At 64.8% G+C, this 56031-nt stretch carries 58 protein-coding genes and 1 pseudogene (2 of these 59 cut by a window edge); 51 read left to right on the forward strand and 8 right to left on the reverse strand.

Features of this window, described 5'->3' with window-relative positions:
• The 32 genes from flgB to BJ6T_RS12310 form a co-directional block, all read left to right on the forward strand.
• Positions 1-264, forward strand: partial view of a flagellar basal body rod protein FlgB gene (gene flgB / locus BJ6T_RS12155; protein ID WP_014492658.1) — the 3' portion only. It extends 117 nt beyond the left edge of the window; only the last 264 of its 381 coding nucleotides appear in the window; the start codon falls outside the window, past its left edge; the stop codon is at positions 262-264.
• 11 nt (positions 265-275) lie between these two features.
• Positions 276-692 carry a flagellar basal body rod protein FlgC gene (gene flgC / locus BJ6T_RS12160; protein WP_014492659.1) on the forward strand — a complete coding sequence of 139 codons (417 nt, stop codon included), beginning with the start codon at positions 276-278 and terminating at the stop codon, positions 690-692.
• Positions 693-694: 2 nt separating this feature from the next.
• Complete coding sequence (gene fliE, locus BJ6T_RS12165) at positions 695-1024, forward strand: flagellar hook-basal body complex protein FliE (protein ID WP_014492660.1); 330 nt, start codon at positions 695-697, stop codon at positions 1022-1024.
• 17 nt (positions 1025-1041) lie between these two features.
• Complete coding sequence (gene flgG, locus BJ6T_RS12170) at positions 1042-1830, forward strand: flagellar basal-body rod protein FlgG (protein ID WP_014492661.1); 789 nt, start codon at positions 1042-1044, stop codon at positions 1828-1830.
• Between the two features lie 35 nt (positions 1831-1865).
• Complete coding sequence (gene flgA, locus BJ6T_RS12175) at positions 1866-2321, forward strand: flagellar basal body P-ring formation chaperone FlgA (protein ID WP_014492662.1); 456 nt, start codon at positions 1866-1868, stop codon at positions 2319-2321.
• Positions 2318-3448 (forward strand): flagellar basal body P-ring protein FlgI, encoded by a 1131-nt coding sequence (gene flgI, locus BJ6T_RS12180; protein WP_014492663.1) that lies wholly within the window; start codon positions 2318-2320, stop codon positions 3446-3448. Before flgA ends, flgI begins: the two co-directional genes overlap by 4 nt.
• A 67-nt stretch (positions 3449-3515) precedes the next feature.
• Positions 3516-4286 carry a MotE family protein gene (locus BJ6T_RS12185; protein ID WP_014492664.1) on the forward strand — a complete coding sequence of 257 codons (771 nt, stop codon included), beginning with the start codon at positions 3516-3518 and terminating at the stop codon, positions 4284-4286.
• Positions 4287-4982: a flagellar basal body L-ring protein FlgH gene (gene flgH / locus BJ6T_RS12190; protein ID WP_014492665.1), complete on the forward strand. Its 696-nt coding sequence runs from the start codon at positions 4287-4289 to the stop codon at positions 4980-4982.
• Between the two features lie 42 nt (positions 4983-5024).
• Complete coding sequence (locus BJ6T_RS12195) at positions 5025-5468, forward strand: flagellar basal body-associated FliL family protein (protein ID WP_014492666.1); 444 nt, start codon at positions 5025-5027, stop codon at positions 5466-5468.
• Positions 5465-6205, forward strand: a complete 741-nt coding sequence (fliP, locus tag BJ6T_RS12200) for a flagellar type III secretion system pore protein FliP (RefSeq protein WP_014492667.1) — start codon at positions 5465-5467, stop codon at positions 6203-6205. The genes BJ6T_RS12195 and fliP overlap by 4 nt, the downstream gene beginning before the upstream one ends.
• Before the next feature lie 261 nt (positions 6206-6466).
• The gene (locus BJ6T_RS12205; RefSeq protein ID WP_014492668.1) at positions 6467-7429 is read left to right on the forward strand and encodes a flagellin N-terminal helical domain-containing protein; all 963 of its coding nucleotides are present in this window, start codon (positions 6467-6469) and stop codon (positions 7427-7429) included.
• A 267-nt stretch (positions 7430-7696) separates the two neighbouring features.
• A complete protein-coding gene (locus BJ6T_RS12210) occupies positions 7697-8665 on the forward strand; it encodes a flagellin N-terminal helical domain-containing protein (RefSeq protein WP_014492669.1) in 969 nt (322 codons plus the stop codon).
• Between the two features lie 298 nt (positions 8666-8963).
• Positions 8964-9929, forward strand: a complete 966-nt coding sequence (locus tag BJ6T_RS12215) for a flagellin N-terminal helical domain-containing protein (RefSeq protein ID WP_014492670.1) — start codon at positions 8964-8966, stop codon at positions 9927-9929.
• A 300-nt stretch (positions 9930-10229) separates the two neighbouring features.
• A complete protein-coding gene (gene fliF, locus BJ6T_RS12220; protein WP_014492671.1) occupies positions 10230-11858 on the forward strand; it encodes a flagellar basal-body MS-ring/collar protein FliF in 1629 nt (542 codons plus the stop codon).
• The gene (locus tag BJ6T_RS12225; RefSeq protein ID WP_014492672.1) at positions 11855-12556 is read left to right on the forward strand and encodes a hypothetical protein; all 702 of its coding nucleotides are present in this window, start codon (positions 11855-11857) and stop codon (positions 12554-12556) included. The genes fliF and BJ6T_RS12225 overlap by 4 nt, the downstream gene beginning before the upstream one ends.
• A gap of 6 nt (positions 12557-12562) precedes the next feature.
• Entirely contained in the window at positions 12563-13903 is a 1341-nt protein-coding gene (locus BJ6T_RS12230; protein WP_014492673.1) for a MotB family protein, read from the forward strand.
• The gene (locus tag BJ6T_RS12235) at positions 13900-15084 is read left to right on the forward strand and encodes a chemotaxis protein (protein ID WP_014492674.1); all 1185 of its coding nucleotides are present in this window, start codon (positions 13900-13902) and stop codon (positions 15082-15084) included. The genes BJ6T_RS12230 and BJ6T_RS12235 overlap by 4 nt, the downstream gene beginning before the upstream one ends.
• A complete protein-coding gene (gene fliK, locus BJ6T_RS12240) occupies positions 15081-16406 on the forward strand; it encodes a flagellar hook-length control protein FliK (RefSeq protein ID WP_014492675.1) in 1326 nt (441 codons plus the stop codon). The genes BJ6T_RS12235 and fliK overlap by 4 nt, the downstream gene beginning before the upstream one ends.
• Positions 16357-16938 (forward strand): lytic transglycosylase domain-containing protein, encoded by a 582-nt coding sequence (locus BJ6T_RS12245; RefSeq protein ID WP_014492676.1) that lies wholly within the window; start codon positions 16357-16359, stop codon positions 16936-16938. The genes fliK and BJ6T_RS12245 overlap by 50 nt, the downstream gene beginning before the upstream one ends.
• Before the next feature lie 90 nt (positions 16939-17028).
• The gene (locus BJ6T_RS12250; protein ID WP_014492677.1) at positions 17029-18261 is read left to right on the forward strand and encodes a flagellar hook protein FlgE; all 1233 of its coding nucleotides are present in this window, start codon (positions 17029-17031) and stop codon (positions 18259-18261) included.
• 34 nt (positions 18262-18295) lie between these two features.
• On the forward strand, positions 18296-19771 hold the full coding sequence (gene flgK, locus BJ6T_RS12255) for a flagellar hook-associated protein FlgK (protein WP_014492678.1): 1476 nt from the start codon (positions 18296-18298) through the stop codon (positions 19769-19771).
• 3 nt (positions 19772-19774) lie between these two features.
• Positions 19775-20821, forward strand: coding sequence for a flagellar hook-associated family protein (locus BJ6T_RS12260; protein ID WP_014492679.1), 1047 nt, complete (start codon positions 19775-19777; stop codon positions 20819-20821).
• Between the two features lie 55 nt (positions 20822-20876).
• Positions 20877-21221, forward strand: a complete 345-nt coding sequence (gene flaF / locus BJ6T_RS12265; RefSeq protein ID WP_014492680.1) for a flagellar biosynthesis regulator FlaF — start codon at positions 20877-20879, stop codon at positions 21219-21221.
• Positions 21221-21640 (forward strand): flagellar biosynthesis repressor FlbT, encoded by a 420-nt coding sequence (gene flbT / locus BJ6T_RS12270; RefSeq protein ID WP_028170616.1) that lies wholly within the window; start codon positions 21221-21223, stop codon positions 21638-21640. Before flaF ends, flbT begins: the two co-directional genes overlap by 1 nt.
• A gap of 15 nt (positions 21641-21655) precedes the next feature.
• Positions 21656-22075, forward strand: a complete 420-nt coding sequence (flgD, locus tag BJ6T_RS12275; protein WP_014492682.1) for a flagellar hook assembly protein FlgD — start codon at positions 21656-21658, stop codon at positions 22073-22075.
• Complete coding sequence (fliQ, locus tag BJ6T_RS12280; protein ID WP_014492683.1) at positions 22072-22338, forward strand: flagellar biosynthesis protein FliQ; 267 nt, start codon at positions 22072-22074, stop codon at positions 22336-22338. The genes flgD and fliQ overlap by 4 nt, the downstream gene beginning before the upstream one ends.
• A gap of 76 nt (positions 22339-22414) precedes the next feature.
• The gene (flhA, locus tag BJ6T_RS12285) at positions 22415-24496 is read left to right on the forward strand and encodes a flagellar biosynthesis protein FlhA (RefSeq protein ID WP_014492684.1); all 2082 of its coding nucleotides are present in this window, start codon (positions 22415-22417) and stop codon (positions 24494-24496) included.
• Entirely contained in the window at positions 24493-25245 is a 753-nt protein-coding gene (gene fliR, locus BJ6T_RS12290) for a flagellar biosynthesis protein FliR (protein WP_014492685.1), read from the forward strand. Before flhA ends, fliR begins: the two co-directional genes overlap by 4 nt.
• Positions 25246-25250: 5 nt before the next feature.
• Complete coding sequence (locus BJ6T_RS12295) at positions 25251-25670, forward strand: hypothetical protein (protein ID WP_028170617.1); 420 nt, start codon at positions 25251-25253, stop codon at positions 25668-25670.
• Positions 25667-26152: a rod-binding protein gene (locus tag BJ6T_RS12300; protein WP_028170618.1), complete on the forward strand. Its 486-nt coding sequence runs from the start codon at positions 25667-25669 to the stop codon at positions 26150-26152. Before BJ6T_RS12295 ends, BJ6T_RS12300 begins: the two co-directional genes overlap by 4 nt.
• A gap of 39 nt (positions 26153-26191) precedes the next feature.
• Positions 26192-26704, forward strand: coding sequence for a hypothetical protein (locus BJ6T_RS12305; protein WP_028170619.1), 513 nt, complete (start codon positions 26192-26194; stop codon positions 26702-26704).
• Positions 26701-27159: a hypothetical protein gene (locus BJ6T_RS12310; RefSeq protein WP_014492689.1), complete on the forward strand. Its 459-nt coding sequence runs from the start codon at positions 26701-26703 to the stop codon at positions 27157-27159. The genes BJ6T_RS12305 and BJ6T_RS12310 overlap by 4 nt, the downstream gene beginning before the upstream one ends.
• Positions 27160-27281: 122 nt before the next feature.
• On the opposite strand, the gene BJ6T_RS12315 is transcribed toward BJ6T_RS12310, so the two are convergent.
• Complete coding sequence (locus tag BJ6T_RS12315; protein ID WP_014492690.1) at positions 27282-28052, reverse strand: response regulator transcription factor; 771 nt, start codon at positions 28050-28052, stop codon at positions 27282-27284.
• Between the two features lie 817 nt (positions 28053-28869).
• Between BJ6T_RS12315 and BJ6T_RS12320 the strand changes: the two genes are divergently transcribed.
• Positions 28870-29802 (forward strand): hypothetical protein, encoded by a 933-nt coding sequence (locus BJ6T_RS12320; RefSeq protein WP_014492692.1) that lies wholly within the window; start codon positions 28870-28872, stop codon positions 29800-29802.
• Between the two features lie 14 nt (positions 29803-29816).
• Here the strand turns inward: BJ6T_RS12320 and BJ6T_RS12325 are convergent, their stop codons facing one another.
• Complete coding sequence (locus BJ6T_RS12325) at positions 29817-30398, reverse strand: MarR family winged helix-turn-helix transcriptional regulator (protein ID WP_014492693.1); 582 nt, start codon at positions 30396-30398, stop codon at positions 29817-29819.
• A 474-nt stretch (positions 30399-30872) separates the two neighbouring features.
• Here BJ6T_RS12325 and BJ6T_RS12330 point away from each other — a divergent pair, with 474 nt between their 5' ends.
• Entirely contained in the window at positions 30873-32195 is a 1323-nt protein-coding gene (locus BJ6T_RS12330; protein ID WP_014492694.1) for an MFS transporter, read from the forward strand.
• A gap of 75 nt (positions 32196-32270) precedes the next feature.
• Positions 32271-33158, forward strand: a complete 888-nt coding sequence (locus BJ6T_RS12335; protein ID WP_014492695.1) for a dienelactone hydrolase family protein — start codon at positions 32271-32273, stop codon at positions 33156-33158.
• 57 nt (positions 33159-33215) lie between these two features.
• Here the strand turns inward: BJ6T_RS12335 and BJ6T_RS12340 are convergent, their stop codons facing one another.
• Positions 33216-34484: a serine hydrolase domain-containing protein gene (locus BJ6T_RS12340; RefSeq protein ID WP_014492696.1), complete on the reverse strand. Its 1269-nt coding sequence runs from the start codon at positions 34482-34484 to the stop codon at positions 33216-33218.
• 121 nt (positions 34485-34605) lie between these two features.
• Positions 34606-35454: an NAD-dependent epimerase/dehydratase family protein gene (locus BJ6T_RS12345; RefSeq protein WP_014492697.1), complete on the reverse strand. Its 849-nt coding sequence runs from the start codon at positions 35452-35454 to the stop codon at positions 34606-34608.
• A gap of 143 nt (positions 35455-35597) precedes the next feature.
• On the opposite strand from BJ6T_RS12345, the pseudogene BJ6T_RS12350 reads away from it, so the two are divergent.
• A pseudogene (locus BJ6T_RS12350) lies at positions 35598-36352 on the forward strand (HAD family hydrolase).
• 24 nt (positions 36353-36376) lie between these two features.
• Here the strand turns inward: BJ6T_RS12350 and BJ6T_RS12355 are convergent.
• Both BJ6T_RS12355 and BJ6T_RS12360 read right to left on the reverse strand, forming a co-directional pair.
• The gene (locus BJ6T_RS12355) at positions 36377-36784 is read right to left on the reverse strand and encodes a nuclear transport factor 2 family protein (RefSeq protein ID WP_014492699.1); all 408 of its coding nucleotides are present in this window, start codon (positions 36782-36784) and stop codon (positions 36377-36379) included.
• Between the two features lie 98 nt (positions 36785-36882).
• Positions 36883-38367 (reverse strand): mannitol dehydrogenase family protein, encoded by a 1485-nt coding sequence (locus tag BJ6T_RS12360; RefSeq protein WP_014492700.1) that lies wholly within the window; start codon positions 38365-38367, stop codon positions 36883-36885.
• 146 nt (positions 38368-38513) lie between these two features.
• Between BJ6T_RS12360 and BJ6T_RS12365 the strand changes: the two genes are divergently transcribed.
• The 7 genes from BJ6T_RS12365 to BJ6T_RS12395 all read left to right on the forward strand — a co-directional run bounded on the left by BJ6T_RS12365 (position 38514) and on the right by BJ6T_RS12395 (position 46092).
• Positions 38514-39323 (forward strand): FadR/GntR family transcriptional regulator, encoded by an 810-nt coding sequence (locus BJ6T_RS12365; RefSeq protein WP_014492701.1) that lies wholly within the window; start codon positions 38514-38516, stop codon positions 39321-39323.
• A gap of 89 nt (positions 39324-39412) precedes the next feature.
• Entirely contained in the window at positions 39413-40372 is a 960-nt protein-coding gene (locus BJ6T_RS12370; RefSeq protein ID WP_014492702.1) for a sialic acid TRAP transporter substrate-binding protein SiaP, read from the forward strand.
• Between the two features lie 113 nt (positions 40373-40485).
• Entirely contained in the window at positions 40486-41064 is a 579-nt protein-coding gene (locus tag BJ6T_RS12375) for a TRAP transporter small permease (protein ID WP_014492703.1), read from the forward strand.
• Positions 41065-41068: 4 nt separating this feature from the next.
• Positions 41069-42475, forward strand: a complete 1407-nt coding sequence (locus BJ6T_RS12380; RefSeq protein WP_014492704.1) for a TRAP transporter large permease — start codon at positions 41069-41071, stop codon at positions 42473-42475.
• On the forward strand, positions 42472-43521 hold the full coding sequence (locus BJ6T_RS12385) for an L-idonate 5-dehydrogenase (RefSeq protein ID WP_014492705.1): 1050 nt from the start codon (positions 42472-42474) through the stop codon (positions 43519-43521). Before BJ6T_RS12380 ends, BJ6T_RS12385 begins: the two co-directional genes overlap by 4 nt.
• A 112-nt stretch (positions 43522-43633) precedes the next feature.
• Positions 43634-44824, forward strand: coding sequence for a mannonate dehydratase (uxuA, locus tag BJ6T_RS12390; RefSeq protein WP_014492706.1), 1191 nt, complete (start codon positions 43634-43636; stop codon positions 44822-44824).
• 116 nt (positions 44825-44940) lie between these two features.
• On the forward strand, positions 44941-46092 hold the full coding sequence (locus BJ6T_RS12395; protein ID WP_014492707.1) for an alpha-hydroxy acid oxidase: 1152 nt from the start codon (positions 44941-44943) through the stop codon (positions 46090-46092).
• A 20-nt stretch (positions 46093-46112) separates the two neighbouring features.
• On the opposite strand, the gene BJ6T_RS12400 is transcribed toward BJ6T_RS12395, so the two are convergent.
• Positions 46113-47051, reverse strand: a complete 939-nt coding sequence (locus BJ6T_RS12400) for a LysR family transcriptional regulator (protein ID WP_014492708.1) — start codon at positions 47049-47051, stop codon at positions 46113-46115.
• A 212-nt stretch (positions 47052-47263) separates the two neighbouring features.
• Between BJ6T_RS12400 and BJ6T_RS12405 the strand changes: the two genes are divergently transcribed.
• From BJ6T_RS12405 to BJ6T_RS12430, 6 genes are all read left to right on the forward strand, one after another.
• Positions 47264-48346, forward strand: a complete 1083-nt coding sequence (locus tag BJ6T_RS12405; RefSeq protein WP_014492709.1) for an ABC transporter ATP-binding protein — start codon at positions 47264-47266, stop codon at positions 48344-48346.
• Positions 48347-48382: 36 nt separating this feature from the next.
• Positions 48383-49099 (forward strand): HAD family hydrolase, encoded by a 717-nt coding sequence (locus BJ6T_RS12410; protein ID WP_014492710.1) that lies wholly within the window; start codon positions 48383-48385, stop codon positions 49097-49099.
• Between the two features lie 15 nt (positions 49100-49114).
• Positions 49115-50422, forward strand: a complete 1308-nt coding sequence (locus tag BJ6T_RS12415) for an NAD(P)/FAD-dependent oxidoreductase (protein WP_028170623.1) — start codon at positions 49115-49117, stop codon at positions 50420-50422.
• 28 nt (positions 50423-50450) lie between these two features.
• Entirely contained in the window at positions 50451-51497 is a 1047-nt protein-coding gene (locus BJ6T_RS12420) for an ABC transporter substrate-binding protein (protein WP_014492712.1), read from the forward strand.
• A 69-nt stretch (positions 51498-51566) separates the two neighbouring features.
• Positions 51567-52379 (forward strand): ABC transporter permease, encoded by an 813-nt coding sequence (locus BJ6T_RS12425; RefSeq protein WP_039229077.1) that lies wholly within the window; start codon positions 51567-51569, stop codon positions 52377-52379.
• Positions 52376-53161: an ABC transporter permease gene (locus BJ6T_RS12430; protein ID WP_014492714.1), complete on the forward strand. Its 786-nt coding sequence runs from the start codon at positions 52376-52378 to the stop codon at positions 53159-53161. Before BJ6T_RS12425 ends, BJ6T_RS12430 begins: the two co-directional genes overlap by 4 nt.
• 181 nt (positions 53162-53342) lie before the next feature.
• Here the strand turns inward: BJ6T_RS12430 and BJ6T_RS12435 are convergent, their stop codons facing one another.
• Positions 53343-53993 carry a TetR/AcrR family transcriptional regulator gene (locus BJ6T_RS12435; protein WP_014492715.1) on the reverse strand — a complete coding sequence of 217 codons (651 nt, stop codon included), beginning with the start codon at positions 53991-53993 and terminating at the stop codon, positions 53343-53345.
• A 208-nt stretch (positions 53994-54201) separates the two neighbouring features.
• On the opposite strand from BJ6T_RS12435, the gene BJ6T_RS12440 reads away from it, so the two are divergent.
• Together BJ6T_RS12440 and BJ6T_RS12445 are read left to right on the forward strand one after the other, a co-directional pair.
• On the forward strand, positions 54202-55542 hold the full coding sequence (locus tag BJ6T_RS12440; protein ID WP_014492716.1) for an MFS transporter: 1341 nt from the start codon (positions 54202-54204) through the stop codon (positions 55540-55542).
• 21 nt (positions 55543-55563) lie between these two features.
• Positions 55564-56031, forward strand: the 5' portion of a protein-coding gene (locus BJ6T_RS12445) for a carboxylesterase family protein (protein WP_014492717.1). 1017 nt of this gene lie beyond the right edge of the window; the window shows 468 of its 1485 coding nt (coding positions 1-468); its start codon is at positions 55564-55566; its stop codon lies beyond the right edge, outside the window.

Below are 56031 nucleotides of genomic sequence, written 5' to 3' on the forward strand. Positions count from 1 at the left end.
GACGTCGAGCCCTTCAACAAGGTGCTCGACGCCACGCCGGTCAGGCTCGCGACGACGTCGCCCTCGCACATGCAGTTGTCCGCGGCCGAGACCGATACGCGGAAGACCGCGAAGAAGGACAGCTGGGAAGTGGTTCACTCCGGCAACTCCGTCAGCCTCGAGCAGGAAATGATCAAGGGCAGCGACGTCAGTCGCGACTACTCGATGAACTCGGCGGTCGTGCGGTCGTTTCACCGCATGTTGCTGTCGAGCGCGAAGAGCTGAGGTGAATTGACATGCTGGACTCACTGCAAGCGTCACTGACGGTCGCGAGCTCCGGGCTCGAAGCGCAGTCGACGCGCATGCGCATCGTTTCGGAAAACCTCGCCAACGCGACCTCGACGGGGCGTACGGCTGGCGCCGATCCGTATCAGCGCAAGACCATCACCTTCGATGCCGCCATGGACCGCGCCTCGGGCGCGCAGCTTGCAAAGGTCAAGGAGATCGGGGTCGACACCACGCCGTATCGCGTGGAGTACGAGCCGGGACATCCCGCCGCCGACAAGGCCGGTTACGTCAAGCTGCCGAACGTCAACATGATGATCGAGATGGCCGACATGCGGGAAGTCAATCGGTCCTATGAAGCCAATCTCCAGGTCGTGAAACAGGTGCGGTCCATGCTGGGCATGACCATCGACCTGCTGAGGAGCTGACAATGCTTGAGGCAATTTCATCCACCGCGATTTCTGCCGGGCAAGCGGCGAGCCGCGCGACCGAGACGCAGGCCATCGCGCCGGCGGCGCCGACCGCCATTCAGTCCACCGACGACGTCGGATTCGAATCGGTGATGAAGCAGGTGACGACGGACGCGATCGGGACGCTGAAGGCGGGCGAAGCGGCGTCGATCTCGGCGATGCAGGGTAAGGAATCGACCCGGAAGGTCGTGGAGGCGCTGATGTCGGCCGAGCAGGCCTTGCAGACCGCGGTCGCGGTTCGCGACAAGGTCGTGCAGGCCTACCAGGAAGTCGTCCGGATGTCGATTTGATCTGAAGGAATGAAGCTGTGAAATCGCTCGCCATTGCGGCCACGGGCATGAACGCCCAGCAGACCAACATCGAAGTCATCGCGAACAACATCGCCAACATCAACTCGACGTCGTACAAGCGTGCGCGCGCGGAATTCACCGATCTGTTCTACCAGATGGACCGCATGCAGGGCGTCGCGAACGTCAACGGCTCCTCGCCGATCCCGGAAGGCTCCAATCTCGGCCTCGGCGTCAAGTCGACGGCCATCCGCAAGCTGCACATCCAGGGCGCGCTCACGCAGACCGGCAACCCCTACGATCTCGCGATCAACGGCCGCGGCTGGTTTCAGGTGCTCGGCCCGAACAACGAGGTGCAATACACCCGCGCCGGCTCGTTCAGCCCCAACCCCAACGGCCAGCTCGTCACCACCGACGGCTATCTGCTGGATCCCGCAATCACGATACCGCAGGGAACCGTTCAGGTCATCGTCAACCAGACCGGACAGGTGTTTGCCAAGCTGGACACGGAAGTGAACCCGCGGCAGATCGGCCAGCTCAACCTCGCCAATTTCGCCAACGAAGCGGGCCTCGAGCCGCTCGGCAGCAACCTCTATCGCGAGACCACAGCGTCCGGCACGCCGGTCGTCGGGCTGCCGGGCGATTCCGGATACGGCAAGATCAATCAGCAATATCTCGAAGCCTCGAACGTCGACCCGGTCAAGGAAATCACCGAGTTGATCTCGGCGCAGCGCGCCTACGAAATGAACGCCAAGGTCATCCAGGCCTCGGATGAAATGGCCCAAACGGTCTCGAAGGGCATGCGCTAGTTCCGGTGTTCTCGATGTCGAACAGGGTGGGCTTGATGGTGCGCGGGTTGGCCGCCGTGCTGCTGGTTCTCGTCTCGGCGCGCCTCGCTGCGGCCGAGGAGAAGCGGCTTCCCGTGCCGGCCGTCTCGATCCGCGCCGGCGAGCTGATCCGGGACGACATGATCACGGAACGCGCCTTCGCGCCGAACGTGCTCGGCGTTGCCATGTTCATCGAAGGACGCCAGATCCTGGTCGGACGCATGGCACGGCGCACGCTGCTGCCGGGCCAGCCGATTCCGACCAATTCGGTCGAGGATCCCTGGACGATTGCCCGCGGCGCCATGGTCAAGGTCGTGGTGGAAGACAGCGGCCTGTCGATCGTCACCTACGGCGCGGCGATGCAGTCGGGCGCGACCGGCGCGCTCATCCCGGTGCGAAACACCGACACCGGCGTGATCATCAGGGGCGTCGTCCAGCCGGACGGCACCGTCAAGGTCGTGGATGGATCATGACCAGATTCCTGCTTGCGCTCGTCCTGCTCGTTTCCGCCGCCAGCGCCCAGGCGGCCGTCCGCATCAAGGACATTGCGGACATCAAGGGATTGCGCGAAAACCAGATCGTCGGTTACGGCCTCGTCATCGGCCTGAACGGCACTGGTGACACGCTCCGCAACGCTCCGTTCACGGAGCAGTCCCTGCAATCGATGCTCGAGAACATGGGCATCAACGTCAGGAACGAGACCACGAGCACCAACAATCCCCCGCGTCCGACGACGCTGCGCACACGCAACGTCGCGGCCGTGATGGTGACCGCGGATTTGGCGCCCTCGATCGGAGCGGGCGAGCGCATGGACGTGACCGTATCGTCGCTCGGCGATGCGACCTCGCTGCTCGGCGGCACGCTGGTGATGACGTCGCTGCGGGCGGCGGACGGCGCCGTCTATGCGGTGGCGCAAGGCGCGATCACGGTCGCCGGTTACAGTGTGGGAGGGCAGGCGCAGAACGTCAGCCAGGGCACGCCGACGGCGGGCCGCATCCCGAACGGTGCGCTGGTCGAGCGCGAGGTGCAGGGAAGCCTCCATGAGATGGAGTTCCTGGTGCTGGAGCTCAAGAACCCTGATTTCGTCACTGCGACACGCATTCTCGACGCCATCAACCGTTACGCCGGTGGCCGCTACCGCGCGCAGATCGCCTTCGAGCGCGACTACCGCACCATCGTGCTGTCGAAGCCGCGCCATATCGGGCCCGTCCGCTTCCTCGCCGAAATCGGCGAGCTGACGGTCGAGCCGGACACGCCGGCGCGCGTGGTGATCAATGAACGGACCGGCACGGTGGTGATCGGGCGCGACGTGCGCATATCGACCGTCGCGGTGACGCATGGCAACCTGACGGTTCGTGTCACCGAGCTTCCCGTGGTGTCGCAGCCGGCGCCGTTCTCGCGCGGACAGACGGTGGTCGTTCCCCAGACCGTGGTCGAGGCCAACGAGGCCGGATCGCAGGTGGCGATCCTGAGCGGCGTCGACCTCCAGCGCCTGGTGCGTGGGCTGAACCAGATCGGCCTGAAGCCGTCGGGCATCATCGCGATCCTCCAGGCGATCAAAACGGCCGGCGCACTCCAGGCCGACGTCATCGTGCAATGATGCACAAGCGTCGTGCAAGCTTGGTCGCTCAATGCTCAGGTCTCGACCGAGAATCGCACGCGGCCCGATGCTGAAGCTGGATCACAAAGCCAAACTCCTCCTCCTGGTCGCGGCCTGCGCGTTCGGATGCGCTTCGCCCGTTCTGGCGCTGGATGAGGCCAAGCCGTCGAAGCCGCTCAACCTGCTGTCCTTCGCGCGTGCCCGCGCGCCCGGTCCGCAGAAGCCGTATGCGGCGGCCTCGTCGATACCGGGCGATAATGCGTCGATCCGGGCGACGGCGTGGGCCGCCGAAGATTCCGGACCCGCGATCACGGGGGCCGTGCCTGCTCCCGAGAAGCCTGCGCCGGCGCCCCCAGTCGCGCCCGTGCGCCCGGCCAAGCCGGGCAGCGTCACGGCGCCGCCGAAGCCCGCACCGGCACAGGCTGCGGTACCCGCGGACAACGAGGTCGCCCTGTTCTGCAGCAATGTCGCCGACCCCGCCGTCGATGCGCGGCTGGCCTGGCAGCTCAGGGAACTGGAGAAGGCCGAGACCCAGCTCCGGGAGCGGATCGCCGAGGTCGAGGCCAAGCGCGCCGAATACGAGAAGTGGATGGCGCTGCGTGACGACTTCCTGAAGAAGGCGGAAGCGAGCGTCGTCGAGATCTATTCGCGCATGAAGCCTGACGCGGCGGCGACCCAGATTGCCGGGATGGCGGACGAGACCGCCGCCGCCGTGCTTGCAAAACTCAGTCCGAGGAGCTCGAGCGCGATCTTCAACGAGATGGAGACGGCACGCGCGGCGCACCTTGCCGATCTGCTCGGCGGAATGCGTCGCGTGGATGACGGAAAGACCAAATAGATGAAGAATCTGATCCTCATCCTGTCGCTGCTATCGCTTGCCGGATGCGTCAATGATCCGGCCGAGGTCCTGACCGGTCCGCGTTTGACGCCGGTCGGGAGCGGCCTGCGGACGCAGGCCGATCCGATTCCGGTGACGCCCCGCCTGCGCTCGCCCGCCAGCTATCGCTCGACCTGGGATGACGCCACCGATCTCTACCGTGACCCCCGCGCGCGGCGCACCGGCGACGTGGTGACGGTGATCATCTCCATGCAGGACAAGGCCAAGCTCGACAACAAGACCGACCGCTCGCGCGATTCGCAGATCAAGTTCGGGCTGGACTGGCTGATGGACGTCGCCGGATGGCAGGACAAGGGCCAGACCACCGCCAACCTCAGCACCAACACCCAGATCAAGGGCAACGGCCAGATCGACCGCACCGAGGACATCAAGCTGTCGATCGCAGCCATCGTCACCGACGTGTTGCCGAACGGCAATATGATGATCAGCGGCTCGCAGGAGTTCAAGGTCAATACCGAGATGCGCGTGCTCAACGTCGGCGGCATCGTGCGTCCGCGCGATATCTCGCGCACCAACACGATCTCCTACGAGAAGATCGCCGAGGCACGCGTGTCCTATGGCGGTCGCGGAAATCTGTCTGACGTGCAGCAGCCTGGATGGGGACATCGGATCTATGACGCCGTGGCACCATTCTGAGAATCGCGCCGAGCGCGCCGCGCCGCGAGGGCATGGGACGTGATGCGCCTGATTGCGGCCATTGTGGTGCTGACCCTGATCGCGATCGGTGCGGGCGCGGTTGCCGGCCTGCATCTGTTCGCGGCCGCGGAGCGCGTCGCCGATGCGAAGAAGACCGCCACGCCGCCGCCCCTTGCCACGAGCTACGCCGGCAGCGCACGGCTGAGAAAGCTGTCCCCGATCGTGACCAATCTCGCCGCGCCGGCCAACAACTGGGCCCGTGTCGAAGCCTCCATGGTGACCGATAGCATGAGCGACGAGGATGCCGGCATCCTGGCCGCCCATATCAGCGAGGACATCGTGACCTATCTGCGGTCGGCATCGGTTGGCCAGTTCGAGGGATCGCGCGGGCTTCAGCATCTGCGCGACGACCTGACGGAGCGCGCCAACATCCGCTCGTCGGGCAAGATCCGCGAATTGATCATTGAGACCTTGGTGATTCAGTGAGAGTGAGAGTCCTGCTGCTCGCGTTGGTTCTGGTCGTGCTGCCCGAGGTGGCGCTGGCCCAGATTCCGGACCTCAACTCGCTGCTGCCGCCGGGCAACGGCTCGACCAGCGGCCGCATCATCCAGCTGATGGCGGTGATCACGGTGCTGTCGGTGGCGCCGGGACTGCTGATCATGGTGACGAGCTTCACGCGATTTGCGGTGGCGCTGTCGTTCCTGCGCTCCGGTCTCGGCCTCCAGACCACGCCGGCCAATCTGGTGCTGATCAGCCTCGCGCTGTTCATGACCTTCTACGTGATGGCGCCGACCTTCGACCGCGCCTGGGAAACCGGCGTCCAGCCGCTGATGAAGAACGAGATCTCGGAGGAAGAAGCCTATCTGAAGATCACCGATCCGTTCCGCGAGTTCATGCTGGCCCATGTCCGCGACAAGGATCTCCAGACCTTCGAGGCGCTCGCTGCGGAGAGCTTCCGCAAGAAGTTCGACGACAAGCGCATCGACATGCGCGTCATCATTCCGGCCTTCATGATCTCCGAGCTCAGGCGTTCGTTCGAGATCGGATTCCTCATCATCCTGCCGTTCCTCGTCATCGACATGATCGTGGCGACGCTGACCATGTCGATGGGCATGATGATGATGCCGCCGACGATCCTCGCGCTGCCGTTCAAGATGCTGTTCTTCGTGTTGATCGACGGCTGGAACCTGCTGGCCTCCGGACTGGTGCGGTCGTTCTCGTAGCGACCCCGGTCGCCGGCCGGTTATGGTTAGCGAAAAGTGCCGGTCTATGGTTAGCAGAGGGTAATGTTAACTATATGATATTGCAGAGAAATTCAAGTCGATCTTAATCTCGGCGCAAGATTCGGCGTGCTAGCAATGCGGCACGGCGGGTTGGACCCCACCCACATCAGTCCAAAGGCATGATGCCGCCCCTCCGTACCGGTGAAAGCCCGGTATGTCCCCTCGTGAAAAATGTAACGCGTACATAAAGGGACATTCGCAATGTCAAGCCTGCTTACGAACTCGACCGCCATGACCGCGCTCCAGACCCTGCGGTCTGTCGGTTCGCAACTCTCCACCACGCAGACCCGGATCTCGACCGGCCAGCGCGTGGCCACCGCTTCGGACAACGCCGCCTACTGGTCGATCGCGACCTCGATGCGCTCCGACAACGCTGCGCTCTCCGCCGTCTCCGACTCGCTCGGTCTGTCGGCCGCGACCGTCGACACGCAGTATACCGCTCTGACCACGGTTCTCGGCGACAAGGACTCCGGCCTGACCAAGCTTCAGTCGCTGCTGGTCCAGGCCAAGACGGCCGGTATCGACCGCACCAAGATCCAGGCGGACGTCACCCAGATCCAGCAGCAGATGAAGAGCACGGCCGACTCCGCGACCTTCAACGGAATCAACTGGCTGAGCATCAACACCTCGGCTACGCCTGCGGCCACGCCGACGTCCTTCAACCTGGTGTCGTCGTACTCCCGCGTCGGCGGCACGCCCACCATCGGCTCCATCACGGTGACGACCGCCAACTTCGCGCTCTACACCACCGGTGGCGCATCTCCGACCGGCATTCTCGACACGACCGTCGCCCCGCCCGCCGGTGGTCCGACGCCCGCCCCGGCCGCGGCCTCGGTCAGCAGCCTGAACATCGGTGCGCTGACCGATGCGGCGCCCGACCAGGTCCTGCTCGACAGCTACATCGCGCAGGTCACGACCGCGATCAACACGGTCGCCTCCGCCGCCGCCAATCTCGGTGCCGTCAAGAATCGCATCGCGACCAACACCGAATTCGTGAAGTCGCTGATGGACTCGGTGGATCGCGGTGTCGGCCAGCTCGTCGACGCCGACATGAACCAGGAGTCCACCCGCCTGGCGGCCCTCCAGGTCCAGCAGCAGCTCGGCGTTCAGGCGCTCTCGATCGCCAACAACAGCAGCCAGAGCATCCTGTCGCTGTTCCGCTAAGCTTCAGACCATCTGGGGAGGCCGCGCTTCTCGCGAAGCGCGGCCCTTTCGTTTGGCGTGACGCCGCGCGCACGCCGTCATTTCGGCTGCCCTGTTGCGGCCGGGACACAGAGCCACAAGCCTCGCACAAGCTTCGCGGGCTAGCGTCTCCGCTACGACAGGTTGGGCCTGCTTTTTCGCCGCCCAAAGGCATGACGCCGCCCTGTCGTACCGGTGCAAGCCCGGTATGTCCCCAAAATCAGTTCAATCTTCAAAGGGACATCAAAAATGGGTTCAAGTCTGCTCACCAACTCGTCTGCAATGACCGCGCTGCAGACCCTCCGCAATGTCAGCTCGCAGCTCGCGACCACGCAGAACCGGATCTCGACCGGCCAGCGCGTCTCGACCGCGTCCGACAACGCCGCCTACTGGTCGATCGCGACGTCGATGCGCTCCGACAACGCCGCGCTCTCCGCCGTCTCCGACTCGCTCGGTCTGTCGGCCGCGACCGTCGACACCGAATACACCGCTCTGACCTCGGTCATCGGTGACAAAGAGTCCGGCCTGACCAAGCTCCAGGCGCTGCTGGTCGAAGCCAAGACCGCCGGTATCGACCGCACCAAGATCCAGGCTGACATCACCCAGATTCAGCAGGATATGAGGCTCAAGGCCGACTCCGCGACCTTCAACGGCATCAACTGGCTGAGCATCAACACCTCGGCTACGCCCGCGGCCACGCCGTTGTCCTTCAACCTGGTGTCGTCGTACTCTCGCGTCGGCGGCACGCCCACCATCGGCTCCATCACGGTGACGACCGCGAACTTCGCCCTCTACACCACCGGTGGCGCATCTCCGACCGGCATTCTCGACACGACCGTCGCTCCGCCCGCCGGTGGTCCGACGCCCGCCCCGGCCGCGGCCTCGGTCAGCAGCCTGAACATCGGTGCGCTGACCGATGCGGCGCCCGACCAGGTCCTGCTCGACAGCTACATCGCGCAGGTCACGACCGCGATCAACACGGTGGCCTCGGCCGCCGCCAATCTCGGCGCCGTCAAGAACCGCATCGCGACCAACACCGAATTCGTCAAGACCCTGATGGACTCGGTGGATCGCGGTGTCGGCCAGCTCGTCGACGCCGACATGAATGCGGAATCGACCCGCCTTCAAGCCCTGCAGACCCAGCAGCAGCTCGGTGTTCAGGCGCTTTCGATCGCCAACCAGAACAGCCAGAGCATCCTCTCGCTGTTCCGCGGTTAAGCCTCAAGACCATCAAGGGAGGCCGCGCTTCTCGCGAAGCGCGGCCTTTCCATTTTGGCGCAAGCTCGTCGCGCGCCATGATCCCGGCCCGCAAATTCGACTTGACGCCTTGACCTGGCTCGTCGTGTTCCGGCCCGCCGCAGAGCCACAAGCCTCGCACAAACTTCGCGTGCTATCGCCGCCGTTACGACAGGTTGGGCCGCTTTTTCGCCGCCCAAAGGCATGATGCCGCCCTGTCGTACCGGTGCAAGCCCGGTATGTCCCAAAAAATTCAATCCGTTTCAAGGGGACGTCAAAAATGAGTTCAAGTCTGCTCACCAACTCGTCTGCAATGACCGCGCTGCAGACCCTCCGCAATGTCAGCTCGCAACTCGCGACCACGCAGAACCGGATCTCGACCGGCCAGCGCGTCTCGACCGCGTCCGACAACGCCGCCTACTGGTCGATCGCGACCTCGATGCGCTCCGACAACGCCGCGCTCTCCGCCGTCTCCGACTCGCTCGGTCTGTCGGCCGCCACCGTCGACACCGAATACACCGCTCTGACCTCGGTCATCGGTGACAAGAATTCCGGCCTGACCAAGCTCCAGGCGCTGCTGGTCGAAGCCAAGACCGCCGGTATCGACCGCACCAAGATCCAGGCTGACATCACCCAGATTCAGCAGGACATGAGGCTCAAGGCCGACTCCGCGACCTTCAACGGAATCAACTGGCTGAGCATCAACACCTCGGCTACGCCCGCGGCCACGCCGTTGTCCTTCAACCTGGTGTCGTCGTACTCTCGCGTCGGCGGCACGCCCACCATCGGCTCCATCACGGTGACGACCGCGAGCTTCGCGCTCTACACCACCGGTGGCGCATCTCCGACCGGCATTCTCGACACGACCGTCGCCCCGCCCGCCGGCGGTCCGACGCCCGCCCCGGCCGCGGCCTCGGTCAGCAGCCTGAACATCGGTGCGCTGACCGACTCGGCGCCCGACCAGGTCCTGCTCGACAGCTACATCGCGCAGGTCACGACCGCGATCAACACGGTGGCCTCGGCCGCCGCCAATCTCGGTGCCGTCAAGAACCGCATCGCGACCAACACGGACTTCGTCAAGACCCTGATGGACTCGGTGGATCGCGGTGTCGGCCAGCTCGTCGACGCCGACATGAATGCGGAATCGACCCGCCTCCAGGCCCTGCAGACCCAGCAGCAGCTCGGTGTTCAGGCACTCTCGATCGCCAACCAGAACAGCCAGAGCATCCTGTCGCTGTTCAAGTAAGCTCCGGCTTTGGAAACAGCCGTGCTCCCCCGGGAGCACGGTCCCCGCCATGACCGGCGGGTGTGGCGGCACAAGATGTGCCCGTAATGGAAGATCTCCCGACGCCAGACGTCATGCAACACGCCGCAGCCGATCGCGCTGCCATGCGCCCGCTTGTTGTTCCTGACCTGATCGCGTCGTCCAGGATTCTTGTAAAATTGCAACGCCTCGCCCGCGAACCGACACATTCGCCTCCTCGCGCAACCTTCAGACAAGGTTGGCAGCGGAGTGTCCCATACGTTCGCATTGGTACGAGGTCACATGCTGCTCAGTCGTGCGCAGGTACAGCAACTGCTCAACAATCTGCTGGAGCTTGGGCCGCGACGCCTGATGGCCTTGGGACTGATCGGCTTTGCCGTTCTCGTCACCGTCGTCGGCGGCGCCTATTATCTGAGCCGGCCTGAGTTCGAAACGCTCTATACTGGCCTCAATCGCGAAGACGTGACGCGCATCGGCGCCGCGCTGCGCGAGCAGAACATCACATTCGACGTCAATACGGCCGGCGACGCCGTCTCCGTGCGCCCAAGCCAGACCATGCAGGCGCGGATGCTGTTGGCCGAGAAGGGGCTGCCGACCAGCGCCAATTCCGGTTACGAGCTGTTCGACAAGATCGGCTCACTCGGCCTGACCTCGTTCATGCAGGAAGTCACCAAGCTGCGGGCGCTGGAAGGCGAGATCGCGCGCACCGTGCAGTTGATGAAGGGCGTCAAGGCGGCGCGGGTGCATATCGTGCTGCCGGTGCGCGGCTCGTTCCGGGCGACGCAGCAGCCGCCGTCGGCGTCGGTCGTGCTGCGCACCGACGGCGCGATCGAGGCGCGCACGGCGCAGTCGATCCGCCACCTCGTCGCGGCGGCCATTCCCGGCATGAGCCGGGACAAGGTGACGGTGCTGGATGCCGATGGTTCGATGCTGCTGGCCGAAGAGGATGAGGCCAGCGCCGCGCCGACCAAGATGGCGAGCCTCCAGAAGACGGTCGGCGGCATGGTGCAGGAGAACATCCGCAAGGCGTTGACGCCATATCTCGGTCTGGACAATTTCGAGGTGAGCGTTGCGCCGCAGCTCTCCACCGACAAGCGGCAGACCAACGAGACGGTCTACGACCCGGAGAGCCGCGCCGAGCGTTCGGTCCGGAACGTGCGCGAGAAGGAATCGTCGCAGAATGCGGACCGTTCGACGCCGACCACGGTGCAGCAGAACCTGCCGGACCAGCAGGTGAATGCCGGCGGCACAAAGAATTCCAGCGAGGACAAGACCCGCCGCGAGGACGTCACCAATTTCGAGGTGTCGTCCAAGACAACGACGACGGTGAGCGACGGTTACTTGGTCAAGAAACTCTTCATCGCCGTGCTGGTCAACCGCGCGCGGCTCGTCGCCGATCTCGGCGACAAGAGCAATCAGGCGATCGTCGACAGCAAGCTCGCCGAGATCAGCCAGCTCGCGGCGACGGCAGGCGGACTGGACAAGCAGCGCGGCGACCAGATCCAGGTCACGGCCGTCGACTTCATCGAAGGCTCGCGCGAACTGGCGCCGGTGCCGCCGATCAGCTTCGTCGAGATGATCAACAAGCAGCTCGGCAGCGTCATCAATGCGGTGACCATCCTGGCCGTTGCCTCGATGCTGGTCTGGTTCGGCCTTCGCCCTGCGGTCAACGGCATTCTGACGCATCGCGCCGCGCAGGAGCAGACCGAGGCGGCCGAGGCCGCCGAGCTTGAAGCTGCCACGGCCCTTGCACTGGCCGACAGTCAGGACCCCGAGCTCAACCTCGTCGAGGATCTCGAAGGCAAGATGCAGCGGACGCCGCAGAAGCGGCTGGAGCAGATCGTCCGGCTCGATCAGATGCAGGCGGCGGCAATCCTTAAAGACTGGATGCGGCGCGAGGAGGCAGCATGAACGCGGCTATCGGAAAACTCCTGACGCAGTTCGACGCGAATGGGCGGGCCAAGTCTCCACCGCAGCCTCCGCCCCCCAAGATCCAGGATGTGCTGACAAGGCCGATGGAGGTGCGGCGCGAGCCTCAGCCCCAGCCGTCGCGTCAAGCCCAGTCGCAGCCGCAGCTTCAATCGCCGCCTCCGGCGCCCGAGGCGGAAGCTCCGCCGGTCAATCTTCTCGAAGATGCCTATCGTCGCGGCCACGCCGCCGGTGTTGCGGAAGGCGATGCCAGGGTTGCCGAGGAGCGCGTCCGCAGCGCGATCCGGCTCGGCGAGGAGCGGGCCAAATGGTCCGACCAGCAGGCGGCCACGATCGTGGGCGGCTTCGAGACGGCCTGCCGCGAGATCGAAACCAACATCGCAAGCTCGGTTGCACGGATTTTGCTGCCTTTCCTCGCCGACGCCGTCCGTGACAAGGCGATCGGATCGCTAGTGGAGCAGATCGCTGCGCTGACCGGCAATTCGCCGGTGCCGGTGTTCAAGGTCACCGGCCCGGGCGAATTGCTCGATCTGGTGCGCACGCAGCTCCAGACGGCCCGGCGAACCGGGATTGAATACGAAGCCGCCGAGACTTTCGAGGTCCGCGTTGTCGCCGACCAGACCGTGATCGAGACGCAGATTGCGGTGTGGAGCGAACGTCTGAACGAGGCGCGCCGGTAGTCCGCCATGGAAGAAGTCAAGCACGAGCTGGTGATCATCCGCAGGCGCAGCGCCTTCGCCGAGGAGGCGCATCACGGCGGCGTCTGGAAGATCGCGTATGCGGACTTCATGACGGCGATGATGGCGTTCTTTCTGGTCATGTGGCTGCTCAATGCGCTCAACCAGGACCAGAAGCAGGTGGTCGCGAGCTATTTCAACCCGATCAAGCTCGCGGAGAACGCACCCGCCCCGAAGGGCCTCAAGGATCTCACCAAGAAGGAGCCGACGCAGTTCGAAGGCCAGGATGGCAAGCGTCAGCCGGCCGGGCCGAACGAAGAACGTCGCGGAGATTCGCCGACGGCGGAGAAGCCTGCCTCCTTCGAAGAGAAGGTTCTGTTCCGCGATCCCTATGCGACGCTCGCCGAGATCGCGAACAGCGCGAACCAGGCCTCGGGCCAGCGCCGTGCCGGCGCGCTGACCTCCGCCGAAGAGGACGGACTCAAGGGCGGCGATGCCTACCGCGATCCCTTCGACCCCGGCTATTGGAAGTTGGCGCCTCAATCGTCCAAGGATGCGGATCGCTTCGTCGACAGCGAGCCAAAGCCGAACGCGTCCGCGCGCGACAATGCGTCCGGGATAGGTCAGGGCGAGCCGCAGGCGCAACGTGCCAAGCAGGACGATGCCGGTGGAAGCGTGGCTCCGAACGCGGACGCGTCGTCTGCAAGCCTGTCGCCCCTGCTGCCGCCGGGGCCTGCGCCTTCGCCGGCTCAACGCGATGGCAGTGCCCAGGCAAATGCGCCGCAACCGGGCGCCCAGGCTGGCGCTCAAGCCAATGCCGCCGCGCAGCCACGCCCCGGCGATCAAGCAAAGAATTCCGAATCGCGTGATGCGGCACAGACCCAGCAGCCGACCGTCAAGCAGTTGCAGTCCGCGATCGCGGATGCGCTGTCGGACATCAAGGCCGGTGCCGGACCGGTGGCCGAGGTGCGCCAGGTCGAGGAAGGCCTTCTGATCAGCCTGACCGACGATGCGAGCTTCGGCATGTTCGCGGTCGGCTCGGCCGAGCCGCGGCCCGAGCTCATCCGTGTGATCGACAAGATCGGGCCGCTGCTGACGAAGCGCCAGGGCATGATCATCGTGCGCGGCCACACCGACAATCGGCCGTACAAGTCCGAGAATTACGACAATTGGCGGCTGTCGACCGCGCGCGCGCAGATGGCTTACTACATGCTGGTTCGGTCCGGCGTCGATGCGCAGCGGATCGAGCATGTCGAAGGCTACGCCGATCGGCGGCCGAAACTGACGAATGATCCTGCTGCCGCCCAGAACCGCCGGATCGAGATCCTGGTCCGGGAGAAGCGCCCTTGATCAGGCCGCTCCTGCGCGCCGCGCTGCTGCTGCCGTTAACGACGGTATGCGCCTTTGCCGATCCGGCACCGTCCCCGGCATCGACCTCGGGCGAGCCCTATGAGCTCGTGCGCACATTGCAGACGGTGCAGGATGGCATTGCCCGTGGCGACACCGCGGCGCATGGCAGCCACATCGCACTGACCCGGCAGGTCGGCGAAAAGTTCCTCGCCGCCGATCCGGGCGTGTGGAGCAATGCGCAGAACGGCCAGGCCGTCATCATCTATCTGCTCAGCGGCGGCGGGCCGCAGGTCGTCCGAAAGCTGCCGCGCGACAAGCTGAACGTCGACGAGCGGCTGTTCAATGGTGCGCTGGCCTATGTCGAAGGCCGCCAGGACGAAGCGCGCGAACTGCTCAAGGACGTCAAGCCGCGCACGCTGCCAACGGGTCTGGGCGGACAGGTCGCGCTGGTCCAGGGCGCGCTGTTCGCGCGCGCCGAGGCATCGCTCGCGATCGAGCGCCTGGACGATGCGCGCCTGCTGTTGCCGGGCACGCTGGTGGAGGAGGCAGCGCTGCGGCGCGAGATCCTGCTGGTCGGGCAGGCCGAGGATTTCGACAAGTTCGAGTTCCTGACGCTCGCCTATATCCGCCATTACCGCAACTCGGTCTATGCCGGGGACTTCTGGCAGCGCTTCGCCTCCGGCCTGACGCAATCGAGCATTGCTCTCGACGAGCGCCGCTTTGCGCGGATCGTCACTCTGCTGGAGCAGATCGACCGGGCGAGCCGCCTCAAGCTTTATCTCGTGATCGCGCGCACCGCGATGGTGCATGGACGGCTGGCGGTGACCCGGCTTGCAGGCGAGCGTGCGCTGACGCTCAGCGCCGACGCCTCGGAGGATCGCGAGCGCGCGCATTTCCTCCGCGGCGTCTCGCGGGCGCTCACTGACGAGTATGACGGCGGTGTCGCCGAGTTGAAGGCCCTCGACCGCTCGAAGTTGCCCGAGCGCGACGTTCCGTTGCTGAATGCGACGTTGCAGCTCGCACTCGATGTCCGCAAGCCGTTCGCGGGCGGATCCACCGCCGCCGCCGACAAGCCTCCGGTCACGCCGGCGCGTCTCGATCTCGCCGCGTCGACCGAGACGCTGGCGCGCGCGCGGAAGCAGCTCGGCGAACTCGAACGCCTTACCAGGGATCGCCCATGACGAAGCTCAGTGGAACCTCCGGACAGGTCTTTTCGGGTCTCGCCGAAAGCCTCAACATGCGCGGCGCATCGCGCTCAGGCAAATCCGCCGGAGCGAAATCGCCGGCAGATTCGTCGTTCAACGACCTGCTGCACACCGTCTCAAATCTCGCGAAGCGGGCGCTCAACGACGAGGGCGGCAACACGAGCGCGAAGGCCGGATCGTTGCGCACGCACCTCGCGCGCCCGGCCGACAAGGACAAGGCGGTGCGGGAACGCACCGAGGCGGATGACGAGCCCGAACCCATTCGCAAATCGTCCGACGAGAAAACTGAAAAATCGCCGGAGACGCAAACTCCGGTCGACCACGGCGCGAAGACCGATGTTTCGGCCCGATCGAGCATTCCGGCGGTCGTCGAACAGCAGTTCGCCGCCGTGCCGGCCGTGAAGCCGCAGCTGCAATCGCCGGCGGCCGACAAGAAGGACGCGCCTGCGCGCGACGAGCGCTCTGCCACGACGAAGCGTGAGGTCCAGGGTACCGCGAAGGTCACGTCTGCCGAGCCCGCGCCGCCCGCTGCCGCTTCAACAGGCGCGCGCTCGCAGGCCGCGCCTTCGCAGGTGGCGGCAGCCGCGCAGCAAGGCAGCGATGCGTCCTCGAAGCCAATGCCCACGACGCAAGGCTTCGAGGCCGTCACGGCCAATGTCGAACGCGCCGTCAAGGCCTCGGCGCGCGACGCATTGCCCGAAGCGACCAAGGTCACCGTGATCCAGCAGGAGACCCATCTGCCACCGGCACAGTTCAGCGCTACGCAGCAGGTCGCCAACGCAGTCGTCGCCGAGCTGAAGGAATCGCCGGCTCCGACGGCGTCCACCGCCCCCGATCTCGCGACGTCGCAGGCCACTGCGCCTGAGCCGCTCAAGATCCTGACGATCAATCTCGAACCGCCGGCGCTCGGCAACGTCACGGTACGCCTTCGTCTGGTCGGCTCGGAGGTTTCAGTTCACCTCGCGGCCGCGCGCAAGGACACCAGCCTGATGCTGGATCAGCAGCGCGACTCGATCCGCGATCTCATGCAGTCGGCGGGCTACGTCGCCGACGTCGCGCCCGTGCAGCACGGCTCGCTGGACGGATTCCAGAGCGGCTCCGGCCAGCCGCAGCCGCAGCTGTCCGGCCAGCAACAGCAATCGTCGCAGTCGCAAGGCACGTTCGGCGGCGCCGGCACGTCGTCCGGGCAATCGGACGGCGGTGCGAGGCAGGCCCGGCAGGAGCGCCAGTCCAACGAGGAGACGCGTCATGACCAGGACGTGGGGCCGCATACTCGCCGCGGCCCTGTTTATCTCTAGCGCGGGCGCCGCGCTAGCTGCGACCGACAACGCGCGCCCGTGCGAGCGCGAGATGGCGCGCGCGTCCCAGCAGCATGGGATCCCGCTCGGCATTCTCTATGCGGTCGGCCTCACCGAGACCGGGCGGCGCGGTTCGCTCCACCCTTACGCGCTCGGCGCCGACGGCCAGACCGTGTTCGCCAAGGACATGAACGACGCGATCGCGAATTTCGAGGCGATGCGCAGCAAGGGCATCAAGCTGATCGACCTCGGCTGCATGCAGATCAACCATTACTATCACGGCGACAAGTTCACGTCGGTGCGCGCGATGTTCGATCCCGCGAAGAACGTCGAATACGCCGCACGCTTCCTGAAGGAGCTGAAGCAGCGCGAGGGCAGCTGGACCATGGCGGTCGCGCGCTACAACGCCGGCCCCAACAATCAGCCCGCGCAGAAGCGCTACGTCTGTCACATCGTCGCTCATCTCGTCTCCAGCGGCTTCGGCGCGTGGACCGACAAGGCGCGCTCGTTCTGTCAGCCGAAAACGACCTGACAACATGAAGTTGTGCACGGTTCCCGACCATCAGCCCCGCGCAAGCAAGAACCCTCATTGTAGCTGCAACCTACCAAAGGAGCCCAATTCATGAGCCTGTATGGTGTTATGCGCACCGGCGTTTCCGGCATGTCTGCGCAATCCAATAAGCTGTCGACGGTCTCGGACAACATCGCGAACGTCAACACGACCGGTTACAAGCGGGCTTCCACCGAATTCTCCTCCCTGATCCTGAAGAGCGGTTCGGGCAATTACGATTCCGGAGCCGTCGAGACGACGGTTCGCTACGCCATCAGCGACGCGGGACACACGCAGTTCACCACGTCGACCACGGACCTCGCCGTGCAGGGCAACGGCTTCTTCGTGGTGTCGAACGTCACCAACACGCAGCAATATCTGACGCGCGCTGGCTCGTTCGTGCCGGACGCCCAGGGCAATCTGGTCAACGCGGCCGGCTACTACCTTCTGGGTCAGCCCGGTAAGGTGACCAATTTCTCGCAGAACAGCCTGTCCGGCATGCAGATCGTCAACATTGCCCAGGTTTCGCAAGTGCCCGTGCCGACGACGGCGGGGACACTCACGACCGGCAATCTGGATCCGAAAGCGGCTGTGATCGCCGGTCCGCCTGGACCGGCGTCATATTCGTCGAAGAGCTCGATCGTGGCCTACAACAATATCGGCCAGGCCGTTACGCTCGACGTCTACATGTCCCACACGGCGACGGCCGCCGGCTCGGACACGTGGCAGATTCAGGCTTACAACTCCGCGACAGGTGCGTCGGTCGGCGCCGCCACCACTCTCACCTTCGATACGACCGCAACCGGCAAAGGCGCGCTGGCCGCGGCGAGCCCGACGACTCTCGCCTTCACCGTCCCCGGCGGTGCGGCGGCGACCCTGGACCTGTCGAATCTGACGCAGACCGGAACCGATTTCAGCTTCAAGGCGACCGTCAATGGCAGCGCTCCATCGGCCATCGACAAGGTCGATGTCGACGATTCGGGCTTCGTGACGGCCATCCTCAAGAACGGGCAGCAAATGACGCTCTACACCATCATGCTCGCCGACGTCGCGAGCCCCGACAACCTGACGCCGGAGCCCGGCAACGTCTATTCGACCAACATGAATTCCGGCAACGCGCAGGCCGGGAATGCCGGTACCGGCGGTCTCGGCACTGTCCAGTCGGGCGCGCTCGAGGACTCCAACGTCGACCTCGCGGACGAGCTCACCGGAATGATCGAGGCGCAGCGCGGCTTCACTGCGAATTCGAAATCGTTCCAGACCGGCGCCGATCTTCTCGACGTCGTCGTCAACCTGAAGCGCTGAATCCTCAAGCGCTCATTCCGGGCAAGAGCAAATCATGTCCCTTACCGCCGCTCTCGACTCCGCTCGTGCGTCGCTCATGGCGTCGGGCATCCAGTCTTCGACGATCTCGCGCAACATAGCCGGTGCCACCGCCACCGGCTATTCGCGCAAGATCGCCGTGCTGGACAATCTCCCCGGGGCCGGCGTCTATGTGGCGGCGATCCAGCGCGCCGCCAGCTCGGGTCTCTATAATAACGTCCTGATCGCGACATCTGGGTCCGCCAAGCAGAATGCGATCCTGGACGGTCTTCAGAAGATATCGGCCTCGACTGTGGACGATCCCGAACTTGGGCAGTCGCCGGCTGCCCAGCTCAACAAGCTGAAGCAGGCGCTCCAGCAATATGCCAACGCTCCGGACAACACCACGCTGGCGCAGGCGGCGGTCACGTCCGCCAAGGACATGGCGACCTCGCTCAACCAGGCCACCAAGACCGTGCAGTCGGTACGTGAGGGAGCGGATGCCGATATGGCGACTTCGGTCGCCAATATCAATCAGCTCCTGACCCAGTTCGATAAGGTCAACACCGCGATCGTGAAGGGGACGATCGCCGGTGACGACGTCACCGACTATCTCGACCAGCGCGACAACATCGTCTCGAAGATGTCGCAGGAGGTCGGCGTCTCGATGACGCTGCGCGCCAACGGCGACGCGGCGCTCTACACCGACAGCGGCGTCGTGCTGTTCGACAAGACGGCGCGCTCGGTCAGCTTCGCTGCGACCAACATCTATACGCCAGGGACCACCGGCAATGCCGTCTATATCGACGGTGTCCCGGTCACCGGCGCCAATTCCGTGATGCCGATCAAGACCGGCAAGCTCGCTGGCCTCGCCCAGTTGCGCGACAACGCCACGGTCACGTATCAGAGCCAGCTCGACGAGGTCGCACGCGGCCTGGTCGAGGCCTTCAAGGAGGTCGACCAGTCCGGCGCTGCGCTGCCCGACCGGCCGGGCCTCTTCACCTATCCCGGCTCACCCGCGATGCCCGCAAGCGCGACCGTCTCGGTCGGCCTCGCCGGCTCGATCAGCGTTGCCGCGTCGGTCGACCCGGCCCAGGGCGGCAATCCGAACCTGCTGCGTGATGGCGCGATCAGCGGCAACGTCGCCTACAGATACAACACCACCGGCAATGCCGGCTACTCGACCAGGCTGCAGCAGCTCATCGGCAACATGGATGCGTCGCAGCCGTTCGATCCAACCACGCAAGGCAAGCCGACCGGCAGCTTGATCGACTTCGCGGCGTCGTCGACGAGCTGGATCGAAAACCAGCGCAAGGCCGCGGACGACAACGCCACCTATCAGAACACGCTGCTCGACCGCAGCACCGCGGCGCTGTCGAATGTCAGCGGCGTCAACATGGACGACGAGATGTCCTTGATGCTTCAGGTCGAACGCACCTATTCGGCGTCGTCGAAGATCATCTCGACCGTCGACCAAATGTTGCAGAGCCTGCTGGCCGCCGTGGGGAATTAAGTCATGATGAGCGCCAACTACATCTCGACCCTGATGCTGTCTTCGTCGTTGAGGTCCTCGATCACGAACAATCAGGCCGCGCTGACCAAGGCCTCGAAGGAGGCCACCACCGGCCGCTTCGCCGATGTCGGCCTCGAGCTTGGTGCCACGACGGGAAGCGACGTCACCCTGCGGGCGGACCTGAGCTTCGCCGATCAACTCGTCGATACCAACGGGCTCGTCTCGGGGCGCCTGGACACGACGCAGAACCGGATCACCCAGCTCGGCACGACCGCAACCTCTTTCCTCAAGGACCTGATCGCGGCCCGCAGCACCGACGGCGGCGGGCGGATCATCCTGCCGCCTGCGTCCTCCAATCTCCAGGACCTGATCGGCGCGCTGAACGTCTCCTATAACGGCTCGTATCTGTTCTCGGGCATCAACACGCAGAACCAACCGGTCACGGCTTACACCGCGGGCTCGGCCAGCAAGAACCAGGTCGACGCCGATTTCCTTGCGACCTTCGGCTTCTCGCAATCCTCGGCCAGCGTGAGCACCATTACCCCGGCCCAAATGCAGACCTTCCTCGACACCACCTTCGATGCCGAGTTCGCGAGCCCGGCCTGGAACACCAATTGGTCAACGGCCACCGACCAGACAATGCAAAGCCGTATCTCCACGACCGAGATCGCCGATACGTCCGTTAGCGCCAACCAGATCGGCTTCCGCAGGCTCGCCGAGGCCTACACCATGATGGCGGATCTCGGGAACGCGAAGCTGAGCCAGGACACGTTCCAGGTCGTCGTGGACAAGGCCATCGGCCTCGTCGGTAACGCAATCACGGACCTCGCTACCCTCGGCGGCAGCGTCGGCACAGTCCAGCAGCGGATCACCGGGGCCACCGAAAAGCTCAAGGCGCAGCAGGACATTCTGAACAATCAGATCGTCGGTCTGGAGGCGGTCGACCCGACGGAGGCCTCGGTCCGGGTCAACACGCTGCAGACCCAGATCAAGACGGCGCTAGCGCTGACGTCGCAGCTCCAGCAGATCAGCCTCATCAACTATCTCTGAGTCTGGGTTTGTAACCTTTCTCTTGTTATTCGGTCTCCTGCGCAGAGTGGTTCTAATGACGTTTGAAGCCTATGAAGCGGTTGTCGACGATAGCGGCTATGAGGCGCGGGGCCGCGAGCGGCAGGCGCTCAGTCTCGGCATCGACCGGCTCGAGCGGGTCCAGGGCGGGCGCTTCAGTTTCGAAGATCTGGTCGAGAGCCTGCTCTACGTGCGGCGGCTGTGGACGATCTTCATCGAGGATCTCGCCCATCCGGAGAACGCACTCCCGGAAAAGCTGCGCGCCGACATCATCTCGATCGGCCTGTGGGTCGTCAAGGAAGCCGATCGGCTTCGCGACGAGAAGTCGAACGACGTGATGCAGCTCATCGAAATCAACCGCCTGATCCGAGACGCCCTCTGATGAAAATATCCTTGCGGGCGGGCGAGCGGATCTACGTCAACGGCGCAGTGTTGCGCGTGGACCGCAAGGTCTCCGTCGAGCTCGTCAACGACGTGATGTTCCTGCTCGAAGGGCAGGTCATGCAGGCTTCCGACGCCACTACGGCGATGCGGCAGCTCTATTTCATCGTCCAGCTCATGCTGATGAACCCGACGGATATCGGCGCCGCAGTTGCGCTCTACGGGGAGCATCATGCGGCCCTGCTTGCGGTTTGCGAGAGCCGCGAGATGCTCGACGGGCTCGCCGCGATCCACGATCTGGTTGGTACGACCCGCTATTTCGAGGCGCTCAAGCGGATCCGGGCGCTGTTCCCGGTGGAGGATGCAATCCTGGCCGGCTTGGCCGGAGCCGCCGCCGAGATTCCATTCCAGGCTGCCTGACAGCGGAGAGGCTACATGAACGTCACCAGCGCGACCGACAGCACCAGCAAGTCCAGTGCGACCAATTCCACGCAGAACACGGCGAGCAACACCGTCGACTACAATACCTTTCTTCAGCTCCTCGTTGCCGAGATGAAGAACCAGGATCCGACCAATCCGATGGATACCTCGCAATACATGAGCCAGTTCGCCCAGCTCTCGACGGTCGAGCAGGCCATGCAGACCAATTCGAAGCTGGATGCGCTGCTGTCGTCGCAGTCGCTGTCGCAGGCCAACGGGCTGATCGGAAAGACCGTCAGCTTCACCGACGCGACCGGCGCGAACTTCAGCGGCAAGGTCGTTTCGATCTCCATCAACAGCGACGGCTCCATCGCGACCCTCGAGAACGGCACGAAGGTCGCGGTCGGGCCCGGCCTGACGATCAGCCAGTCATGAACGAGCGGGACGCCCTCGACATCGTCCAGGCGGCGATCTGGACCATCATCGTCGCCTCCGGCCCCGCCGTCGGCGCCGCGATGCTTGTCGGCACCGCCATTGCGCTGATCCAGGCGCTGACCCAGGTCCAGGAGGTGACGCTGACCTTCGTGCCGAAGATCATCGTCATTCTCCTGGTCGTTGCCGTTTCCGGCTCCTTCATCGGCGCCCATCTCTCCACCTTCACCGAGATGGTCTATTCGCGGATCGAGCACGGCTTCTGATCCGCGAGAGCCCGGCCACCACCCTCGCGTAAGCTTTGCACGGCAGATTGCGGGGCGGACCCTCTGCCGGTGACCCATGGCCGATACATTAGCTGCTAGCCTGCCGACCCCGCGACGATTTGGGGCCGACGCCTTTTTCGCGGGCGGTATCGTGGCCATGCTCACGATCCTGTTCCTGCCCATACCGCCGATCCTGATCGACCTCGGCCTCGCCTTCTCGATCGCGCTGTCCGCGCTGATCCTGATGGTCGCGCTGTGGATCCAGCGGCCGCTCGATTTCTCGGCCTTCCCGACCGTGCTGCTGATCGCGACGATCCTGCGGCTGGCGCTCAACGTCGCGACCACCCGTCTGATCCTGTCGCGGGGCGGGGAGGGCGAACAAGCCGCGGGTCACGTCGTTGCCGGCTTCTCGAAGTTCGTCATGGGCGGCGACTTCGTCATCGGCCTGATCATCTTCGCGATCCTGGTGACGGTGAATTTCGTCGTGATCACCAAGGGCGCAACGCGTATCGCCGAAGTCGGCGCCCGCTTCACTCTGGACGCCATCCCGGGCAAGCAGATGGCAATCGACGCCGACCTCTCCGCGGGCCTCATTGACGACAAGGAGGCCCAGCGCCGGCGCCGCGAGCTCGAAGAGGAGAGCGCGTTCTTCGGCGCAATGGACGGTGCTTCGAAATTCGTCCGCGGCGACGCAATCGCCGGCCTGATCATCACCGCAATCAACATCTTCGGCGGCATCATCATCGGTGTGACGCATCACGGGCTGACGCTGGCACGCGCCGCCGACGTCTACACGAAACTCTCCGTCGGCGACGGTCTGGTGTCGCAGATGCCGGCTCTTATCGTGTCGCTGTCGGCGGGCCTGCTGGTCTCGAAGGGCGGCACCAGGGGCTCGGCGGAGCAGGCCGTGCTGCGCCAGCTCAGCGGTTACCCGCGCGCGGTGTCGGCCGCCGCGTTGATGATGTTCGTGCTCGCCCTGATGCCGGGGCTGCCGATGGCGCCCTTCTTCCTGCTCGGCGGCGTCATGGCCTTCGTCGGCTATTCGCTGCCGAGGCGGCAGGCGGCGCGGGAGCGGAAAGAGGAGGCGCGCAAGGCCGACGAGCGGGCCCACGCCGATGCCAAGGAATCCGTCAAGGAATCGCTCAAGACCGCAGAGATCGAGGTGTCGCTCGGCGGCCATCTGTCGGTCCATATGCTGGGCGCGCGCACCGAGCTTGGGCACCGGGTCAGCAAGCTCCGCAAGAAGTTTGCCAAGCAATACGGCTTCGTCATTCCGGAGATCAAGCTCAGCGACAACCTGTCGATCGATCCCAAGGGATACCAGATCCGGATCCACGACACGCGTATCGCCCATGGCGAGCTGCGGCTCGGCGAGGTGCTGGTGCTCGTCGACAAGGACGGCAAGCCCGACGTGCCCGGCGAGGAGGTGATCGAACCCGCCTTCGGCATGAAGGCGCTGTGGGTGACGGAGGCGTTCACCGACGAGGTCAAGCGTCAGGGCTGCAAGCCGGTCGACAACCTGTCGGTGCTGCTCACGCACTTGAGCGAAGTGATCAGGGCAAATCTCGCGCAGTTGCTGTCCTACAAGGACATGCGCGGGCTGCTCGACCGTCTCGATCCCGAATACAAGCGCCTGGTCGAGGATCTCTGCCCGTCGCAGATCTCCTATTCGGGCCTGCTGGCGATCCTGAAGATCCTGCTGGCCGAGCGTGTCTCGATCCGCAATCTCCATTTGATCCTGGAGGCCATCGCCGAGATCGCGCCCCATGTGCGGCGCTCCGAGCAGGTCGCGGAGCATGTGCGGACCCGGCTTGCCCAGCAGATCTGCGGCGACCTTTCCGACAACGGTGTGCTGAACGTCGTCCGCCTCGGCAACCGCTGGGACCTGGCGTTCCACCAGAGCCTGAAGCGCGACGCCAAGGGCGAAGTCTTCGAATTCGACGCCGATCCTCGCCTGATCGAGCAGTTCGCAACCGAAGCCAGCGCCGCGATCCGAAAATTCACCGAGAACGGCACCAGCGTGGTTCTGGCGGTCACCCCGGAAGCCCGCCCCTATGTCCGGATGATCCTGGAGCGGGTGTTCCCAACCTTGCCGGTCCTGTCGCACGTCGAGGTCGCGCGCAGTGCCGAGATCAGGGCGCTGGGGGCCATATCGTGATCAGCGGCCTCGCCGACAGCGTGCTGGTCACGTTCATCGTGTTCTGCCGCATCGGCGCCTGCCTGATGCTCGTGCCCGGCTATTCCAGCGTCAACGTTCCGGCCCAGGTCCGCCTGTTCGTCGCGCTCGTCACGACGTTTGCGCTGACGCCGATCCTGATCTCGGTCCTGAAACCTCTCACCGACAATGCCGCGCCGCTGACGCTTGTGCTCCTGATCTGCTCCGAGCTCGTGGTCGGCAGCGTCATTGGGCTCGGCGGGCGGGTGTTCTTCCTCGCGCTGCAGACCATGGCGACCGTGATGGCGAGCGCGATCGGGCTGAGCAACATCCCGGGAACGCCGGTCGGCGACACCGATCCGGCGCCGGCCCTGGTGCCGCTGATCATGGCGGCCGTCACCACGCTGTTCTTCATGACCGACCAGCACTGGCAGGTGTTGCGCGGGCTGATGAACTCCTACGACGTCTGGCAGCCCGGCAACAGGATCGGCGGCAGCATGGCGCTCGACCAGCTCGTCAGCCGCCTGTCCGAGGCGTTCGTGCTGACGCTGCGGATCACCAGCCCCTTCATCGTCTATTCGGTCATCGTCAATCTCGCGGTCGGCCTGATCAACAAGCTGACGCCGGCGATCCCGGTCTATTTCATCTCGGTGCCCTTCGTGCTGTTCGGCGGCTTCCTGCTGCTCTACCTCACCAGCGACGAGCTCCTGACGCAATTCATGCTCGGCGTCGCGTCGTGGCTGGCGGAGTGATGGTCATGACGTCGCGCGCGGACAAGCTCGTCCGGATGGTCTCGCTCGTGAAGCTTCAGCTCCGGCTGTCCGAATGGCAGCTCGCGCATCTGCGGCAGCAGGAGCGCAGCTTGCAGGACGAGCAGGAATGGCTGGTAGGAACGCTCAACGAGGGCAAGCCGCCGGCAGGGTCGTCGAGCGCATCGATCGCGCGGCGCCTCAACAGGACGAGCGCCGGTGCGCGCGCGGTCCAGGCGCAGGCGTCGCAGCAGCTCGACCAGGTCCGCGCGGAGACCCGCCGTGTGAAACAGCTCGAGCAGGTCGCGAAGGCCGCGCTTGCAGACAAGCTTCGCGACGCGGAGGCGCGCTCGCTCGAAGAGATGACGGGAATAAGCCCCGCCGTGCGCGACTGGACGCCACGGCCAGCCAGCCGGAACAAGACATGATCGTGACAGCGACGCCCGACCTCGTTCTCGATGTCCTCGATGCCGCCGACCCTGTGACGCAGCGGGCGGCGACCGCGAAGCTCGATGCGCTGAAATCGTCGGACGCCGATTTCGCCGCCACGATGGACGCGGAGGTCGGCAAGGCCAAGGCGGCGACTGCCGATCAATCTGCGGCGCAGGCTGCCGAAGCGCAGCAGTCGGGTGCGGTGAACGGGCCGCCGGTGCGGGTGATCAAGGCGCCCGCATCCGGCGAGGTGTACCGGAAGTTCGAGGCGTTCATTCTCCAGACCTTCGTCGAGACGATGCTGCCGAAGGAGTCGGAGGAAGTCTTCGGCAAGGGCACGGCCGGCGGCGTCTGGAAGTCGATGCTGGCGGAGCAGCTTGGTGCTCAGCTGGCAAAGGGCAAGGGCATTGGCATTGCCAAGCAACTCGCCGCTGCGCAACCGACGGGGCCCGGCGTTACGGAAAAGAGCGGATCATGATCCGGGAATGGGTGACAGAAGTTGAGGGGTGAATTTCCTATGCAAGCACAAGAAGGTGCGGCGGTCCTGGTGGTGGAGCAGCCGGTCGTGGACGCCGAGGCGATGACGCTGGAAGCGGCAGAAGGCGATGCGTTCTTGCCTGCGCTGCTGCCGAATCTCGGCAGTGACGTGGTGAACGACGGCACCGACGCGGCGAGATTGGACGAGGTGCGTGGCCTGCTGTCCGCGATCCGCCGGCTCGAGAACATCGTCGAAGAGGAGACGGTCGCGCTCTCGACGGGCAAGAAGATCGATTTCGACGACTTCAGTGCCCGGAAGAGCCGGAGCATGCTCGAATTCGTTCGCTTGATGCGGGCACGGATGCATCTCGGCAACGAGGTCGAGATCACCGAGGAGATCCAGCGGTTGCGCGAGAAGCTCGAGCGAAACCGTTCCATCCTCGAAATGCATTACGATGCGGTGCGCGAGGTCGCCGCCATCATCGTCAAGGCGATCAAGGAAGCCGAGTCGGACGGCACCTATACCGGCCGCACAGCACAGGACGGAAAATGATCAGACTCGTGCTGGCCGGGCTCTGGGTATGCATCCTCACCGCGGGCACGAGCTATGCCGTGGCCTATTGGAAGGAAAACGGCAGCCTGCTGCCGGCGAAGGACGAATATCTCGACGGCCTCCAATACCAGAAGACGCGGGCGCTGAGCGTGCCAATGGTGGAGGGCGGCAGCGTGCAGGGCTACATCGTGGCGCGCTTCGTCTACACCGTTGAGGCGCGGATCATGCACCAGCTCAACGTCCCGCCGGAGCCGTTCGTCGTCGACGAGGCCTTCCGCAGGATCTATGCCGACGACCGCCTCGATTTCAGGAAGCTCGCCCGTTACGACCTTTCCATCCTCACGACGGCCATCAAGCAGCGCGTCAACGAGCGGATGCAGGCCGACGTCGTCCAGGACGTCCTGGTCGAGGACTTCAACTACGTTTCGAAGGAAGAATTCCAGCAGAAGCCGTAGCTGTCGCGGCGCCGGCATCGCGAGGCCGCTGTTCCGCCATCCCTGCCGCTGAAAGTGCAACGGCCTCTGCGAAGGGTACTCCGCAGAGGCCGTTGTCGTCCTTGTGGCGGTGCCCTGCCGCGTCAGTTTCCGGCCGGGTACGCCGCCGGGGCGGCATGTGCCCTGTTCAGGAGGATGCCGACCTCGTCGAGTTCCTGCATCGGCACGTCGATGGTCTCGCCGGCAGGGATGTTGAGGCGGTATCCGACGTAGCGCCGGGCCACGATCGCGTCGAAGCCGAGGCGGTCGCGGAGTTTCTTGCGCAGCTTGCTGACGTGGCTCTCGATCACGCTCTCGTCGAAGGTCGACTCGAAGATGCCGTAGACCGCGTTGAAGATCTGCGTCTTGGTGATCCACTTGCCGTGGTTGCTGACCATATATTCGAGAATGCGCAGCTCGCGGCGGGGCAGGGTGAGAGCGTGGCCCGCGATCTCGGGGTCACGTCCGTTGAAGAAGACCTGGATCCTGGTCTCGCAGGGCCTCGGTAGCTCGCCCACCCGGCGGCGCGCGATTGCGGCCGTTCGGGCGAGGATCTCGCGCAGGTGAATCGGCACGTGGACCACGTCGTCGACGCCCGATTCGAACAGCTCAAGCGTGTTCTTGAGCATCTTCTGGCCGCTCATGGCGATGATGGGCGCCGAGGAGCGCTTGCGCATCGCCCGCGGCAGGCTTCCGCGGGAATCGCAGTCCCCGAGGAGAAAGGCGTCGACCGCCGCCAGATCCGGTTCACTCGCAGATTGCAGCCAGTCCCAGAATTCTCCGGAGGAGAAGCCGATCGACGATACACCTTCGCGAACGAGCCCTCCAACGTAGCTGTTCGTGACGCTCTCGCGATCATCAACGATAATATACATTAGTCTTTCGCCCCTGTTTCGCACTTGTTGCGGCCGGATGGTTGTTGTGATGCCCGGCTCGGCAACCATGCTGTTTGACGATATTTCCATCCCGCGAACCGTTGTTATGGTTTCGATATTCGCGGGCAGCCCTACGCATTCAGTGCCTGCGTGTGCAGGCCTGCTACTTCGACTCGATACTGAACGCTTACTGCGTGAGGCCCGGCGGGTGTCTTACGGATCACCTCGCGGAGCGGATTGAGACAGACCTAGAACAGTTGCGCCAACTTGCCGATTGCGTCCGAACGCACCTGAACCGTGTCGATCTCCTCGCCAACTGGCGAGAATCACTTGAGTAGGACCGTAACAATTGCCGATTTCCGATCAAGCGCGCGCAACAAAGCGGTTGCTATGCGTGTTTGATGCTGTTGATTCGTTTCTGGTTGTTTCTTTGTATGTTCGATCGCATCAGTTGATTTAGTAACCGAACTAGTTTTGCGCCGTGGCGTTTTTAAAGTTCCGCATCCCCGCGTAATCACAGCTATTTTGCGCGGTGCTGGGGGTCATGCGCACAATGGGGTTTTCAACCCGGGATTGACTCTCCTGCTGGCGTTTCCCCGTGCGACAATTCGACTCATGTATGGCGCGGCGACTCCAGCTTGGCGAAATCTTGGCGAGTGTGTGTCTTTCGAGTCGCACTCTCGCCACGTCCATGACGCTTTTGACTCATGCGACGTCGCATCGGGCGCGATGAAAAGTTTTCGCTGCGCACGTTTCAGGCAAGCTTCGGCAAATAACTTCACCGTTCGATAGATCGAACCGAACGGAGCATTTTCACATGTTGTCCGATGGACAAGCTCGCCCCAACGCGACCGCTGATGCTTCCGCGGCGGCGAAGCCGGCTCCGGATGCGCGCGATACAAGCACGGCACAGACGGCCAAGCCCGCTGCAAGCGCGAAGCGTGTGTCGGCTGCGGCGAACGACGAAACTCTGGCGAAAGAGGCACTCGAGGGGCTGAAGCGTATTCGCGCCAAGGCGCGCCTCGACAAGATGGCGATACCGAAGCCTGCGCCGACCGTGATCAAGCCGGCCGTGATCGTGGCCAAGCCGCCGCCGCCGCGTCCGACATGGGTCGCGCCGCTCGCAACGTTGGCGGTGGCTGCGATCCTGGTGGTCTGCGCCTGCACCGGCGTGATCGCCTATCTCACCACGCAGCCGGCCCAAAGCAACGTTGCCGCCAATACGGAGATCAGGAATCTGCGCGAGACTGTCGCGCTGCTGCGCAAGCAGGTGTCGGGCGTGTCCGAAAATCTCGACGGCCTGCGTACCGCGGTCGATCAGTCGAGCAAGGCAACCAACGATCGCTTCGGCAGGTTCGCCGAGAATCTGGACCGTATCGAGCGGGTGAGCTCGTCCTCGACGGTGAAGCTGGACAAGCTCGCCCAGGCTCAGGCCCAAGCGCCGGCACCGGCGGCCGTTGCCTCGCAGCCGCCCTCGCAGACGATGCCGATGATGGCCTCGGTTGCCGCGCCCGAGATCACGGGTTCGGTTCCTCCGTCGGCGCCGCGCAAGGTGGTCAAGGGCTGGTCGGTCCGCCAAGCCTATGAGGGGATTGCGATCCTGCAAGGTCCGAACGGCGTCATCGAGGCCGTGCTTGGCCAGCAGGTACCCGGGCTTGGCCGCATCGAAGAGATCAAGAACGAGAACGGCCGTCTGGTGGTGGAGTCCAGCGGTGGCGTCATCTACTCGTCACGCAAGGCGACGCCGTGATCGAGGGCCGCCTCCTATTGGCGATGATGCTCGAAGCTGGTGCATAGCAGATCGATCTCCGCCTCGGCGATCGGCGCGCGAAACAGGCGGCAGCTGAACTCGGCGGCGCTGGGCTTGCCGTCCGTGGCGGTACGATCCTCGCGCAGGAAGATGCATCGCTTGCAGACGTCGGTATGGTGCCGCTGCTCGGCTGCGTCCGCCTGATCGAGCACGTGCCGGAGCGTGTCGCGAAAGCGGATCTTGGCCTCGTCGTCGAGGACGGCGATCGGCTCGAGGAGAACGCTGATGGGGTCGCGCACCAGGAACTTCTTGCCCTGCTGCGTCACGCTCAGCGTCACCGATCGCTTGTCCGTTGCGGAGCGCTTTCGCTCCAGATATCCGAGCCGCTCGAGCTCGCCGATGATGAAAGAGGCTGTGCCGCGCGTGGTGCCGACATAGCTCGCGAGCGCCGAGGGCGTCCGCGAGAAACGGTTGGCGCGGGAGAGAAAGCGCAGGGCCATCCATTCGCGGTCGCGCAAGCCATGCTTGGTGCCTTCGAACCACAGGATGCGGGCCATCTGTCCCAACAATTCAATCGCTTCGCGAGCTAAAATCATTTCAGTTCCGGGTCGGACAAGCTTTATTCAATTGAGCCTTTGGTAGCGCAATCTGGGTGGACGAGAATGAAGTTCTCGGGCGATTCTTCGTCCGTTGCCGGATGGAGGGACCGCGCTCGGGAAGTTGCATCCGTTGTGCGGATGGAACTTCCGGCCGTGGAACTAGAGCGTCACACAGAAAGTTCGAGTAAATCGCACGGCTCAACTCTTCTGAAAATTTCAGTCAAATCACGACAGCTTGCACGTGAATTGACGGTGATGTGCGACGTCTGTGCAACATGATGTGTCATAGTCGCCACTGCGGAGCCCATTTGTTGCGGCCTGGAGTTTCGAATACGCAAAAGGGCGCATCACCGGCAACGCCTGGCGATGTGGCTGGCCGGGAGAGAACCCTCTCTTTCGGTTAATGGATGTTGCGACGCAATGCAGCCAGACGGTTAAGTCCGGCAAACGAGCGAATCCAGGGAAGTCAAAGTGTCGTTGGGAATTGAGCAAGCGGCGCCGTTCAACGTCAAACGAGCAGCGTTCGCGGCCACCATCGGCAACATGCTCGAATTCTACGACTTCATCACCTACAGCTTCTTCGCCATCCAGATCGGCCATACCTTCTTCCCGACCGGAAGCGAGTACGGCAGCCTGATGCTGTCGCTGGCGACCTTCGGGGCCGGCTTCGTGACGCGGCCGATCGGCGGGATCGTGCTCGGCATCTATTCCGACCGGATCGGCCGGCGGCCCGCCATGCTGCTGAGTTTTGCGTTGATGGGAGCTGCGATCCTGACCATCGCGCTCACGCCGTCCTATCGCATGATCGGCGTTGCCGCGCCCATCATCGTGATTGCGGCGCGCATGGCGCAGGGCTTCGCCCTCGGCGGCGAGGTCGGACCGACGACCGCCTATCTTCTCGAGATTGCCCCGCCCGAGCATCGGGCGCTGGTCGTGGCATGGCAGCCGGCGAGCCAGGAGATCGCGGCGACCGCCGGCGCGCTGGTCGGCGTCATCCTGAGCACGACCATGGCGCCGGAGATGCTGGACTCCTACGGCTGGCGGGTGGCGTTTCTGATCGGAGCCGTCTGCCTGCCGTTCGGGCTCTGGATGCGGCGGACATTGCCCGAGACGATTCCGCATGCCGATGCCGGTGTCGCAGCGAAAGAGCGCACGGGTCACCTCTCGCAAGCACGGCGTCACCTCGGCATCATCGCGCTGGCCTTGATGATCCTGGCCAGCGGCACGATCTCGACCTATGTCACGCAATACATGACGACCTATGCGCAGAATACCCTGCACGTGTCGTCGACACTGGCTTTCGCCGTGTCGCTCGTCAGCAACGGCATTCAGTTCGTCGGCGCACTGGTCGGCGGATGGCTCGCCGATCGTCTCGGCCGCAAGCCGATCATGATCTGGCCGCAGCTCGCAACCCTCCTGCTCACCTATCCGACCTTCCTGTGGATCGTCCATGCGCCGGGCGCGCTGTCGCTCCTGATCGGCTTCGGCGTGCTATCGATCATCGGCTCGCTGCCGTTCACCGCGTTCTATGCGACCTTCACCGAAGCGCTGCCCCAGAACATCCGTGGCGGCGTGTTCGCGACCGTCTACGCGGTGGCGATCGCGAGCTTCGGAGGTACGGCGCAGGTCGTGGTCACCTGGCTCCTCCACGTCACCGGCAATCCGCTGGCACCGGCCTGGTACCTCCTGCTTGCGGCGATCGTCGGACTTGTCGCAATGAGCCTGATGCCCGAAACGGCGCCGGTGAAAAACATCAGGGCCTGGCCTGAACGGGGACTGCTCGCAGGCTGGTGATTTGCGTTTCGCCGGCAATTATCGGCGAATGCGCCGCCTGTGGAATCAGGGCCAAGCATCAGGAAGGATCGACCGATGAGCTTCGAAACCACCATGACATCCGATGTCGTCGGGCTGACGAAAGTCGCCCCGGTCTCGCGCCGCGGATTCATGAGCGCCACCGCGGCCGTCGCTGCCGGCTACACGCTTGCGGCCGGTCCGGTCCGTGCCGAAATCATCACGACAGATACCGGCGGCCTCCAGGCTGGCGACGCGAGGATCAAGGTCGGCTCCGAAGAGATGCCTGCCTATTTCGCACGCCCGGCTGGCAACACCAAGGCGCCGGTGATCATCGTGGCGATGGAGATTTTCGGCCTGCACGAATACATCAAGGACGTGACACGGCGCCTCGCCAAGCTCGGCGCATTCGCGGTCGCGCCCGACTATTACTTCCGCAAGGGTGTCGATCTCACCAAGGTCACCGACATCAAGGATCTGCTGCCGGTCGTCAATGCCAAGCCGGACGCCGAGCTGCTGTCCGATCTCGATGCGACGGTCGCGTGGGCGGGCTCGCAAGGCGGCGACACCACGAAGCTCGGCATTATCGGCTTCTGCCGGGGTGGCCGCAATGTCTGGGAATACGCCGCCCACAGTGGCACCCTCAAGGCTGGTGTCGCGTTCTACGGCGCGCCGGTCGATCCCGCCAATCCGGTGTGGCCGAAGAGTCCGCTTCAGCTCGCCCCCGAGATGAAGGCGCCGGTGCTCGGCCTCTATGGCGGCGCCGATGCCGGCATTCCCGCGGCCCAGGTCGAGCAGTTCAAGGCGACGCTCGAGCAGGACAGGAAGATCGCCGAATTCAAGATCTATCCGCAGGCGCCGCACGGCTTCCATGCCGACTATCGCGGCAGTTATCGCAAGGATGCGGCGGAAGACGCCTGGAAGCAGGCCCAGGCCTGGTTCAAGAAGTACGGCGTGTTGAGCTGACGCCAGCTTCGCAAAGGGCGGCCTGAGCGGCCGCCCTTTCTATTCCAGCGTGCGGTCTCACTTCACCATCGCGCCATAGACGATGTCCTGCACCTGCTCGCGATAGTATTTCCTGAGCTCGCCCGGCGCCGCCGTTCCCACCACCACGACGAGACGCTCCTTGGGATCGCAGAAGAACTGCGTCCCGTAGGCGCCGTTCCAGCTGAACTCGCCGGGATTGCCGGGAACCGACGACAGCCCTTCGCTGGTCCGGACCGCGACCGCAAGACCAAAGCCGAAGCCGGCGCGATGCGGCTCGATGTTCGCCACATTGTTCTTGATCTCGGGACCGAGGTGGTTGGTCGTCATGTGATGCACGGTCTTCGGGGAAAGAATGCGCTGGCCGTCGAGTTCGCCGCCGTTGAGCAGCATCTGGCCGAAGCGGATGTAATCGCCCATCGTCGCGAACGAGCAGGCGCCGCCGCAATCGAACTTGGTCGGGGTGTCCAGCAGCTTGATAGCTTGCGGCTTGCCGGTCAGCGGATCGTTGGCGAACGGGCGGGCGAGGCGAGGGCGCTGCGCGTCGGTCGGGTGGAAGGTCGCGTCCTTCATGCCAAGCGGCTGCCAGATATTGGCGGCGAGATAGTCGCCGAGCCTCTGCTCGCTGACCTTCTCGACGACGGCGCCGAGCACGTCGATCGAGAAGCCGTATTCGAACTCGGTCGAGGGTTGATGCGCCAGCGGCAGTCTTGTGATGCGGTCGATGAAGGCCTCAGTGTCGCCTTCCACCGCCGGGGCGACGCCATCGGGGTATTGCCGCGCCACCGGGCTCGATGAGTCGGGGCGGCCGCCATACATCAATCCGGACGTATGCCGGTAGAGATCGTGGATGAAGATCGCGGACGCCTGCGGTTCGAGGTTGAGCGAGCCGTTGGCCTCGGTCGCGCCGACCTTCATGTCGGCGAAGCCGGGATAGTAGTCGGACAGCTTGGCCTGGAGCGGTAGCCGTCCCTGCTCCATCAGCGTCAGGCCCGCGACCGCCGCCATCGGCTTGGTCATCGAGGCCAGCGCGAAGATCGCGTCGACCGGCATCGGAGTGCCCTTGTCCGGATCGAGCATGCCGTAAGCCTTGTAGTGCACGAGCTTGCCGTCCCGTGCCACCGCGACGACGGCGCCGGGGACGCGCTTGGCGGCGATCTCGCGGGCGAAGAAGCTGTCGAGCCGCGCGAGACCCTGCTTCGAGAAACCGGCATCATCAGGGTTGGCTTCGGGCAGTGGTGCGGCGCGCGCCGCACCGAACGTGATGACGGCAGCCGCCGCCGCGACCATGGCGATCGTCTTGTTCATTGCATCCTCCCAAGGCGAGCTCGTTCTGCGGTGGCTCGCCGAGCGGCTAGATCACGGCTGCGCGCGAGCGAAGTCAACCGCGGGCCTGGCATGTCTGGGACGCGCCGGAGATGACCGGAACCTATCGTCCTTGCCCCGCGCGCCACAGCGCATCCAGGCCATGCCGATAGGTTGGATGGGCAAGCGCGACACCGAGCTCGTGCTTCAGTTTCGCGTTGGAGACCCGGGCACTGCTGGCATAGAAGCTGCGAGCCATCGCCGACATCTCGGCGGTCTCGAACGGCTCTTCGGGAGGTGGCGCAAGGTCCATCAGTTTCGCCGCATAAGCGATCACATCCTGCGGCGGCGCCGGCTCGTCGTCGCAGACGTTCCAGGTGCCGCCGTCACTGTGCGTCACCGCGGCCATGATCGCGCTCGCGATGTCGTCGGCGTGGATGCGGTTGAAGACCTGTCCCGGCTTGATGATGCGCCGGGCCGTGCCCGCCCGCAGCGTCATCAGCGCGTTGCGGCCGGGACCGTAGATGCCCGCAAGCCGCAGGATCGCGACATCGCCGCGCGCCGCGGCGATCCAGGCTTGCTCCGCCGCAACGCGCGTTCGCGTGCGGTCGAGGGTGGCCTGCGGCGGCGTGCTCTCGTCCACCCAGCGGCCTGCGTGGTCGCCATAGACGCCGATGGTGGAGAGATAGACGATCTTCCGCCGCCGGTCCGCGAGCGTGTCGCCAAAGGCCGTAACCGCGGGGTCGCCCGCGCTGCCGGGCGGGATCGATATGAGGAGGACATCGGCGTCGCGGACTCGCTCGACCACATCGCGGGCCGGACTGCTGCCGGAAAAGGCGTGCACCTCGATGCCGGCAAGGTCGTTTCGCTTGCCGGGATCGCGCACGGTGCCGGCGATATGCGAGAAGGCGCCGCCGAATTGGCTGACGAAGTGCCGGGCACTGTAGCCGAGGCCGAGGATGAAGAGCCGCATGCGTCTGCCGTGCTGGAGTTCCCGTTCGCGCGCGCTGCGCGCCGTTCGCTCATAAGGGATTTTTGGGTCCGGCAAAAGATATTGCAATTTTACTCGGCCGCCGGGGCAGGCGATGCTCGCTTGTCAGGAGGGAGGCGTCGGTCATGCAGGCAGAAGCGCCAGCCGCAGTGCCATGCGGTGCCGGGGAGTTGATCGGGCGCGCCGCCGCGCTGATCTTCGATGTCGACGGTACGCTGGCCGAAACCGAGGAGCTGCATCGGCAGGCCTTCAACCACGCCTTCGTTCGCCGCGGTCTCGACTGGCAGTGGGACCGGGCCGTCTACAAGGAGTTGCTGCGGGTCACCGGCGGCAAGGAGCGCATGCGCGCCTTTCACGCGAGGCTGCAGGCCGCGCCGCCATTGCCGGATGCCGACATCGCAGCCCTTCACCGCATCAAGACCGCGCATTACGCCGAGCTGGTCGAAACCGGCTGCTGTCCCTTGAGGCCCGGCGTGGCGGACCTGCTCACCGCCGCGAAGGCCCGCGGCCAGCGGCTTGCGATCGCGACCACCACCTCGCACGGCAATATCGATGCGCTGCTGTCGCAGGCGCTGGGAACGCGCTGGGCGGCGGATTTTGATGCGGTCGTCGCCGGCGACGATGTCCGCCACAAGAAGCCGGCCCCGGATGTCTATCTGGAAACCCTGGCGCGGCTGAAGCTGGGCGCAGCCGACTGCGTCGCGATCGAGGATTCCCGCAACGGTCTGATCGCGGCCTCGCGGGCGAACATTCCGGTGCTCATCACCAGAAGCATGTTCTTTCGGGACGATGATTTCAGTGCCGCGCAGGTCGTGCTGGACGATTTGTCGGAACTCGCGGGCTCAAAACAAAAACTGAAAAACAACCCCATGCACAGTAGAAAGCGCCGGCCGGCCCGCCGCGGTCAGTGGACGCGGTGGCTCGTTCTATCGTCTTCAGCCTGCTCGACAATCTGCGCGATCGGGCTCGACTGATGGTGCACCAGCCGCCAGCCGTCGCCGACGCGCCGAAAATGGTTGGCAGCGGCCAAAGCGGTGCCGTCGACGATCTCGATGCAGAGCACGCGCGCGCTGTCGCCGTCGACGATCGCCTGCGGTTCGGCGCAGACGATCTGCGGCCGCTCCGGATTTTGCAGGATGTCGCGCCAGCTGCCGATCACCGTGGCCCGGCCGATAATGGCCGGCCAGCCGGGATGGATGCAGGAAATGGCGTCGTCATCCGCCCACATCCGCTCCATTTCGTCGAAGTCGCCCGTTGAAAAGGCGGCGTAGAAGGCCGCGTTCGCGGCGATGACCTTATTGTCCTTTGCCATGCCTCTCGGGTGGGGCAATGGCAGGCAAAAATCAAGCGCGACTTCCGTCCGACCTTGCGTTCGATCTGGACCGCAGTGCAGCATTGCCTGCTTTGTGGTCACGCCGAGACAAGTGCCTCCACCGCCCGCCGCGCACCGTCCTTATAAAGACGGCCGAGCGCCGTGGTCACGGCCTCGCGCAGGCGTGGTTCGGTGCCCAGCGGTCCGAACACTTTCTCGACCCCGAGCAGTGCGGGCGCGAGCCGCTCGGCGACGGGACCCGTTTCGCGCGCGAGCGCGGCGAACTCGGCGGCGAGCGGATCGCGAACGTCGATGGCGCGGCCCTGCTCGTCGCGTGCGGTGACGTAACGCATCCAGCCGGCCACCGCGAGCGCATGCGTCGCGATCGGCAGGTCTTTGCGCAGGCGATCCTGCATCGCGCCGAGCAGGCGCTGCGGAAGCTTTTGCGAGCCGTCCATCGCGATCTGCCAGGTGCGGTGATGCAGCGCCGGATTGGCGAAGCGCTTGAGCAGCGAGGCGCGATAGGCGGCGAGATCGGTGCCAACAGGCATCGTCAGCGTCACCGCGGCCTCTTCCATCACCCGCGCGGCGAGACGGGCGAAATGCGGATCCAGCATGGTGTCGGCGATGGTCTCGTAGCCCGCGAGATAACCGAGATAGGCCAGCGCCGAATGGCTGGCGTTGAGCAGCCGCAGCTTCATCAGCTCGAACGGCTTGACGTCGGTGACGAGCTCGACGCCGGCGGCGGCGAAATCGGGCCGCCCCGCCGTGAAGCGGTCCTCGACCACCCATTGCGTGAACGGCTCGGTCATCACAGGCCAGGCGTCGCGCATGCCGAGCGCGTTCGAGACCGCATCCCGGTCGGCGTCCGTCGTCTCCGGCACGATGCGGTCGACCATCGTCGACGGGAAGGTGGCCGCATCGGCGATCCACTTGCCGAGGTCCTTCGACCGGAGCGCGGCGAACTGCGTCACGATCCGCTGCACGGTGTGGCCATTGGCGGCGAGGTTGTCGCAGCAGAGCACGGTGAAGGGCGCTAGCCCCTGTGCGCGTCGGCGCGCGAGTGCAGCGACGATGAAGCCGGGCGCCGAGCGCGGCGCGTCAAGATTGTTGAGATCGTGCACGACATCCGGATGCCGCTCGTCGAGATCGCCGGTCTGCGGCGTGTGGCAATAGCCCTTTTCGGTGACTGTCAGCGAGACAATGCGAATGGCGGGATCGGCCATCCGATCGACCAGTGCTGCCGGCTTCTCGCGCGCGACGACGCTGTCGAGCAGCGCGCCGATGACGCGGTGCTCGGTGCCTTCGGCGGCACGTACGGCGACAGTGTAGAGATGATCCTGCGGGGCGAGGGCGTCGCGCGTGTCCGGGCTGCGCAGGCTCGCGCCGACGATGCCCCAGGACGAGCTGCCTGCGGCAAGGCAGTCGTCGATGACGACGGCTTGGTGCGCGCGATGAAAGGCGCCCAGGCCCAAATGCACGATGCCGGGCGTAACGCGCGAGCGGTCATAGGCCGGGCGGCGGATGGCGGGCGGCAGCCGGTCGAGATTGGCGCGGCCAAGACGCGTTGAGTTATGGCGCATGGTCGTCTCTCCCTGTGTTTGGCCGCTGCTTGACATGGCACCCGTCCTCGGTCAATGCTTCGGTCAATTGGTAAGACCAATTTTCCAAAATTGGCGGGCCGCCGGGACGCGATGCTTCCCGGCGAGACCCTTTCGGGGAGGCCAGTGTGCCGCTGGAAGCTGTGGAGGCGAGACGGCTTTACCGCCAGGTCGCCGATCAATTGCGAAGCCTGATCGACAGCGGCGAGTACGCGGTTGGCAGCCGCTTGCCGACCGAGCGCGAGCTCGCCGAGCAGCTCAGGATCTCGCGGCCGACGGTGCGCGAAGCCCTGATCGCGCTCGAGGTCGAGGGCCGCGTCCGCATCCGCGTCGGCTCAGGCATCTATGTGATCGACCCCGCGGACGCCGCGCCCACACCGCCAGCTGCCGGCATCGAAGGTCCGTTCGAGCTTCTCCGCGCCCGTGAATTCCTGGAAAGCGCGATCGCCGAGCAGGCGGCGCGCGTGGCGACCAAGGACGATATCGCCCGCATCGATGCGTCGCTTGTCGCGATGGAGAATGTCGAGCATCCCGGCGAGGCCTCGATGGTGCACGACCGTGCCTTCCACGTCGCGATCGCCGGCAGTCTCGGCAATGCCGTGCTGGTGCGCGTGGTCGGCGAGTTGTTCGACCAGCGCCTCAATCCCTATTTCGCGCAGCTTGCGCATTACTTCGAGAGCCCGGGCACGTGGCGCACTGCGCTCGACGAGCATTACGCCGTGCGTGACGCGATCGCGTCGCATGATCCGGACGCCGCGCGCGAGGCCATGCGCAAGCACTTGGCGCGCTCGCAGGAGCGCTTTGCGCAGAACTTTGGTGCCGAGGCCGCCGCGGGATCGCCCGCGGAGCGAGGCGGGGTCGCGCGCACGCCGGCGAAACCGGCAAAACCAAAACGCGCGAAGACCCAGGCCAAAAGCGGCAGCATGCGGCGACGATGAGATTGGGCGGCTCGTCCCGGTCTTGGGGCGGGCGAACAAGAAGCAGATTTTAGTCAGTGGAGGATAAGTCAGTGTTGAAGAAGATGACGATGGTGCTGGCGACTTCGGTCGCGGCGATGTTCGCGGCGACCAATCCCGGCATGGCGCAGACCAAGCTGAAATGGGCCCATGTCTACGAGACCTCGGAGCCGTTCCACACCGCCTCGGTCTGGGCCGCGCAGGAGATCGGCAAGCGCACAAACGGGCGCTATACGGTCGATGTCTATCCGGCGTCGCAGCTCGGCAAGGAAGCCGACATCAACCAGGGCCTCTCGCTCGGCTCGGTCGACATCATCATCTCCGGCTCGAGCTTCGCGGCCAAGAGCTTCGCGCCGATCGGCGTGACCTACTATCCCTACACCTTCCGCGACGCCGACCATCTCCTCGCCTACACCAAGAGCGACATCTTCAAGGAGCTCGCCAAGGGCTATGAGGACAAGAGCGGTCACCACATCGTCGCGGTGACCTATTACGGCGTGCGCCAGACCTCGTCGAACAAGCCGATCAAGTCCTGCGCCGACCTCAAGGGCCTGAAGATGCGGGTGCCCGACGTTCCGGCCTACCTCGCCATGCCGCGCGCCTGCGGCGCCAATACGGCGCCGATCGCGTTCGCCGAAGTCTATCTCGCGCTTCAGAACGGCACCGTCGAGGCGCAGGAAAACCCGCTGACCACGATCGAGGCCAAGAAGTTCTACGAAGTGCAGAAGCACATCGTGCTGACCGGCCACATCGTCGACCACCTGAACACCGTGGTGGCGGGCGCGCTCTGGAAGAAGCTCAGCGACGAGGACAAGAAGATCTTCACCGACGTCGCCCAGGAGGCGGCTGCGAAAGCGACCGCGGAGATCAAGCAGAACGAGGCGAAGCTGGTTTCCTTCTTCAAGGAGAAGGGTCTGACCGTGACCGAGGTCGACAAGAACGAGTTCCGCGACATCGTGCTGAAGAACGTTCCGTTCGAGACCTTTGGCTATCGCAAGGCCGACTGGGAACGCATCCAGGCGGTGAAATAACCAGTGTCGTCGTTCCGGGGCTCGCGAAGCGAGAACCCGGAACCTCGAGATTCCGGGTTCGGCTCTTCGAGCCGCCCCGGAATGACGTTCAAGTCGTTTGAGGAGTACCGCCCATGTCCACCGTCGAAGTGCACCGGCAGATCACCGGGGACGAAATCGCCCACACCTTCGAGGAAGAGGCGGTGCCGAAGGTCGATCTCGGCGTCTACGCTTTCGAGGACTGGGTGGCGCTGGTGATCTTCTGGGTGATGGCGCTTGCCGTCTTCCTCCAGTTCTTTACCCGCTACGTCCTCAACGACAGCTATGCCTGGACCGAGGAGATCGCGACCTACTGCCTGATCGGCGTGGTCTTCATCGGCTCCTCGATGTGCGTACGGCTTTCACGGCACATCCAGGTCGACCTGATCTACCGCTATCTGCCGCACATCGTGGCGCGGGCTCTGTCCACGGCGATCGACCTGATCCGGATCGCCTTCTTCGGCTACGCCATCAAGCTGGTCTGGGTCTACATCCAGATCATCGGCGATGAATCGATGACCACGATCAATCTGCCCAAGGACTACGTCTACTACTCCGTGCTGGCGGGCTTCGTGCTGATGTTCCTGCGCTCGGTGCAGGTGGCCATCCAACATTTGCGACAGGGCTATTCGATCCTCGAACGTCCCGGCGCCTACGACGGTTTTGAGGGGTAAAGTTATGTTGCTGTTGCTTGGAGGCTTCCTCATCCTGATGCTGCTCGGCGTTCCCGTGGCGATTGCCATGGCCGCGTCGTCGCTGCTCTACATCCTGGTCAGCGGCGTGACGCCTGACGTCACGCTGGCACAGCGCATGATCGCCGGCGTCGAGAGCTTTCCGCTGCTCGCGGTGCCGTTCTTCATCCTGGCCGGCAATCTCATGAACATCGCCGGCGTCACCGGCCGCATCTACAAATTCGCGGTCGCGCTGGTCGGCTGGATGCGCGGCGGCCTCGGCCACGTCAACATCATCGGCTCGGTGATCTTCTCCGGCATGTCCGGCACCGCGATCGCGGATGCCGCCGGGCTCGGCACCATCGAGATCAAGGCGATGAAGGACCACGGCTATTCCACCGAGTTCTCCGTCGGCGTCACCGCGGCCTCGGCCACGCTCGGGCCGATCATCCCGCCGTCGCTGCCTTTCGTGATCTACGGCATGATGGCGAACGTCTCGATCGGCGCGCTGTTCCTGGGCGGCGTCATTCCCGGCATCGTCATGACGCTGCTGATGATGGCCACCGTCACCTACTTCGCGCACAAGAACAAATGGGGCAGCGACACGCCGTTCTCCTGGCCGCAGCTCGGCTCGGCCGGCCTCGAGATCGCCATCGTGCTGGCTTTCCCGCTCGCGATCTGGCTGATGGTGCTGGCTGGCATGTCCACCAACATGGCCGTTGTCATCGGCCTCGGCACGCTGCTCGCGATCGACTGGTACTTCGACTTCTCGGCGGTGATGGCGCTGATGGCGCCGGTCATCCTGATCGGCGGCATGACGCTCGGCTGGTTCACGCCGACGGAGGCCGCGGTCGCAGCCGTGATCTGGTCGCTGTTTCTCGGCCTCGTCCGCTACCGCACCATGACCTTGAAGACGGTGGCGAAGGCGACCTTCGACACCATCGAGACCACGGCCTCGGTGCTGTTCATCGTCACCGCAGCCTCGATCTTCGCCTGGCTGCTGACGGTGTCGCAGGCAGCCCAAGTGCTCTCGGACTGGATGCTCAGCATCACCCACAACAAATGGGTGTTTTTGGCGCTCGCCAACGTCCTGATCCTGTTCGTCGGCTGCTTCATCGACACCACGGCGGCGATCACCATCCTGGTGCCGATCCTGCTGCCGATCGTGCTCAAGCTCGGCATCGATCCGATCCATTTCGGCCTGATCATGACGCTGAACCTGATGATCGGCCTGTTGCATCCGCCGCTCGGCATGGTGCTGTTCGTGCTCGCCCGCGTGGCCAAGCTCTCGGTCGAGCGCACGACGGTCGCGATCCTGCCCTGGCTGGTGCCGCTGATGGCCGCGCTGATCGCGATCACCTACATTCCCGAACTGACCCTCTGGCTGCCTAAATACATGGGACTCTCCAAATGACCTCCACCGCTCTCGCCGCAACCCTGTTCGGCCCCGAAGATCTGCGCATGATCGAGCATCCGCTCGACAGGTTGGCTTCCGGCATGGTGCGCATCCGTTTCGGCGCCGGCGGCATCTGCGGCTCCGACATGCACTATTTCCGTCATGCCCGGACCGGCGATTTCGTCGTGAAGTCGCCGCTCGTGCTCGGCCACGAGATCTCGGGCGAAGTCGTGGAGATCGCGGGTTCCGCAGCTAACCTCAGGGTAGGCGACCGTGTCGCCGTCAATCCGTCGCGCTGGTGCGGCCATTGCGTCGCCTGCCGCGAGGGCCGGCCGAACCTCTGCGAGAACATCTACTTCATGGGCTCGGCCTCGAAGACGCCGCACATGCAGGGCGGTTTCGCCAACTATTTCGACGCGGTCCCCGCGCAGTGCGTGAAGATCCCCGACCACGTCTCCTATCAGGCCGCGGCGCTGGCCGAGCCGCTCGCGGTCTGCCTGCATGCGGTGGCGCGCGCCGGCAACATCGAGGGCAAGCGCGGCATCATCTTCGGTGCCGGCCCGATCGGGCTTTTGACCATGCTCGCCGCACACCGCGCCGGCATGGCCGACATCACGGTGGCGGACATCGCGCTGGCGCCGCTCGCTTTCGCGACCCGGCTCGGCGCTTCGCATGTCGAGAACGTCTCGGCCGGCGAGGAAGGACTGAAGGCACAGGCCGCATCGCGTCCCTATGACGTCGCGTTCGAGGTCTCGGGCACCGCCGCGGGCCTTGCCAGCGCGATCGGCATCGTCAGGCGCGGCGGCATTGTGGTGCAGATCGGCAATCTGCCGGGCGGCCAGATTCCGACGCCGTCGAATGCGGTGATGGCCAAGGAGATCGACCTGCGCGGCTCGTTCCGCTTCGGCTTCGAGTTCATGACCGCGGTGGAGCTGATCGGCGCCGGCAGCGTCGACGTGCTGTCGCTGGTCACCGCCGAGCGGCCGCTGTCGACCGCGCCGGACGCACTGCGGCTGGCGCTCGACCGCTCGCAGAGCGTCAAGGTCGTGCTGACCGCGAACTGATCTTAGAGCCCGTTCCGATGGGATCGGAACGGGCTCTGGAGTCTTGTTTTGACGCGTTTTCCTTACGCGAACCGGTATCCGCTTCGCGCGAAAACGCTTTAGGAGAATTTCGATGATGCTCGAAGGCTGGCGCTGGTACGGTCCGGATGATCCGGTGTCTTTGGATGACGTCAGGCAGGCCGGGGCGACGGATATCGTCTCGGCGCTGCATCAGGTGCCGATCGGCGAAGCCTGGACGCGCAAGGCGGTCGAGGAGCGCAAGAACTTCATCGAGCATGGCCAGCCCGGCCGCTCGCAACTGACCTGGTCGGTGGTGGAGTCGATTCCGATCCCCGACGACGTCAAGCGACTCGGAGCCAAGGCGACGGCCTCGATCGAGGCGTGGATCGCGAGTCTCGAAGCGGTGGCCGCGGCCGGCATCAAGATCATCTGCTACAATTTCATGCCCGTGGTGGACTGGTGCCGCACGGACTTGGAATGGGAGCTGCCGAACGGTGCCCGCGCCATGCGCTTCGACCAGGACCGCTTTGCCGCGTTCGAGCTGCATATCCTGAAGCGTCCCGCCGCCGTTCAGGAGTATTCGCCCGAGCAGCAGGCGCGCGCGAAAAAGCTGTTCGACCAGATGAGCCAGGCCGATATCGACTACCTCGTCATGGTCATCGCCAGCGCGCTGCCGGGCTCGACCACCGAGCCGATGACGATCCCGCAATTCCGTGACCGGCTGGAGACCTATCGCGACATCACGCCAAAGATCCTGCGGCAGCATCTCGCCGAGTTCCTGGGCCGTGTCACGCCGGTCGCCGAGCAACTCGGCGTCTCCCTGACGCTGCATCCCGATGATCCGCCGCGCCCGCTGTTCGGCCTGCCGCGCATTGCCTCGACCGCCGACGACTATCAGGCACTGTTCGATGCCGTGCCATCCAAGGCCAACGGCATCTGCCTGTGCACCGGCTCGCTCGGCGTCCGCGCCGGGAACGATCTGCCTGCGATGGCCGAGCGCTTCGGACCGCGCATCGCCTTCGCCCATCTGCGCGCGACCAAGCGCGAGGCTGACGGCCTGTCCTTCTACGAGTCCGACCATCTCGACGGTGACGTCGACATGGTCGCGGTGCTGAAGGCGCTGTTGAAGGAGAACGCACGGCGCTCGCCCGACAAGAGAATCGTGTTCCGTCCCGACCACGGCCATCGTATGCTCGACGATCTCGCCGCCACCAAGCGCACCAATCCCGGCTACACCGCGATCGGCCGCCTGCGCGGCCTCGCCGAGCTCCGTGGCGCGATCAGGGCGATCGAGCATCGATAGCAGACCGGCGGCGCCACCAGGCGAGAGAATCGCCGCGATGGCGGCCGCTGACAGCATCGGCGGGCGCGATGGCAAGATGATCGACGCGCAGAGCGTGCCGTGAGCGGAGTTGAGAAATGCGCCTGACACAGTGTCATAACTTCCACGATTTCCGGCGGCTGGCGCGCCGCCGACTGCCCGGTCCGATCTTCGACTACATCGATGGCGCGGCCGACGATGAGACCACCCATCGCCGCAACAGCGCGAGCTTCGAGCATTGCGACCTTCTGCCCAACGTGTTGCGCGGCGTGCAGGACGTCGATCTGTCGGTCACCATCATGGGCCAGAAGCTCGCGCTGCCGTTCTACTGTTCGCCGACCGCCTTGCAGCGCCTGTTCCATCATGAAGGCGAGCGTGCCGTCGCCGCTGCGGCGGCGAGCTACGGCACCATGTTCGGCGTCTCCTCGCTGGGCACGGTGTCGCTCGAGGAATTGCGCAAGGCCCACGACACGCCGCAGGTCTATCAATTCTATTTCCACCGGGATCGCGGTCTCAACCGCGCCATGATGCAGCGCGCCAAGGACGCGGGCGTCGAGGTGATGATGCTGACGGTCGACAGCATCACCGGGGGAAATCGCGAGCGCGATCTGCGCACCGGCTTCAGCATTCCCTTCCGCCTGACGCCTGCGGGCATGCTGCAGTTCGCGATCAAGCCGATGTGGGGCATCCAGTATGTCAGCCACGAGAAATTCAGGCTCCCGCAACTGGAGGAGCATGTCGACATGAGCGGCGGCGCCATGTCGATCGGCCGTTACTTCACGGAAATGCTGGATCCTGCGATGAATTGGGACGATGTCGCGGAGATGGTGCGGACCTGGAACGGCCCGTTCTGCCTGAAGGGGATCATGTCGGTGGAAGACGCGCGCCGCGCGGTCGATATCGGCTGTGCCGGGATCGTCCTTTCCAATCATGGCGGCCGCCAGCTCGACGGCTCCCGCTCGGCTTTCGATCAGCTCGCCGAAATCGTCGATGCCGTGGGCGACCGCATCGACGTGATGATGGACGGCGGCATCCAGCGCGGAACCCATATCCTGAAAGCGCTGTCGCTCGGGGCCAAGGCGGTCGGGCTTGGACGATACTATCTCTATCCGCTCGCCGCCGCCGGCCGGCCCGGCGTCGAACGAGCCCTCGGCCTGCTGCGGGCCGAGCTCGTGCGCGATATGAAGCTGATGGGATGCACGTCGATCAGCCAGCTATCGCGCGCCAATCTGCGCTTCCGGGCGGGGTAGCGCGCCGTGATCGTTCGGCCTCAATAGCAGGCGGCCATCGCGCCGAGTTTCGGATAGAGCCGGTCGATCGCGGCGATCTCGTTTTTCATCTGCGCGATGATCCAGTCGCGGATTTCGGCGGCAATGGGGCGCATCGGCCGGTTGCGCGGCGGCAGGAATTCGCAGATGCGGCGCGTGGTGGTCAGCCGGTCGGAGGCCGGCACCAGCGCGCCGGTCAGGAGCCAGTGCGAGGCCACCGTCAGCCAGCCGAGCGCGATGCCCTGGCCGAGCAGGGCGGCCTGCATCACGACGGCATAGTCGGTGAAGCTCAGCGCCTTGGCCGCACCACGGCGGCCGGTGAGAAGCGAGGCGTAATCCGCCGCCCAGTCGCCCGGCGTCTCGGCGAGGCGAATGATGGTGTTGCCTTCGGCGGGATCGGTCTCGCCGAGATAGCCGGGGCTGCACATCGGCAGCATGACTTCCTTCATCACAAGGGTACCGCCGGATGACGGCTCGTCGCGGTCACGGAAGCGCATGCCGAGGTCGACATTCTCCACCGGCCCGCGCAGCGCGCCGGAGATCAGCTGGAAGCGCAGATCGACCTCGGGAAACTGCTTCTGGAGCTTGTCGATACGCGGCATCAGCCAATGCGTGGTGAAGGCGGAGGAGACAGACAGCGTCACCGTCTCGGTGCCCTTGCGGCGCCGCTCGATCTCGACGAGCCCGGTCTCGATGCTGCGAAAGCCTTCGAGCACGCGGCGATAAAGCAGCTCGCCTTCCTCGGTGAGCACCGCGCGCCCCGCAGTGCGGTCGAACAGGCGGACGCCGAGATGCTCTTCGAACTGTCCGAGCATCCGGCTCACCGCCGGCTGCGTGACGTTGAGTTCGGCTGCTGCCGCCGTGAAACTGCCATTGCGCGCTGCTGCGTCGAAGACGAACAGGGCGTTACTGGAGGGCAGCATCCGGCGCAGCTCGGGCATAACGCCATGTTATGGACGCGGTGAGAATTTGGCAATTGCCGAGTTTTGCCAAGTCTGGTGTCATTGGCATCACAGCCTAAAGACAGGGATTGCGAACGAAGATTTGGTGCGGTGCACGCTTCGGCCGTGAGTGCTCAAAATTCCTGTCTATAAAGCAGGCTTATGGCGCGCAGTGAGGCACGCCATTGCAGGGAACGAGGCGAGGTCGATCGTTGGACAAACGAGCGGAAAGCGTCGAGATCAGGTCCGCGAGCAAGGCGTATGGCGCCGTTCGCGCTCTCGACGACGTTTCGCTCAATGTCGGCGCCGGCGAATTCGTCTCGCTGCTCGGGCCCTCCGGCTCCGGCAAGACCACGCTGCTTGGAATTCTCGGCGGCTTCATCCTGCCATCGCGCGGAACCATCCTGTTCGGCGGCCGTGACGTCACCTGGATGCCGCCGCACCAGCGCGACATCGGCGTGGTGTTCCAGAACTACGCGCTGTTCCCGCATATGAGCGTGGGCGAGAACGTCGCCTTTCCCCTGCGCGCACGGCGCCTGCCGAAGGCGAGCTGGCCCGACAAGGTGCGCGCGGCGCTCGCGATGGTCGGTCTCGCCGGCTATGAAGAGCGCGGCATCGCGCAGCTCTCCGGCGGCCAGCGCCAGCGCGTGGCGCTGGCGCGTGCGATGATCTTCGAGCCGCGCCTGATCCTGATGGACGAGCCGCTCTCCGCGCTCGACAAGCAGCTCCGCGAATCCATGCAGATCGAACTGCGCGCGCTGCACCGGCGCATCGGCGCCACCATCATCTACGTCACCCACGACCAGCGCGAGGCGCTGACCATGAGCGACCGCGTCGCCGTGATGAAGGACGGCCGGCTGATCCAGATCGACGCGCCCGAGCGGCTGCACGATCATCCCGCGGATTCCTTCGTCGCGAGCTTCATCGGGGAAGCGACGATGCTGCCGGTTCGCCGCGTCGATGCCTCCAGCGTCGCGCTCGGCAATGCGCTGCTGCGCAGCGCCCGCGCCATTCCCTCGGGCGATGCCCTGATGCTCGCCGTGCACAGCGAAAAGCTATTGATCGACGACGGCGCGCAGGATGCCGCCTGCAACCGGCTGACCGGAACGGTCACCGACATCGTCTACCAGGGCGAGAGCCTCCGCATCTTCCTGGCGCTCGCCGATGGCATCGCGCTCAGCCTGCGCCAGCCGAGCTATCACCAGGCCTACAGCCGCATCCCGCCGCTCGGCGGCAGCCTCACCGTGACCCTTCACCCCGAGGACACCATCGTTGTCCCCAGGGCGGGGGACTGAACTCAAGCCTTGTTCAACCGAGAGAAGAAACCAAAGATGTCGTCAGCAGCTTCGTTCAGCAATTTCAAGGTTCTCACCTTCGACGTCGTCGGCACCTTGATCGATTTCGAGACCGGCGTGCTCTCCGCAGTGCGCAAGATCTCCGGCAAGTCGCCGGCCGAGCTCAGCGACGAGCAGATCTTCGAGCCCTACAAGCGCGGGCGCGACAAGCATTACGAGCGCTCGAGCGAGGCGATGTTCCACGTCTATCGCCATCTCGCCAAGGAGCTCGGGCTTCCCTCCGACGATGCGTCCTGCGACGTGTTCCAGCTCTCGGTGCTGCGCTGGGGGCCGTTCGCGGATTCGGTCGAGGCGCTGAAGCGCCTGCGCACGAAGTTCCGGCTGGTGGCGATGACCAATGCGGATCGCGTCGCGCTCTCCTGCTACGCGCATGCGCTCGGCAATCCCTTCGACGACACCGTCTGCGCCGACGATACCGGTGTTGCCAAGCCGAACCCGGAGTTCTTCGCCTACAACAAGGGGCGCCAGTCCGCGTTCGGCTACAAGCAGTCCGACATTCTGCACGTCGCGCAGAGCCAGTACCACGACATCGGGATCGCGCGAAAGCTCGGCTACAAGGTGTGCTGGATCGAGCGCCGCCAGGGCATCGCCGGTTTCGGCGGCACGCCGGCGGTGGAGACGCTGACCAAGCCGGACTTCCACTTCCCGACGCTGAAGGCGCTCGCGGACGCGGCGATCGGACCGGCGGCGTAAGGCATGAGCGGCGGCATGACACGGGACTGGAGCGCATTGCCATCGGCCAACTCGCTGTGGGAAGCCACGGCGGAGCCGGCGCGCGCGTTTCCCGTGCTGTCGGGCGAGCGACAGGCGGATGTGGTGATCATCGGTGCAGGCTACACGGGCCTCTCCGCGGCGCACCACATCGCCAAGAGCGGGCTCAGCCCCATCGTGCTGGAGGCGAACCGCCCCGGCTGGGGCGCGAGCGGGCGCAATGGCGGGGTGATCACCGCGAAGTTTCGGCTGTCGTTCCGTGAGATCGACGCCGCGCATGGCCGCGCCATGGCGCAGCGCATGTACGAGATCGCGCATGAATCGACTGACATGGTCGAGGAGCTGGTGTCCGAATTCGGCATCACCAGCGCGGCGCTGACGCGCACGGGCCAGGTCAAGGCCGCCCACAACGAGACGACGCTGAAGGCCGCGATCGACGAAGCCAACTGGATGACGCGCGAAATGGGCTCCGCCGAAGTCCGCATCCTCGACAAGCGCGGGGTGCGTGACGAGACCGGTTCGGACATTTTCGTCGGCGGCGTGCTCAATCCCGGCTCCGGCGGCATCCATCCGCTGAACTATCTGCGCGGGCTCGCCGATGGCGTCGCGCGTCGCGGCGTTCCGGTTTTCCAGGAGTCGCCGGTGGTCAAACTCCGGCGCGAGAATGGCGGCATCGTCGCCGAGACGCCGCAAGGCGCGGTGCGCGCGAGACAGGCGATCATCGCCACCAACAGCTATTCCGACCTGACTGATGCGACCGCGCACATGCAGCGCACGCTGATCCCGTTCCGCAGCGCCATGGTCGCGACCGAGCAGCTGCCGCGCAATCTCGCGGGAAAGCTGATGCCGACGGGGCGCACCTACACCGAGACCAAGCGCATGATGCGCTGGTTCCGCATGGTCGACAATCGCGTCATCTTCGGCGGCCGCGGCGCTTTCGGCAAGCAGGACTCGCAAGCCGCCTTCGACGCCTTGCGCAAGGCGATGGTCGGCATCTTCCCGGATCTTGCCGATGTGCTGCTCGCCTACAAATGGTCGGGCCTCGTCGGCATGACGCTGGACTCGGTGCCGCATATCGGCCGGCTCGACGACCGCACGCTGGTCTCGATGGGCTACAATGGCGCGGGCGTTGCGATGTCGAGCCTGATGGGCCGCTATCTCGCTGCCTTTGTCCGCGGCGAGACGCCCGAGGTCGGCCTGCTCGATATCAGGCGCATGAAGGCGATCCCGTTCTATCCGCTGCGCGAGCCCGCCGTGCGCATGGTCGCCGGCTGGTACCAGTTTCTCGATGCGATCGGTCAGTGAGATCTCTTTGGTGATGGAGGAGGCGAGGATGATGACGACACGCAATTTTGGATTGGGTTGTGCCGTGCTGGGCGCAATCGGATTTACCACTGCGGCGAGCGCCGCCGAGCAGATCACCTTCGTCTCGCAAGGCGGCGCCTATCAGGCGGCGCAGACGGTGGCGATCCTCGATCCCTCCGCCAAGAAGCTCGGCATCACCATCAACCAGGACTCCATTCCCGACGCCTGGCCGGCGATCAAGACGCAGGTCGGCAGCGGCAAGCCGATCTGGGATGTCGTCGATACTCCGACCGGCTATTGCCTGCGCGGCGGCGAGCAGGGGCTGATCGAGAAGCTCGACTTCTCGAAGATCCCGAACGCGGCGGCGATGCCGGAGGCGTATCGCAGCCCCTATTCGGTATCCTACGAGTTCTATTCCAGCGTGCTGGCCTACAGCCAGAAGACGTTTCCGAAGGACGCGCCGAACAGCTGGGTGGATTTCTGGGACGTCAAGAAATTCCCCGGCCGCCGTGCGCTGCGCAATCACCCGATCGCCACGCTCGAGGCCGCGCTGATGGCCGACGGCGTCGCGCCCGACAAGCTCTATCCGCTCGACGTCGACCGCGCCTTCAAGAAGCTGGAGGAGATCAAGCCGCACATCACGGTGTGGTGGACCTCGGGCGCGCAGTCGGCGCAGCTCCTCAATGACGGCGAGGTCGACATGGAGATGGCGTGGAACGGCCGCGTCAGCGCGGTGGCCAAGGAGGGTGCAAAAGTCTCCTTCACCTACAACCAGGGCGTCCTCCAGAGCACCTCACTCTGCATCCTCAAGGGCGCGCCGAATCTGGAGACGGCAGTCAAATTCCTCAACGAGGCCGTCGATCCCGTGCACCAGGCCAATCTGCCGCTCAACATCGACTACGGCCCGGGCAACCCGAAGGCGTTCGAGACCGGCGTGATCAAGCCCGAACGCGCCGCGCAATTGCCGAGCGAGCCGGCCAACGCGGCCAAGCAGGCGCTGATGTCCTACGCCTGGTGGTCCTCGCCCGCGGGCGAGGCGGCCGAGAAGCGCTGGGCATCGTTCATGCAGAAGTAAGTGAGGCCAGCGTTGTCGACATCCGTGCCGGATTCCTCCCAAAAGCATCAGCGCCGCGAGCATGCGCTGATGCTGGCATTGGTGTCGCCGGCGCTGCTCGTGATTCTTCTCCTGATCGTGCTGCCGGTCGGCTGGCTCGCCTGGCAGTCGATCTACCATGACGGTCTTACGCTGGAGAACTATCGCCGGGTCTTCACCGAAGACATCTACTGGCGCAGCTTTGCGCTGACCTTCGAGATCAGCCTCGCGGTGACGGTCATTGCGCTGCTGCTCGGCTATCCCGTGGCTTATCTCGCCAACGCCGTGCCGAAGGGCTGGAGCATCCTGATCCTGTCGCTGGTTGTGCTGCCGTTCTGGACCAGCGTGCTGGTCCGCGCCTATGCGTGGCTCGCGCTGCTCCAGCGTACCGGCGTGATCAACCAGTTCCTGCGCTATCTCGATGTCATCTCCGAGCCGCTCGCGCTGGTGCATAACACGTTCGGCACGGTGGTTGCGACCGTGCACATCCTGCTGCCGTTCATGGTGCTGCCGCTCTATGCCACCATGCAGAAGATCCCCGGCGATTTGATGCAGGCCGGCGCGAGCCTGGGGGCGAGCCCGTCGCTCACCTTCTTCCGCGTGTTCCTGCCGCTGTCGCTGCCGGGCGTGCTCGCCGGCTGCACCATGGTGTTCGTGCTCTGCCTCGGCTTCTACATCACGCCGGAATTGCTCGGCGGCGGCCGCACCGTGATGGTGTCGATGCTGGTGAGCCGCAATGTCGAGCTCTACAACCAGTTCGGCGCTGCGAGCGCGGTCGCCGTGGTGCTGCTCCTCAGCGTGCTCCTGATCTTCTTCGCCGTCAGCCGCTTCATCTCGCTCGATCGCGTGTTGGGGCAGAAATGACGCGCACTTCGCCCGCACGGATTGTCCTCTACGTGATCAGCGCGCTGGTGCTGGTCTATCTGATCCTTCCCGTCCTGATCATCGCGCCGATCTCGTTCTCCAGTGCGCGCTTCCTGACGTTCCCGCCGCCGTCGTTCTCGCTGCGCTGGTACCAGCAATATTTCGCCAATCCGGCCTGGATGCAGGCGACGCGGGTGACGCTGACGGTCGCCTTCTTCACGGTCCTGATCGCAACGCCGTGCGGGGTTGCGGCGGCCTACGCGATCAGCCAGTCGAAGCTGCGCATCATGCGCATCATGCACATGGCGCTGCTGCTGCCGCTGGTGGTGCCGATCATCATCACTGCGGTCGGCATCTTCTTCGTCTATGCAAAGGTCGGCCTGGTCGCGACCATGCCCGGCCTCGTGCTGGCGAACGTGATGCTGGGCTTGCCCTACGTCGTCATCTCGGTGCTCGCGGGCTTGCAGAGCTTCGATCCGGCGCAGGAGATGGTGGCGCGCAGCCTCGGCATGAACCGCCTGCGCAGCTTCTTCGCGGTGACGCTGCCGCAGATCAAGTCGAGCGTGGTCGCGGGCGGCATCTTCGCCTTCATCTCGGCGATGGACGAGACCATCGTCGCGCTGTTCATTTCCGGCGGCCAGTATCAGCCGCTGACCAAGCGCATGTTCACCGCGCTGCGCGACGAGATCGACCCGACGATTGCCGCGATCTCGACGCTGATGACGGCGGCGTCGTTCATGCTGGTGCTGCTGGCGAGCACGCGGGGGAAGAAGGGCGGGTGAGGGGGCTCTGTGGCTTCGCCCTCGGTGTCATCGCCCGCGAAGGCGGGCGATCCAGTACTCCGAGAGGGTGGTAATTGAGTCGAGAGGCGGCAGCGTACCGGATTCCCCGCTGGAGCCTGTCATCGGGCTCGCCGAAGGCGAGACCCGGTGGCGGGGAATGACAGTTGGGGTGTAGCCGCAGCTAAGCCGTCGCCGCCAGCCACGCCAGGATCATCTCCACGATCTGCGTCCGGCTCTTCGCCAGCACCCGGGGCTCGCTGAGGTCGCGGTCGAACAGGGCGCCGAAGGTGTGGCGGTTGGCGACGCGGAAGAAGCAGTAGGAGGAGATCGCGAGGTGCAGGTCGATGGCGTCGACGTCGTCGCGGAAGACGCCTTCGCCGCGTCCGCGTTCGAGGATGCCGTCGAGTGTCGCGATCACGCTGGCGTTGAGCTGGCGCAGTTGCAAATTCTGCTTCAGGTGCTTGCCGTGGTGGATGTTCTCGATGCTGACGAGGCGGATGAAGTTCGGATTGCGCTCGTCATGGTCGAAGGTCGCCTCGATCAGCCGGCGCAATCCCTCGCGGGCGTCGCAGCTTCCGATGTCGAGCTGGTCTTCTAGCGCGCGGATAGTGCGATAGGCCTCCTCCAGCACCGCGAGATAGAGCTGCTCCTTGCCGCCGAAATAGTAATAGATCATCCGCTTCGACGTACGCGTGCGCGCCGCGATCGCATCGACGCGGGCGCCGGAATAGCCCTCCGCGGCGAATTCGGCCATCGCCACTTCGAGGATGTCGCGCTTGGTGCGCTCGGGGTCGTTGGTGCGCTTCGATGGGGGCGGCATGCGCTCGAGCATCACTGTTTCTCCCGCCAGTTTCCACGGATCACCTTGAAGGTGAAGGCAAATTTCACCCGTCCGGGCACTGATCCAATGCGTATTGCATAAACGTACTAGTTCGTACATTATCGCTCCAAACCAAAGTTGCGGCAACCAGAACCAGAAAACGCGCGCGAGGCGATCTGCCTGACGCGAACCGCACCGGCCACATCGGGAGGAGTTTTCAATGACGTTGACGTCAACCGCACCGCTGCGCGCATCATCCAGCGCGGAAGCCGCGCCGAACAAGCTGCCGAAGCGCGCCGCGCTGGTCAGCTTCGTCGGCAGCATGCTCGAATACTACGACTTCTTCATCTACGGCACCGCTGCGGCGCTGATCTTTCCGAAAGTGTTCTTCGCCAACGTCGATCCCTCGACCGCGACGCTGCTCGCGTTGCTCTCCTTCGGCATCGGCTATATCGCTCGGCCCGTGGGCGCCGTCATCCTCGGCCATTTCGGCGACCGCATCGGCCGCAAGACGGTGCTCTTGTTCACGCTGGTGCTGATGGGCGGCTCGACGCTTGCGATCGGCCTGTTGCCGGATGCCAAGACCATCGGAAACGCCGCGCCTGTCATCCTGACGCTGCTCCGCCTGTTGCAGGGCCTGTCGGCCGCCGGCGAGCAGAGCGGAGCCAACTCGCTGACGCTGGAGCACTCCGCCAATTCCAACCGCGCCTTCTTCACGAGCTGGACCCTGAGCGGCACCCAGGCCGGCGCGATCCTTGCGACGCTGGTGTTCATCCCGGTGTCGAGCCTGCCGGAAGACCAGTTGTTGAGCTGGGGCTGGCGCATTCCGTTCCTGCTCTCCGCGCTCGTGCTGCTGGTCGCCTATCTGGTGCGGAGGACCATGCCGGAAACGCCCGTCTTCGAGGACATCAAGGACAAGGCGCAGGTGGCGCGCTTCCCCGTCGTGACGCTGCTGCGCGACTACTGGCCGGATGTGCTGCGCGTCATCGTCTGCGCGCTGATCGCGACCGTGAGCACCATGACCGCGGTGTTCGCGCTCGGCTATGCCACCAGCAAGTTCGGCGTCGCGCGCCCGACCATGCTGTGGGCCGGCGTGCTCGGCAATGTCACGGCGCTGCTCACCCAGCCGCTGTGGGCGCTGCTGGCCGACAGGATCGGCCGCAAGCCGGTGTTCATCGGTGGCGTGCTCGGCTGTGCGGTGCTGGTGTTCCCGTATTTCATGCTGGTGACATCAGGAAATACGCTGGCGATCTTCGCCGCGGCGATGATCCTCTCGGGTGTCATCTACGCCGCGCCGAACGCGATCTGGCCGTCGTTCTATGCGGAGATGTTCGACGCGCGCGTGCGGTACTCCGGCACGGCGATCGGCACGCAGCTCGGCTTCCTCGCCGCCGGCTTCACGCCGCTGGTGAGCGCGAGCCTGGTCGGCGAAGGGCCGAACGGCTGGATTCCCGTGGCAATCTTCGTTGCCTGCTGCTGCGTGATCTCGGCGGCATCAGCGGCCACCGCGCGCGAAACCCACAATGTCGACATCGCCGATCTCGGCAAGCAGCGCGCCTGAGTCAGGATGAGTGAAAGTCGCATGTTGACCAACGCAGTTTCGACCACCAGCGGGCCGATCATCGGCGCCGAGCAGAACGGCCTGCGTGCCTTCAAGGGCGTGCCGTTTGCGACCGCGCGGCGTTTTGCCAAGGCGACACCGCCGCTCGCGTGGACGGAGCCGCGCCAATGCTCGGACTACGGCGCCTATGCGCCGCAGCCCGGCCATCTCGATCATGCTGACGAGGAATCCTGTCTCAGCCTGAACATCTGGGCGCCGGCGGCGGATCACCCGCTGCCGGTCAAGTTCTTCATCCATGGCGGCGCCTTCGTCACCGGCGGCGGCGCCGACTATGACGGCTCCTTCCTCGCCGTACACGGCCCGGCCGTCATCGTCACCATCAACTACCGGCTCGGGCCGCTCGGCTTCCTGCAACTCCATCGCCACGGCTTCACCGAAGCCAACAACCTCGCGCTCCAGGACACGCTCGCGGCGCTCGATTGGGTCCAC

The sequence above is a fragment of the Bradyrhizobium japonicum USDA 6 genome, from assembly GCF_000284375.1.
Taxonomy (GTDB): domain Bacteria; phylum Pseudomonadota; class Alphaproteobacteria; order Rhizobiales; family Xanthobacteraceae; genus Bradyrhizobium; species Bradyrhizobium japonicum.

What these genes read in the sequence shown, in the direction of transcription:
- flgC (WP_014492659.1), top strand. Translation starts at nt 276, where the DNA reads ATGCTGGACTCACTGCAAGCGTCACTGACGGTCGCGAGCTCCGGGCTC.
- fliE (WP_014492660.1), top strand. Translation starts at nt 695, where the DNA reads ATGCTTGAGGCAATTTCATCCACCGCGATTTCTGCCGGGCAAGCGGCG.
- flgA (WP_014492662.1), top strand. Translation starts at nt 1,866, where the DNA reads ATGGTGCGCGGGTTGGCCGCCGTGCTGCTGGTTCTCGTCTCGGCGCGC.
- flgI (WP_014492663.1), top strand. Translation starts at nt 2,318, where the DNA reads ATGACCAGATTCCTGCTTGCGCTCGTCCTGCTCGTTTCCGCCGCCAGC.
- BJ6T_RS12185 (WP_014492664.1), top strand. Translation starts at nt 3,516, where the DNA reads ATGCTGAAGCTGGATCACAAAGCCAAACTCCTCCTCCTGGTCGCGGCC.
- flgH (WP_014492665.1), top strand. Translation starts at nt 4,287, where the DNA reads ATGAAGAATCTGATCCTCATCCTGTCGCTGCTATCGCTTGCCGGATGC.
- BJ6T_RS12195 (WP_014492666.1), top strand. Translation starts at nt 5,025, where the DNA reads ATGCGCCTGATTGCGGCCATTGTGGTGCTGACCCTGATCGCGATCGGT.
- BJ6T_RS12205 (WP_014492668.1), top strand. Translation starts at nt 6,467, where the DNA reads ATGTCAAGCCTGCTTACGAACTCGACCGCCATGACCGCGCTCCAGACC.
- BJ6T_RS12210 (WP_014492669.1), top strand. Translation starts at nt 7,697, where the DNA reads ATGGGTTCAAGTCTGCTCACCAACTCGTCTGCAATGACCGCGCTGCAG.
- BJ6T_RS12215 (WP_014492670.1), top strand. Translation starts at nt 8,964, where the DNA reads ATGAGTTCAAGTCTGCTCACCAACTCGTCTGCAATGACCGCGCTGCAG.
- fliF (WP_014492671.1), top strand. Translation starts at nt 10,230, where the DNA reads ATGCTGCTCAGTCGTGCGCAGGTACAGCAACTGCTCAACAATCTGCTG.
- BJ6T_RS12225 (WP_014492672.1), top strand. Translation starts at nt 11,855, where the DNA reads ATGAACGCGGCTATCGGAAAACTCCTGACGCAGTTCGACGCGAATGGG.
- BJ6T_RS12230 (WP_014492673.1), top strand. Translation starts at nt 12,563, where the DNA reads ATGGAAGAAGTCAAGCACGAGCTGGTGATCATCCGCAGGCGCAGCGCC.
- fliK (WP_014492675.1), top strand. Translation starts at nt 15,081, where the DNA reads ATGACGAAGCTCAGTGGAACCTCCGGACAGGTCTTTTCGGGTCTCGCC.
- BJ6T_RS12245 (WP_014492676.1), top strand. Translation starts at nt 16,357, where the DNA reads ATGACCAGGACGTGGGGCCGCATACTCGCCGCGGCCCTGTTTATCTCT.
- BJ6T_RS12250 (WP_014492677.1), top strand. Translation starts at nt 17,029, where the DNA reads ATGAGCCTGTATGGTGTTATGCGCACCGGCGTTTCCGGCATGTCTGCG.
- flgK (WP_014492678.1), top strand. Translation starts at nt 18,296, where the DNA reads ATGTCCCTTACCGCCGCTCTCGACTCCGCTCGTGCGTCGCTCATGGCG.
- BJ6T_RS12260 (WP_014492679.1), top strand. Translation starts at nt 19,775, where the DNA reads ATGATGAGCGCCAACTACATCTCGACCCTGATGCTGTCTTCGTCGTTG.
- flaF (WP_014492680.1), top strand. Translation starts at nt 20,877, where the DNA reads ATGACGTTTGAAGCCTATGAAGCGGTTGTCGACGATAGCGGCTATGAG.
- flbT (WP_028170616.1), top strand. Translation starts at nt 21,221, where the DNA reads ATGAAAATATCCTTGCGGGCGGGCGAGCGGATCTACGTCAACGGCGCA.
- flgD (WP_014492682.1), top strand. Translation starts at nt 21,656, where the DNA reads ATGAACGTCACCAGCGCGACCGACAGCACCAGCAAGTCCAGTGCGACC.
- fliQ (WP_014492683.1), top strand. Translation starts at nt 22,072, where the DNA reads ATGAACGAGCGGGACGCCCTCGACATCGTCCAGGCGGCGATCTGGACC.
- flhA (WP_014492684.1), top strand. Translation starts at nt 22,415, where the DNA reads ATGGCCGATACATTAGCTGCTAGCCTGCCGACCCCGCGACGATTTGGG.
- BJ6T_RS12295 (WP_028170617.1), top strand. Translation starts at nt 25,251, where the DNA reads ATGACGTCGCGCGCGGACAAGCTCGTCCGGATGGTCTCGCTCGTGAAG.
- BJ6T_RS12300 (WP_028170618.1), top strand. Translation starts at nt 25,667, where the DNA reads ATGATCGTGACAGCGACGCCCGACCTCGTTCTCGATGTCCTCGATGCC.
- BJ6T_RS12305 (WP_028170619.1), top strand. Translation starts at nt 26,192, where the DNA reads ATGCAAGCACAAGAAGGTGCGGCGGTCCTGGTGGTGGAGCAGCCGGTC.
- BJ6T_RS12310 (WP_014492689.1), top strand. Translation starts at nt 26,701, where the DNA reads ATGATCAGACTCGTGCTGGCCGGGCTCTGGGTATGCATCCTCACCGCG.
- BJ6T_RS12315 (WP_014492690.1), bottom strand. Translation starts at nt 28,052, where the DNA reads ATGTATATTATCGTTGATGATCGCGAGAGCGTCACGAACAGCTACGTT.
- BJ6T_RS12320 (WP_014492692.1), top strand. Translation starts at nt 28,870, where the DNA reads ATGTTGTCCGATGGACAAGCTCGCCCCAACGCGACCGCTGATGCTTCC.
- BJ6T_RS12325 (WP_014492693.1), bottom strand. Translation starts at nt 30,398, where the DNA reads ATGATTTTAGCTCGCGAAGCGATTGAATTGTTGGGACAGATGGCCCGC.
- BJ6T_RS12335 (WP_014492695.1), top strand. Translation starts at nt 32,271, where the DNA reads ATGAGCTTCGAAACCACCATGACATCCGATGTCGTCGGGCTGACGAAA.
- BJ6T_RS12340 (WP_014492696.1), bottom strand. Translation starts at nt 34,484, where the DNA reads ATGAACAAGACGATCGCCATGGTCGCGGCGGCGGCTGCCGTCATCACG.
- BJ6T_RS12345 (WP_014492697.1), bottom strand. Translation starts at nt 35,454, where the DNA reads ATGCGGCTCTTCATCCTCGGCCTCGGCTACAGTGCCCGGCACTTCGTC.
- BJ6T_RS12355 (WP_014492699.1), bottom strand. Translation starts at nt 36,784, where the DNA reads ATGGCAAAGGACAATAAGGTCATCGCCGCGAACGCGGCCTTCTACGCC.
- BJ6T_RS12360 (WP_014492700.1), bottom strand. Translation starts at nt 38,367, where the DNA reads ATGCGCCATAACTCAACGCGTCTTGGCCGCGCCAATCTCGACCGGCTG.
- BJ6T_RS12370 (WP_014492702.1), top strand. Translation starts at nt 39,413, where the DNA reads ATGGTGCTGGCGACTTCGGTCGCGGCGATGTTCGCGGCGACCAATCCC.
- BJ6T_RS12375 (WP_014492703.1), top strand. Translation starts at nt 40,486, where the DNA reads ATGTCCACCGTCGAAGTGCACCGGCAGATCACCGGGGACGAAATCGCC.
- BJ6T_RS12380 (WP_014492704.1), top strand. Translation starts at nt 41,069, where the DNA reads ATGTTGCTGTTGCTTGGAGGCTTCCTCATCCTGATGCTGCTCGGCGTT.
- BJ6T_RS12385 (WP_014492705.1), top strand. Translation starts at nt 42,472, where the DNA reads ATGACCTCCACCGCTCTCGCCGCAACCCTGTTCGGCCCCGAAGATCTG.
- uxuA (WP_014492706.1), top strand. Translation starts at nt 43,634, where the DNA reads ATGATGCTCGAAGGCTGGCGCTGGTACGGTCCGGATGATCCGGTGTCT.
- BJ6T_RS12395 (WP_014492707.1), top strand. Translation starts at nt 44,941, where the DNA reads ATGCGCCTGACACAGTGTCATAACTTCCACGATTTCCGGCGGCTGGCG.
- BJ6T_RS12400 (WP_014492708.1), bottom strand. Translation starts at nt 47,051, where the DNA reads ATGCCCGAGCTGCGCCGGATGCTGCCCTCCAGTAACGCCCTGTTCGTC.
- BJ6T_RS12410 (WP_014492710.1), top strand. Translation starts at nt 48,383, where the DNA reads ATGTCGTCAGCAGCTTCGTTCAGCAATTTCAAGGTTCTCACCTTCGAC.
- BJ6T_RS12415 (WP_028170623.1), top strand. Translation starts at nt 49,115, where the DNA reads ATGACACGGGACTGGAGCGCATTGCCATCGGCCAACTCGCTGTGGGAA.
- BJ6T_RS12420 (WP_014492712.1), top strand. Translation starts at nt 50,451, where the DNA reads ATGATGACGACACGCAATTTTGGATTGGGTTGTGCCGTGCTGGGCGCA.
- BJ6T_RS12425 (WP_039229077.1), top strand. Translation starts at nt 51,567, where the DNA reads ATGCTGGCATTGGTGTCGCCGGCGCTGCTCGTGATTCTTCTCCTGATC.
- BJ6T_RS12430 (WP_014492714.1), top strand. Translation starts at nt 52,376, where the DNA reads ATGACGCGCACTTCGCCCGCACGGATTGTCCTCTACGTGATCAGCGCG.
- BJ6T_RS12435 (WP_014492715.1), bottom strand. Translation starts at nt 53,993, where the DNA reads ATGCTCGAGCGCATGCCGCCCCCATCGAAGCGCACCAACGACCCCGAG.
- BJ6T_RS12440 (WP_014492716.1), top strand. Translation starts at nt 54,202, where the DNA reads ATGACGTTGACGTCAACCGCACCGCTGCGCGCATCATCCAGCGCGGAA.